Consider the following 57,671-nt stretch of genomic DNA (forward strand, 5'->3'; position numbering starts at 1 on the left):
GAAGAAAGGCAACAAGTCTTGGATTGTAGTGTGAGTTGGAAAGAGTCGACTTTCTAAGATGAAAGGGAAATAACTGGCAACCTCTGTTAAGAAATAAAATAATCCCATCTAGCATGAGCTGGATGGGATTATTTGTCTATAAAATGAGAAATTATGGGAGTAATCTCCTAAATCAACTGTTTTTGATTTACTTCTTTAACTACTTGATAAAAGTTATAGAAGTAGACCAAACTTGAGATGATGGTTACGACTAGGAATATTGGAAATTTCCATTGGATGGGGTTTCTTGATTGTCTTGATTTAAGACTGAAAAATCGTAGATTGAGGTCATTGTTTGCTTTTCTCTTTCTGCTTGGTATTTTTAGACGTTTTCTCCTCCTGTAGGGATAGAAAGCCGTAGGTCAGGGTTCCAAAAATGCTACCGATAATTAGACCATACATCAGTAAAGGAACACTTTTATCGAATTGCATGAGTAACTTTCCAAAATCTGGAAGTGACATCTGCTGAACGATGACTTTATGAAAGATGAGTAGGGTAAAGAGGCCAATCTGAAGACCGATAAACACAACCCAGCTTCGGAATTTGATTTGGCTCTTGCTGTAGGTTTTAAGGATGATTTCTGACTTGTCATCTTTTTCCAGATGGAGTTCTTTGACGGCCCTTTGAGTTTTTAAAGTAATGAAATAAATCAGACCAAAGAAAATGTAGGGCATGGCATAGCGAACGACCTCTATGAAGCGTCCAAATAACAGATAAAACAAGAAGAGAAAGAAGGAAGAATAAACGATTTGGACCATGGAACGGGCACAAGCCTTGTAGATAATCTCTTGCCGGCATTCATCAAAAGGGCCTTGGATATGAAAGAGATTTCGGAGTAGGCGAGTGGTTAAGTCTTCTTTTTTCATGTTAGTAACCTCCTAAATGAGCGGTTTTTGATTGACTTCTTTAACGAATTGATAGAGATAATAAAGATAAGTGATAGAAGAAAGGCTAGCGATAGTCAGCAGTAAATAATATTTCCAATCGCTTGAGATGAGCATCAGTTGTGGAAAAGATAGAATTATAAAGTATAGTGCTAAGTTGAGTATGCGCGTTTTTTGGGAGTCAATCTTTAGATAAGTCAGTCCTTTGTTAAGGGCTGGAATAAAGACTAGCCCGAGGAATATCTCGCTGATTGGCAAGTTCCCTGAAATGATGATGAAGATGAGCAGAGAACTGAACAAAAGATGATAGGTCAGTAAAGTTAGTAGTGATTTCATAGGTACCTCCTAATCCTGGTCTTTTTTAGCTCTTGCAATACGAAGTGAGTCGACAATATGTATCATCACTCCGAAAAAGAAAGCTCCCAGTATAGTTTTAAAAATATGTTTTGTATTTAGAAGAGAAGTGATAAAATTTGGATTTTCACTTGTTAGGGTATCAATGAGTGGAATTATAAAAAATATCACTGTTCCATAAATCGAACCTGCTTTCAGACTAGGATAACGTAACTGTTTCTGTTCTTTTTTCATAAGGCATCTCCTAATCCTCATCTTGATCTTTCTTAGTTTTTGCAATGCGACGGGAGATGAGGAACTGTATGCTCGCTCCGAAGAAAATAGAACCGAGAATGCTTGATACACCATTTCTTATAGTGAGGAGAGAATGAAAATAGTCCTGACCTTCACCTATGAGTATACTGAGAAGAGGAGTTATAAAAAACATCCATAGACCAAAGAACAAACCTGCTTTAAGACCTGGGTAGTGTAGTTGCTTACTTTCTTTCTCGCTCAGCATATCTGGATCAATAGCTGTAATCCCTGTTTTTTTCATTTGGTAGGTGACATAGCCAGCAGCGATGAGGGCAATCACTAAAATTAGAGGAGGATAGACTAGAGCCACTAGTTGAGGATATTTATAGGCCAGAACGAGCGGAATAAGATTTCCGAAAATCATCAGATAAAAAAGGAAGATAAAGACTTGGTTACCTATACGGTCTGCCTCGCGTCGTTTGTATTCGTCAAGTGGATCAGAAATACCGTATGTGCGCTTGATGAGTTTTTCAGTGAAGGTTTCTTTTTTCATGTGTTGGCTCCTTTTTTAAAAATCATCCTCCCAAAAGAGACTGTTGAGGTCAGTTTGGAGGCTGCGGGCGAGATTGAGACAGAGTTCCAGAGTTGGGTTGTACTTGTCGTTCTCAATCATGTTGATGGTCTGTCTCGAGACACCGATATCCTTGGCGAGCTCGAGCTGGGAAATGCCCAGTTCCTTGCGAAATTCTTTCACACGATTCATCTGTTCTCCTTTCTGATTTGTGTCGTATATATTTGACTACATTATATTCTTCTATAGAGCGAATGTCAAGCATATTTGACATATTTCTTAAAGAAATCTTACTTGTTTTTGGCCTATTTGTCTGACTAGTGCAAGCTAGTCAGATTTGTGGTAAAATAGATAAGATATGACAAAAGAATTTCATCATGTAACGGTCTTACTCCACGAGACGATTGATATGCTCGACGTAAAGCCTGACGGTATCTACGTTGATGCGACTTTGGGTGGAGCAGGCCATAGCGAATATTTATTAAGTAAATTAAGTGAAAAAGGCCATCTCTATGCCTTTGACCAAGACCAGAATGCCATTGACAATGCGCAAAAACGCTTGGCACCTTACATTGAAAAGGGAATGGTGACTTTTATCAAGGATAACTTCCGTCATTTACAGGCACGTTTGCGCGAAGCTGGTGTTCAGGAAATTGATGGAATTTGTTATGACTTGGGAGTGTCTAGTCCTCAGTTGGATCAGCGTGAGCGTGGTTTTTCTTATAAAAAGGATGCACCATTGGACATGCGGATGAATCAGGATGCTAGTCTGACAGCCTATGAAGTGGTAAACCACTATGACTATCATGACTTGGTTCGTATTTTCTTCAAGTATGGTGAGGACAAATTCTCTAAACAGATTGCGCGTAAGATTGAACAAGCACGTGAAGTGAAGCCAATCGAGACAACGACTGAGTTAGCAGAAATTATCAAGTCGGCCAAACCTGCCAAGGAGCTCAAGAAGAAGGGTCATCCTGCCAAGCAGATTTTCCAGGCTATTCGAATTGAAGTAAATGATGAACTGGGAGCGGCAGATGAATCCATTCAGCAGGCTATGGAGATGTTGGCTCTAGATGGTAGAATTTCAGTGATTACCTTTCATTCACTAGAAGACCGCTTGACCAAGCAATTATTCAAGGAAGCTTCAACGGTGGAAGTTCCAAAAGGTTTGCCTTTCATCCCAGATGATCTCAAGCCCAAGATGGAATTGGTATCCCGTAAGCCAATCTTGCCAAGTGCAGAAGAATTAGAAGCCAATAACCGCTCGCACTCAGCTAAGTTGCGCGTGGCCAGAAAAATTCACAAGTAAGAGGAAAAAATGGTAGATAAAAAAGAAACAACCAGTCAATTCTTGCAGAGTCGTATAAAAAAATTCTCCCGTGTGGAGAAGGCTTTTTATCTTTCCATTGCGTTTACAGCTCTCGTTTTGGCGCTTAGTATTATCTTTATGCAGACTCGACTCCTACAAGTACAAAATGATTTGACAAAAATCAATGCGCAGATAGAGGAGAAGAAGACAGAGTTGGATGATGCCAAACAAGAGGTAAATGAATTGTTGAGGGCAGAACGCTTGAAAGAAATCGCAAATTCTAAGGACTTAAAATTGAATAACGAGAATATTCGATCAGCGGAGTAAGATATGAAGTGGACAAAAAGAATAACCCGATTTGCGATTAGAAACCGTAAATCTCCAGCAGAAAACCGTAAAATAGTGGGGAAGTACATCAGCTTGTTAGCTGTCGTACTTTTCGCTGTCTTTTTGGTCAATTTTGCTGTTATTATCGGAAGTGGTAGTAAATTTGGAACGGATCTAGTCAAAGAGGCTAAGAAAGTTCACCAAATAACTCGTACAGTCCCTGCCAAACGTGGGACTATTTATGACCGAAATGGAGTCCCGATTGCTGAGGACGCAACCTCCTATAATGTCTATGCTGTCATTGATAAAAAATACAAATCAGCAACGGGAAAAATTCTTTATGTAGAAGATGCCCAGTTTAATAAGGTAGCAGAGGTTTTCCATAAGTATCTGGATATGGACGAGACTTATGTTAAAGAACAATTGTCTCAACCGAATCTGACCCAAGTTTCTTTTGGTGCAAAAGGAAATGGGATTACCTATGCCAATATGATGGCTATTAAAAAGGATTTGAAAGACGCTAGTGTTGAAGGAATTGACTTCACAACTAGCCCTAATAGAAGCTATCCAAATGGACAATTCGCTTCTAGTTTTATTGGTTTGGCCCAACTCCATGAAAATGAGGATGGTAGCAAGAGTTTGCTGGGAACTTCTGGGATGGAGAGTTCCTTGAACAGTATTCTTGCAGGGAAAGACGGTATTATTACCTATGAAAAAGATCGTCTGGGTAATATTGTCCCTGGAACAGAACAAGTTTCCCAACAAACGGTAGATGGCAAGGATGTTTATACAACATTGTCTAGTCCGCTACAATCTTTCATGGAAACTCAGATGGATGCCTTTCTAGAAAAAGTAAAAGGTAAGTATATGACCGCGACCTTGGTCAGTGCAAAGACCGGTGAAATCCTCGCTACCACCCAACGACCTACCTTTAATGCAGATACTAAAGAAGGAATCACTGAGGACTTTGTTTGGCGTGATATTCTTTATCAAAGTAACTATGAACCAGGATCAGCCATGAAGGTTATGACGTTAGCTTCTTCTATTGATAATAATACCTTCCCAAGTGGAGAATACTTCAATAGCAGTGAATTCAAAATAGCGGATGCGACGACTCGAGATTGGGATGTTAATGAAGGTTTGACTACTGGTGGGATGATGACTTTCTTACAAGGTTTCGCTCACTCCAGTAATGTTGGAATGAGTCTACTTGAACAAAAAATGGGAGATGCTACTTGGTTGGATTATCTAAAACGCTTTAAATTTGGGGTTCCAACTCGCTTTGGCTTGACAGATGAATACGCTGGTCAACTTCCAGCTGATAATATTGTTAGTATTGCTCAAAGCTCATTTGGGCAAGGAATTTCAGTGACACAAACACAAATGCTTCGTGCCTTTACAGCTATTGCTAATGATGGAGTTATGCTGGAGCCAAAATTTATAAGTGCTATTTATGATACTAACAATCAGTCTGTACGTAAGTCACAAAAAGAAATAGTAGGAAATCCTGTTTCCAAAGAGGCAGCAAGCACAACTCGAAATCACATGATCTTAGTTGGGACGGACCCTCTATATGGAACTATGTATAATCACTACACAGGAAAGCCAATTATAACAGTTCCTGGACAAAATGTAGCAGTTAAATCCGGTACGGCTCAAATCGCTGATGAGAAAAATGGAGGATACTTGGTTGGTTCTACCAATTATATTTTCTCAGCTGTGACTATGAATCCTGCTGAAAATCCTGATTTTATCTTGTATGTAACGGTTCAACAGCCTGAGCATTATTCAGGTATCCAGTTGGGAGAATTTGCCAATCCTATCTTGGAAAGAGCAGTGGCTATGAAAGATTCCCTTAACCTGCAATCTACCGCTAAAACGTTAGATCAGGTAACCAATCAAAGCGCTTATGCCATGCCTAGCATTAAGGACATTTCACCTGGCGATTTGGCGGAAGCCTTACGTCGCAATATTGTGCAACCAATCGTTGTGGGAACAGGAACAAAGATTAAAGAATCATCTGTAGAAGAAGGGACGGATCTTGCACCTAATCAGCAAGTTCTCCTCTTATCTGATAAAGCAGAGGAAGTTCCAGATATGTATGGTTGGACAAAAGCAACCGCAGAAGCTTTTTCTAAGTGGTTAAATATAGAACTTGTATTTGAAGGTTCGGGATCTACTGTGCAGAAGCAAGATGTTCGTGCTAATACAGCCATCAAGGACATTAAAAAAATTACATTAACTTTAGGAGACTAATATGTTTATTTCCATCAGTGCTGGAATTGTGACATTTTTACTAACTTTGGTAGGAATTCCAGCCTTTATCCAATTTTATAGAAAGGCGCAAATTACAGGCCAGCAGATGCATGAGGATGTCAAACAGCATCAGGCAAAAGCTGGCACGCCAACTATGGGAGGACTTGTTTTCCTCATTGCTGCAGTTGTAGTGAGTTTCCTTCTTGCTCTTTTTTCAAAACAATTGACCAATAATGTGGGAATGATTTTGTTCATCTTGGTCCTTTATGGACTTGTCGGATTTTTAGATGACTTTCTCAAGGTCTTTCGTGAAATCAATGAGGGGCTGAATCCTAAGCAGAAATTGGCTCTTCAGCTTTTAGGTGGGGTCGTCTTCTACCTTTTCTATGAGCGCGGTGGCGATATGCTTTCAGTCTTTGTCTACCAAGTGCATTTAGGGATTTTCTATATTGTCTTCGCCCTTTTCTGGCTAGTTGGTTTTTCAAACGCAGTCAACTTGACTGACGGCATTGACGGTCTGGCTAGTATTTCAGTCGTGATTAGTTTGTCTGCCTATGGAGTTATTGCCTATGTGCAAGGTCAGATGGATATCCTACTAGTGATTCTTGCCATGATTGGTGGTTTGCTTGGTTTCTTTGTATTTAACCATAAGCCTGCTAAGGTCTTTATGGGAGATGTGGGAAGTTTGGCTCTCGGTGGAATGCTGGCAGCTATCTCTATGGCCCTCCACCAAGAATGGACTCTCTTGATTATCGGAATTATTTATGTTTTTGAAACAACCTCAGTCATGATGCAAGTCAGCTATTTCAAAATGACTGGTGGTAAACGTATTTTCCGTATGACACCTGTCCATCACCATTTTGAGCTTGGAGGATTGTCTGGTAAAGGAAATCCTTGGAGCGAGTGGAAGGTTGACTTCTTCTTTTGGGGAGTAGGACTTCTAGCAAGTCTCTTGACGTTAGCAATTTTATATTTGATGTAAGAATAGCACCCTGATATTTCAGGGTGTTTTTGCGTTAAATACACAATGAAAATCAAAGAGCAAACTAGGAAGTGCTCAAAACATAGCTTAGAGGTTGTAGATAAGACGAAGCTGACGTATTTTGAAGAGTGTAAAAAAATATTAGTCAGTTAAAGTCAAATCTCTTGACCTTTTCTGACTAATGTAGTATATTATGAACGTAAGGTAAATGAAAGCCTTACTAGAACACTTATTTAAAGTAAAATAGAAAGAGGTGGGGTCTATGTTTAATCTAGAAATCTTCAGAAGTAAAGATAGTCTACTCCTGCTTGAAAAAGAAAAACCAGAAATAGTACCTAGAGTAGCGATTTAGCTAGTCTAAATTTTTTAAAACAAAGGTCAAAGATAGTCAATATCAGTAATAATAACGAAGAAATACAAAAAAGAGGTAAAGAATATGAACAACAACTTTAATAATTTTAACAACATGGATGATTTATTTAACCAATTGATGGGTGGTATGCGAGGATACAGTTCTGAAAATCGCCGTTACTTAATTAATGGACGCGAAGTCACACCTGAGGAATTTGCTCACTATCGTGCAACTGGCCAATTGCCAGGGAATGTAGAAGCTGATGGACAAATGAAACAACAGACTTCAGGTATGAAACAAGATGGTGTCCTTGCTAAACTAGGTCGTAACTTGACAGCAGAAGCTCGCGAGGGCAAGCTGGATCCTGTTATCGGACGAAACAAGGAAATTCAAGAAACATCTGAAATCCTTTCACGCCGTACCAAGAACAATCCTGTTTTAGTCGGAGACGCAGGTGTTGGTAAGACAGCAGTTGTCGAAGGCTTGGCACAAGCCATTGTGAACGGAGATGTTCCTGCCGCTATCAAGAACAAGGAAATTATTTCCATTGATATCTCTGGTCTTGAGGCTGGTACTCAATACCGTGGTAGCTTTGAAGAAAACGTTCAAAATCTAGTAAATGAAGTGAAAGAAGCAGGGAATATTATCCTCTTCTTTGATGAAATTCACCAAATCCTCGGTGCTGGATCAACTGGAGGTGACAGTGGTTCTAAAGGGCTTGCGGATATTCTCAAGCCAGCTCTCTCTCGTGGAGAATTGACAGTGATTGGGGCAACGACTCAAGACGAATACCGTAACACCATCTTGAAGAATGCAGCTCTTGCTCGTCGCTTCAACGAAGTCAAGGTCAATGCTCCTTCAGCAGAGGATACATATAAAATTCTTCAAGGAATTCGTGACCTCTATCAGCAACACCATAATGTTATCCTGCCAGACGAGGTTTTGAAAGCAGCTGTGGATTATTCTGTTCAATACATTCCTCAACGTAGCTTGCCAGATAAGGCTATCGACCTTGTGGATGTAACGGCAGCTCACTTGGCAGCTCAGCATCCTGTAACAGATGTGCATGCTGTTGAACGAGAAATCGAAGCGGAAAAAGACAAGCAAGAAAAAGCAGTTGAGGCAGAAGATTTTGAAGCAGCTCTAAACTATAAAACACGCATTGCAGAATTGGAAAAGAAAATCGAAAACCACACAGAAGATATGAAGGTGACTGCAAGTGTCAACGATGTAGCTGAATCTGTAGAACGAATGACGGGAATTCCAGTTTCACAAATGGGAGCATCAGATATCGAACGTTTGAAAGATATGGCTCATCGTCTGCAAGACAAGGTAATCGGTCAAGACAAGGCGGTAGAAGCGGTAGCTCGTGCTATCCGTCGTAATCGTGCCGGTTTTGATGAAGGCAATCGCCCAATAGGTAGCTTCCTCTTTGTAGGACCAACTGGGGTTGGTAAGACGGAACTTGCTAAGCAATTGGCGCTCGATATGTTTGGTACTAAGGATGCTATCATCCGTTTGGATATGTCTGAATACAGTGACCGCACAGCCGTTTCTAAGCTAATTGGTACAACAGCAGGCTATGTTGGTTATGATGACAATAGCAATACCTTGACAGAACGTGTTCGTCGCAATCCTTACTCTATCATTCTCTTGGATGAAATTGAAAAGGCTGACCCTCAAGTCATTACCCTTCTCCTTCAAGTTTTGGATGATGGTCGTTTGACAGATGGTCAAGGTAACACTGTCAACTTCAAGAATACGGTGATTATCGCAACTTCAAACGCAGGATTTGGCTATGAAGCCAATTTGACAGAAGATGCGGACAAACCAGAATTGATGGACCGTTTGAAACCATTCTTCCGTCCAGAATTCCTTAACCGCTTTAACGCAGTCATTGAGTTCTCACACTTGACGAAGGAAGACCTTTCTAAGATTGTGGACTTAATGTTGGCTGAAGTCAACCAAACCTTGGCTAAGAAAGACATTGATTTGTCAGTCAGTCAAGCGGCTAAGGACTATATCACAGAAGAAGGCTATGACGAAGTCATGGGTGTTCGTCCTCTCCGTCGTGTGGTTGAACAAGAAATTCGTGATAAGGTGACAGACTTCCACTTGGATCATTTAGATGCCAAACACCTAGAAGCAGATATGGAAGAGGGTGGTTTAGTTATTCGTGAAAAAGCCTAAGAGAAAATTTTGAGGAGAAAAAGAAAAGGCTGGGTAAAAAGATTTTGGATTTGATACTCAAGAAAAATCAAAATAGAACTAGGGGTGACTTCATTTTTAGATAATATTGACAAAGTCAGTAACAAATCTGAGGCAAGATATTGCAATGTAGATTGATATTTGAATTTAGAAGAGTATTTGGAATTCTTTGTTATGAATTCTGAGAATAAATAGATGAAACAAAAAAGCGAATAAAACAGAATTCTGATTTTCAGAAAACTAGTTTATTCGTTTTTTTTATTTACGCTTATCTATCTTGGCTTAAATCAAGTATTTCCATCACCTTATGAACAATCCTCTTATGTTGTGGGTGTTTTTGAATCTTCAATAACAGTTCCATCATCTCAGTATCTTGTGGCACAGAATGTAGAATAACTCTCATAGCTTTAACCTCTGTGATAAGTCTTGCTATTTATAGGTTAAGAGTATATTTTTTATTTACTTTAGTTAAAAATAATTTAAAAAATATTAACTAAAGTATATTTATTTGTGGTATAATTAGGGTAGTGTTTAATAATATTTTAAACATAAATATAAAACAGGAGGCTTTTTATGAATAAAAAGAAAATATTGGGAGTTATATTATTGTCTATTCTTTTTGTATTGGCTGGTTGTAGCAAGAAAGAATTAAGTAAAATTGAAATGATTGAGGGAAGCTATAATACAGATTTAGGACTTATAACTATAAGTAAGGATAAAAAACTAGTTGGTTTTGAGGGGTTTGGTTATATAGATTTCAAAGAAGACGCTGACAAATTTAATAAAAGTGAGCGGGAGTATTATTTCCCAAACAATGCTGATAAAAATGAATTAAAAGAAAATGAAGCTATTGTTGCTATTGGTCTTGAAGATAAGTCTATTTACAAGATACAATGGACAGCTAGTGATAAAACTAAAAAAGTTGACTCTATAACTATTACTATGACTTATACATTAAACAAAAGTCATAGAAAATCACTATATAAAGAGTATTCAGGAGTTAGAATACAAAATAAATAATGTTAGTACAGTTAGGAAAAGCTAAGAGGTTATTAAAATTTCTTTTAGTAATCACATTTCTTATTTTGCTGTCAGGATGTAGAAGTTCTCTAAACCGTATTGAAATTGGAGATGAAATCTATTTTTGGACTGTAGAACAGAATTTAGATACTGAAGAATTTGAATCTGTTAAGGTTACAGGGATAGTCTCACAGGTAGTTGAATATGAAGATTATTATATAGTGAGACTACAAGGAGATATAAGACCTTACCAGATAGATAAAGACAAATTTCACTGATAAAAGGTAAAGTATGAATAAAGGAAAAATTTTAAAGATAACTGAGAACACAGTGTACATAGGTTATGAAGATGGAAGTTTAAAGGAAATTCCTATTGAATCTTGTGACTTTGAGCCTAAAATGGGTGATTATGTAGAGGTTTATGGTGATATTGCTATAAAGGTTGAAGTAAGTAATGAAAGTACCCCAGTTAAAAAATCAGAGGCTAAAGAAATATCATTAGTTAGCAAGATAAATCTGATTTTATTTGTAGTTTTGGCTATGATAATCCTAAGTGCTGCTTTCTATGTGGGAGAAAGCATGTTGAAAGCTACAGCAATATTGTTTTTTGTAGTTTCGGTATTGATGATAGTATTAAATCTTATATTTATTATTATTTCATCTATTAAGAAGAGTGAAGTTAATAAAGAAAGTTCTATAAAATATTTTATTGTAGGTATTTTAACTGTTATTTTATCCATTGCTTTTGCTCAGTATGTAAATAATACCCCTTCAAATTCAAAGAAGACTACATCACAGAGCACTTCTAAGTCCTCTACGTCGTCATCTAAGAATAGTTCTAGCTCTTCATCGTCTTCAAAGGCAAGTAGCTCTACTACACCTTCATCATCTAAAGAGAGTAGCCCTAGTTCATCTTCCTCAGTACCATCAAAACCTAAGATTACTGTAGACAATGATAAAGCAAATTATGGTGAAGTGGATTATAATAGTTGGAATCATGATGAAGTAGCCGTAAATACTAAAGTAAGAGTATATGGGAAAGTTTTACAAGCTATGGAAGATAGGAAAGCCTATACTCTTCGTGTAGCTATAAATGATGACTATGATAAAATTATCTTAGTTTCTATTCCTTCGGAGTACAATAATAGAGTTATAGCTGAAGATGACCATATAACATTGTACGGACTAGCACAAGGAAGACAAAGTTATGAAACGGTCTTTAAAGCTACAAAAACACTGCCTTATATGGTGGCTTACATGTATGACAATTAGGAGAGGTTATGAATACTTATAAAGTTATTAAAATCGAAGAAACTCTAATCTATTTAGGTAAAGATGATGGAACTTTGCTAAAAGTTGAACAGACTTCTTTTAATTTTGTACCACAACTAGGGGATATAGTAGAGGTATATCAATCTGAAGGAACCTATATCATAACTAAAAAGTCTAGTGAAGTTCCCACAGAACAGAAAAAAGAAGAAAAAGGATTTCTGACAGTTAGAAATATTAAGCTTTATGCATGGCTTGGAGTTTTTGCTATATTGGTATGGCACCCTGTTTTTGCTGTTATCCCCTCAGTAATGTATCGCCTTCTAAAAGAAAAAGGAGAGAAAGATAGTGCTACTTTGATATTAGGAGCAACAATATTTGCGACAATCCTAGCAATAACCGTTAGAGTACTTTTAACATTCTAGTAAGAGGTAACACGTTTTTTAAGGTAATAGATAAGCACTGGATACTCAGATTCAGTGCTTATCTATTTTCTTTTTGTTTTTTAATCAATTTCTTCAACAAAGAAAAATCATTCTAAAATTACAACCTATACCTCATTCCTTATCTGAATAACGTAACCGTCTACGATTAGATAGATTTAGTATATATTACACTTTAGTACTTTTTTATCACTAGCTATCTTGGCTTAAATCAAGTATTTCCATCACTTTATGAACAATCATCTTATGCTGTGGGTGTTTCTGAATCTTCAATAACAGTTCCATCATTTCTGTATCTTGTGGCACAGAATAAGGTAAGAAAAAATCACTCAATGAAACTTCTAAAGCATCAACAATCTTCACAAAAGTTTCCAAAGAGATATTTCTGTGATTATTTTCTATCTGACTGATATAAGGAACGCTTAGATTTGTTTTTTCTGCTAATTCTTGCTGTGTAATCTTCTTTGAAGCTCGTAAGTCTCGTATCTGATTACTTATATTTTCTAATATATCATCCATTCCTTCACCCCTAAGTTAAATCTACTATCTATCTTATAGATTAAACAATCAGGTTTACATTCTCTATAGTTTAATATTTGTTAAAAATATATTCTATTGTTAAAATTTATGTGATATAATTATAACTATTAGGAAACATTTCTTTTGTTTCATTAAATAAAGTTAAATATCAGGAGGATATATATGCTTAAAAAACTTAAGGAATTAAGCAAAGAACAAAAGATTATAGGTAGTATTGTACTATTGCTTATCCTCATTTTGTTCTTCACACTATTAACTAGCGGTAGCACTAAACACTCACAAGTTCAAACTAAGGCTAATGATTCTGTCAAACAGTCTTCACAAGTTAAACAGTCTAGTTCTTCTTCCTCTACTTCATCATCTAGTAGTGAAACTAACTCTAAAATAGAGAAATGGTCTCCAACTGGACATATAGCTGTAGATGCTTATCTGAATACACCACAAATTAAAATCATACTGCGAGCCAAAGCACTGAGAGAGGTAGCATACAAACTCTCGAACACTGATAAACTCTACGAAGTTGAAGCTGAGGTAATTGGGATTGCAGAAAAAGATGAATATCGTGAGTACAACATAACAGGTAAGAAACTTCTGATCCGTACACCTGAATCACTAGCTGTAAAAATAAATGAACTTATGGTCTATACGGGAAATACAGTATCTATAGAAAAATATGATTCAATCGGTAAAGGCTCTTTAGTAATCAGTGAAGTAAGAAAAACAGAGAAAGTACAAGAAGAGGAAAAAGCAAGTATTGAAGCCTCTAAATCAAAAGAGGAGGAAAGGAAAGCATCTTCACGAGAAAAAGAACAAGAGCAAGCTTCATCTCACACTACAACTACTCCTACACAATCGTCTACACCTGCTCCACAATCAAATTTAAGACCGTTCAAAAACTGTAAGGAAGCACGAAAAGCAGGACGTGTAAACATACCTGCTAGTGACCCACAATATGGTCCATGGCTAGATAGAGACAAAGACGGATACGGATGTGATGAATAGTAAAAAAGTTCTTATTCTACTGTCACTACCACTTATTATAATTGTCACATTCACAGCATACTTAACCACTCTGCCACAAACAGACTACCAGATAGCTGTAAATAGACTTCAAAAGATAAGTTTAGAGGCTGTAGAACAGAAAATACAATATCAAGAAAGCTTTTATCTATACACAGGGAGAGAAAGTTGTCCATACTGTCAAGAATTTACTCCAAAGCTAGCAAAAGCAGTAGATAAAACCAATATAACTATGTATTACTTGGATAGTGAGCATATAGATAAGACAAGTTGGAATAACTTCAAAACAACCGTAGGCTTCAAAACAATACCCAATCTCACTTATTTCACAAATGGTACAGCATATGACAGATTACCGAATGCAAGTCAAGCCAGTGTTGAAGGGATTGAATTATTTGTAAGTAAGTACAAATATTAAGGCAAAAATGAGAAGCGATGGACATATAGATTTTAGTGTGAGCTCAGGACCTACAGGATATGGTATGAGTGTTTATCCAATTGGCATTACTATAAAATGGGTTGATTCTGATTTAAGCAAAAATAGAATCGTAGCTGGACAAAGTGCTCCGAATAGCTCCGAACAGGTATTTTACAAAACAGATTAAATCAAAATTAACTTTGATTGAAAATAATGGCATAAAAGAGGATTAGATGAAGTGGTTTAGATTTGTTTAGTTCCTATTTAGAAAATCTTTCCACAATAAAACGCATAATATCAAGATTTTTAACACTTGATACTATGCGTTTTTCTGGTTTTAAAGACTTTTTTGCCTAGCCTCTTTTTTACATTTAAATCACATGACGTTCAAAGGCATCATCTGAAATCCCTTGTTCCAAGATAAGTTTCGCCCATTCTTTAGCAGAGAAGAGGCTGTGGTCCTTATAGTTTCCGCAAGATTCGATGGTTGTTCCAGGGACCTCTTCCCATGTAGTAGTCTCAGCGATTTCTTTGAGCGAATCCTTGATAACAGCTGCAATTTCAGCGCTGGTGTGGCGCCCCCACATAATCATGTGGAATCCTGTGCGGCAGCCAAATGGTGAGCAGTCAATCATACCGTCAATGCGGGTACGGATGAGTTTGGCTAAGAGGTGCTCGATAGTGTGAAGGCCAGCGGTAGGGATAGAGTCTTCATTGGGTTGCACTAAACGAATGTCATAATTGGAGATGATGTCTCCTTTTGGTCCTGTTTCTTCCCCAATCAAGCGAACATAGGGTGCTTTAACAATGGTGTGGTCAAGTTCAAAACTTTCAACAATAACTTCTTTTGACATGGTAAATCCTTTCAGTTTTCTTCTTTCATTATACCATAAAGGCTGCTCTTGAGACAGAGAGAAAACCTCTCCGAGTGTGGAGAGGTTTGAATCGTTATTTACGATACAAGCGATCGTATTGGTAGTAAGGGTCAAAGGTTACGTTGATACCTAGTTTACGAAGGACATTCTTGTCTTCATCTGTCAAGATGATGGTTGAGTGGGCTTCGCTTCCTTTGAGGTTGCCAAGCTCTTCCATAGCACGAGCAGCATCAGGATTTTCTGTAGCTGTGATAGCAAGTGCAATCAGGATTTCATTTGAATGAAGGCGTGGATTGCGGCTACCCAGATGATCGATTTTAAGACCTTGGATTGGTTTGACGACTTCGGGCTCGATTAATTTTACTTCTTTAGCGATGTCAGCTGATTTCTTGATAGCGTTGATAAGAGCAGCTGCTGTAGGGCCAAAGAGTTCTGAGTTCTTACCTGTGACGATTTCCCCGGTTGGCAATTCAAGGGCTAGGGCTGGTCCGCCAGTTTTTTCTGCTTTTTGGCGTGCAGCAACAGCAACCTTACGGTCTGCAGGTGTGATGCCGAGGTCGTTCATGAGTAACTCGATTTTCTTGACAGCAGATTCGCCCACTTTTTCGGCTTTGAAATCAAGAACAGTTTGATAGTAACGGCGGATGATTTCTTGTTTAGAAGCTTCGACAGCAGCTTCATCATCTGTAATAGCGAAACCAACCATGTTGACACCCATATCTGTCGGTGAAGCGTATGGAGATTCACCGAGGATACGTTCCAACATGCGTTTGAGCACTGGGAAAATCTCGATATCACGGTTGTAGTTGACAGTGGTTTCTCCATAGGTTTGAAGATGGAAAGGGTCAATCATGTTGACATCATCAAGGTCAGCTGTGGCAGCCTCGTAGGCCAAGTTGACTGGGTGATGAAGGGGAAGATTCCAAACTGGGAAGGTTTCAAACTTAGCGTAGCCAGACTTGATACCATTGATTTGGTCGTGGTACATATTGGACATACAAGTTGCTAATTTTCCAGAACCAGGTCCAGGAGCGGTTACGACAATCAAGTTGCGACTGGTTTTGATGTAGTCGTTTTTCCCCATACCTTCTGGAGAAATGATGTGGTCCATATCTGTCGGATATCCTTTGATTGGATAATGAAGATAAGAATCAATTCCGTTTTTATCGAGTTGGTTGCGGAAGGCATCTGCAGCGGGTTGGCCAGCGTACTGTGTGATGACCACGGAGCCAACAAAAATTCCCAATTCATTGAATTTGTCAATCAAACGAAGAACTTCTTGGTCATAAGAAATGCCCAAGTCACCACGTGCTTTGGAATGTTCGATGTTGCTAGCGTTAATGGCAATCACAACCTCAACTTGCTCTTTCAACTCCTGCAAGAGCTTGATTTTGTTGTCAGGCTCATAACCAGGAAGAACACGAGCAGCGTGGAAATCTTCTAACATTTTGCCCCCAAACTCCAAGTAGAGCTTGCCGTCAAATTGGTTAATGCGCTCCAAAATATGGTCGCGCTGTAGATTCAAATATTGTTCAGAACTAAAAGCTTGTTTTTTCATTTTTTTACCTCTGACCTCTATTATAATAAAAAATTGGAAGTTAGGAAACTATGGAGTTAAAAAAGGAATCAAAAAGATTAGGCAAACGCTTGCATAAAATTTTAAAAAGCGCTATCATAGACTACAGATTATTAAAATAATGAGGTAAGAAGATGCAAGAAAAATGGTGGCACAATGCCGTAGTCTATCAAGTTTATCCTAAGAGCTTTATGGATAGCAACGGAGATGGAATTGGCGATTTGCCAGGTATTACCAGTAAGTTAGACTATCTAGCTAAGTTAGGAATCACAGCGATTTGGCTTTCTCCTGTTTATGACAGTCCTATGGATGATAATGGCTATGATATTGCTGATTACCAAGCGATTACAGCTATTTTCGGAACCATGGAGGACATGGACCAACTGATTGCGGAAGCTAAGAAGCGTGATATCCGTATCATCATGGACTTGGTGGTCAATCATACCTCGGATGAACATGCTTGGTTTGTCGAGTCCTGTGAAAATCCTGACAGCCCTGAGCGTGACTACTATATCTGGCGGGATGAGCCTAATGATCTTGATTCTATCTTTAGTGGGTCTGCTTGGGAGTATGATGAAAAGTCGGGTCAATACTATCTCCACTTTTTCAGTAAGAAACAGCCTGATCTCAACTGGGAGAATGAAAAACTTCGCCAGAAAATTTATGAGATGATGAACTTCTGGATTGATAAAAGCATTGGCGGTTTCCGTATGGATGTCATTGACATGATTGGCAAAATTCCTGATGAGAAGGTAGTCAATAATGGACCTATGCTCCATCCTTATCTCAAGGAGATGAACCAAGCCACTTTTGGCGATAAGAATCTCTTGACAGTAGGGGAGACTTGGGGAGCAACTCCAGAGATTGCCAAGCTTTACTCTGATCCAAAGGGGCAAGAATTGTCTATGGTTTTCCAATTTGAACACATCTGTCTTCAGTATCAGGAAGGGCAACCTAAGTGGCACTATCAAAAAGCGCTGAATATCCCTAAGTTAAAAGAGATTTTCAACAAATGGCAGACAGAGTTAGGCGTTGAGGACGGCTGGAATTCACTCTTCTGGAACAATCATGACCTCCCTCGTATCGTCTCAATCTGGGGAAATGACCAAGAATACCGAGAAAAATCTGCCAAAGCCTTTGCAATCTTGCTTCATCTCATGAGAGGGACTCCTTATATCTATCAAGGTGAGGAAATTGGGATGACAAATTATCCGTTTGAAACACTGAATCAAGTAGAAGATATTGAATCTCTTAACTATGCGCGTGAGGCTCTTGAAAAAGGCGTTCCGATGGAAGAAATCATGGACAGTATCCGTGTCATTGGTCGTGACAATGCCCGTACCCCTATGCAATGGGATGAGAGCAAAAACGCTGGTTTCTCAACTGCTCAACCTTGGTTGGCAGTGAATCCAAACTATCAAGCAATCAACGTTCAAGAAGCGCTGGCAAATCCTGATTCTATTTTCTATACCTATCAGAAGCTAGTTCAAATCCGTAAGGAGAATAGCTGGCTGATTCGAGCTGATTTTGAACTTCTTGATACGGCTGATAAGGTCTTTGCTTATATTCGTAAAGATGGCGACCGTCGTTTTCTAGTTGTGGCCAATTTGTCCAATGAAGAGCAAGACTTAACAGTAGAAGGAAACGTCAAATCTGTCTTGATTGAAAACACCACGGCTCAAGAAGCCTTTGAAAAACAAGTCTTAGCTCCATGGGATGCTTTCTGTGTGGAATTGGGCTAAATATTTCTGAACAGAAAAATCTAAAATTGAAATCGTATAAAAACAAGGGAGGACTGTATGAAAGACAGAAATTCTTTGTTTTTTTATTCCTAAAGTTTATAAACTTTCATTCTCGAAATTCAATTAACTTTACAAATTCCCACTATTTTGGTAAAATAAGCTTATGTTATAAAAACTAACATAAAGGAGAAAGAAGATGAAGACAAAAAAGCGTGTCCTTAGTGCAGGTCTGACTTTTGCGGCTGCCTTGCTTTTAGCTGCTTGCGGACAATCAGGTTCAGATACAAAAACTTACTCATCAACCTTTAGTGGAAATCCAACTACTTTTAACTATCTATTAGACTACTACGCTGATAATACAGCCATCATTACCAATCTAGTTGATGGTTTGCTTGAAAATGACAATCACGGAAATCTAATTCCGTCTTTGGCAGAAGACTGGTCTGTTTCAAGCGACGGTCTAACTTATACCTACAAATTGAGAAAAGATGCCAAATGGTTCACAGCTGACGGTGAAGAATACGCTCCAGTCAAGGCACAGGATTTTGTGACAGGTATCAAGTACGCAGTGGATAATAAATCACAGGCCATTGACTTGATTCAAAACTCAATCAAGGGCTTGAATGATTATATTACAGGAGCGGATTCTGACTTTTCTAAGGTTGGGGTTAAGGCCATTGATGACCAGACTGTTGAGTATACTTTGACACGCCCAGAGCCTTACTGGAATTCAAAAACAACGAACAGTATTCTTTTCCCAGTAAACGAAGAGTTTCTAAACTCAAAAGGGAAGGATTTTGGTACCCTATCTCCAGATAGTATTCTCTACAGTGGACCTTACTTGTTAAAAGATTTCACATCAAAATCATCTATTGAGTATGTGAAAAATCCGCATTACTATGATCATGACAAAGTATCAATTGAACACGTGAAATTGGCTTATTTTGATGGCTCAGACCAAGAATTGACCATCCGTAACTTTGAAAGTGGAGCTTATTCTATCGCTGGGGTTTATCCAAATAGTTCTAACTTTGCTAAGACCAAGGAAAAATATAGGGATAATATCGTCTATAGCTTGCAGGACAAGACTTCTTGGTACTTCAATTTCAACGTCAACCGTAAGGCTTACAGCCATACGTCTAAAACGACAGATGAGCAGAAGAAGTCAACTGAGACAGCTGTCTTGAACAAGAACTTCCGCCAAGCAGTGAACTTTGCCTTGGACCGCACAGCCTATTCTGCCCAGTCAAATGGGGAAGAGGCGGCTAGCAAGACCCTTCGTAACACCTTGGTTCCTCCTACATTTGTCCAAGTTGGAGACAAGACCTTTGGAGAAGTAGTCGCTTCTAAATTGGTCAACTATGGCACAGAATGGTCAGGTATTAACCTGGCAGATGCTAAGGATGCCTATTTCAACAAAGAAAAAGCCCAAGCAAAATTTGCGGAAGCTAAAAAAGAATTGACAAGTCAAGGTGTGACCTTCCCAATTCACTTGGATGTGGCGGTTGATCAGACAAGTAAAAATGCCGTGACAGGTATGAACTCAGTTAAGCAGACCCTTGAGTCAGTTTTAGGTGCTGATAACATTGTCATTGATGTTCAGCAACTTTCAACAGATGATTTCAATAACGTAGCCTTCTTGGCACCGACAGCAGCTGATCGTGACTACGATTTGAACTTTGATGGTTGGGTAGGTGACTACCAAGATCCATCAACTTATCTCAATCCTTTCAATGCAGAGGATGGATTCTACCTTAAGATTTTTGGACTAGATGCCAAGGAAGACAAGGAAAAAATCACTAGCCTAGGTCTTGATACCTACACTAAGATGCTCAAAGATGCAGATAGTGAAAACAAAGATGTAGCCAAACGTTATGAAAAATACGCTGAAGCACAGGCTTGGATGATTGACAATTCTCTCATTATGTCAGCTATGTCAAGTGGTGGCACAGCATCTGTAACCAAAGTGACGCCATTTACAAGAGGCTATTCATTGGTTGGTATCAAGGGTGATGGCAATAACTACAAGTACATGAAACTGCAAAAAGACACTGTGACGACCAAACAGTTTGAAGAAGCTAAAAGTAAATGGGAACAAGAAAGCAAAAAAGCAATTGAAAAAGCTCAAAAAGAAGCAGAAAAACATGTTAAATAGTTAGAAATAGCCTTTTCAAACAAAATCATAAAGACAAACATCAGTTTTGGTGCTTGTCTTTTTAAATCACTCGGCTATTGAAAACTAAGAAATGATTTGTTTTGTGCTAAAATAGATTGAAACTAAGATCCTCTCTTTTACTATAGTTAAGGAGATGTAAAGATAAGTGATAAGGAAGAGACTATGTACGACTATCTAATCGTTGGTGCTGGTTTGTCGGGAGCAATTTTTGCTTATGAAGCAACCAAGCGTGGAAAAAAAGTAAAAGTTATTGATAAACGTGACCACATTGGTGGGAATGTCTATTGTGAGAATGTAGAAGGTGTTAATGTTCATAAATACGGTGCCCATATCTTTCATACTTCTAATAAAAAAGTTTGGGATTATGTGAATCAATTTGCTGAATTTAACAACTACATCAACTCGCCTCTAGCTAATTACAAGGGTAGCCTTTATAATCTACCTTTCAATATGAATACTTTCTATGCTATGTGGGGGACAAAAACTCCTCAAGAAGTCAAAGATAAGATTGCTGAGCAAACGGCTCATATGAAGGACGTTGAACCTAAAAACTTAGAGGAACAGGCTATCAAGTTGATCGGTCCAGATATTTATGAAAAATTGATTAAAGGATATACTGAAAAGCAATGGGGACGTTCTGCGACTGACCTTCCACCCTTTATCATCAAACGCTTACCAGTTCGTTTAACCTTTGATAATAACTACTTCAATGACCGTTACCAGGGTATTCCAATTGGTGGGTATAATGTTATCATCGAAAATATGCTCAAGGATGTGGAAGTAGAACTTGGTCTTGACTTTTTTGCCAATCGTCAGGAATTAGAAGCTTCAGCTGAGAAAGTTGTCTTTACAGGGATGATTGACCAATATTTTGATTATAAACATGGCGAGTTAGAATACCGTAGTCTTCGTTTTGAGTATGAAGTTCTAGATGAGGAAAATTATCAAGGAAATGCCGTTGTAAACTATACAGAACGAGAAATTCCTTATACTCGCATTATTGAGCATAAACATTTTGAGTATGGAACACAAGATAAAACGGTTATTACTCGTGAATACCCAGCTGATTGGAAACGTGGAGATGAACCTTACTATCCAATCAATGATGAGAGAAACAATGCCATGTTTGCTAAATATCAAGAAGAAGCAGCCCAGAAAGATAAGGTCATTTTCTGTGGTCGTTTAGCAGATTATAAATACTATGACATGCATGTGGTCATCGAACGGGTCCTGAATGTTGTAGAGGAAGAGTTGGGATATTAATGCAACGATTCTATAATTTTAGAATTTTTGCTACTTAAGATTTTTAGAAGTAAAGCGAACAAGATTGTTTTCTGTCGGTCAGAAGAGAATCTATGTTGGCTTTTTGTTTTATGTAGATGACCAATTTATACTTATGTAAAATCAAAGAACATCTTTTGTTGGCAGTTTGCTCAAGGAATATCGTAGCTCAAATATGTACTTTAAAATTCAACAGTTCTTATAAGTATTCCTGTATTCTAGGGAATCGATGCTAGAGTTTTTGCTAAAAATCTATCATATATATTCTCAGAATAGGAGAATTTTCTACTATTTTTGATTTTAAATAAGTATAAAACAGAATACTATTTGATATTTAGAGATAGTATCAATAAGTCCTTTGTTATGTGAATTAGTTAAGAAGTATTTAACCTTATTCATATTTTTTCAGAGTTGTTGTTTAAAAAATAATTTTCAAAAATTCAGAAAATTCTATTGACAGGACTTGAAAAAGAGTCTATAATGAATAAAAAAACAAAGGAGAATACTATGAAAACAAGAAAAGTATTGGCTCTTGCGGGAGTAACCTTATTAGCAGCTGGTGTTTTAGCTGCTTGTTCTGGGGGTTCAGGCGCTCAAGGTGAAAAAACCTTTGCATTTACCTACGAGACACATCCGGATAATCTCAACTATTTGACAACTGGTAAGGCAGCAACTTCTGAGATTACTAGTAATGTGATCGATGGATTGCTTGAAAATGATAAATACGGGAACCTTGTTTCTTCATTGGCAGAAGACTGGTCGGTCTCTAAGGATGGCTTGACTTATACTTATAAGATTCGTCAAGATGCCAAGTGGTATACATCTGAGGGAGAAGAGTACGCTCCTGTTAAGGCTCAGGACTTTGTAACAGGACTTAAATATGCAACAGATAAGAAAGCAGAAGCCCTTTACTTGGTACAGGATTCAATCAAAGGTCTGGATGCCTATGCCAAAGGTGAAATCACAGACTTCGCTCAAGTCGGGATTAAAGCCCTTGACGACCAAACAATCCAATACACCTTGAACAAACCTGAAACTTTTTGGAACTCAAAAACAACCATGGGTGTGCTTGCGCCAGTCAATGAAGAGTTTTTGAATTCAAAAGGGGATGATTTTGCCAAAGCTACGGATCCAAGTAGTCTCTTGTATAACGGTCCTTATTTGTTGAAATCCATTGTGACTAAATCCTCTGTTGAATTTGCGAAGAATCCGAACTACTGGGATAAGGACAATGTGCATATTGACAAAGTTAAATTGTCATTCTGGGATGGGCAAGATACCAGCAAACCAGCAGAAAACTTTAAAGATGGTAGCCTTACAGCAGCTCGTCTTTATCCAACAAGTGCAAGTTTCGCAGAGCTCGAGAAGAGTATGAAAGACAATATTGTCTATACTCAACAAGACTCTACGACTTATCTAGTGGGAACAAATATTGATCGTCAATCTTATAAGCACACATCTAAGACTAGCGAAGAACAAAAGACATCTACTAAAAAGGCTCTCTTAAACAAGGATTTCCGTCAGGCTATTGCCTTTGGTTTTGACCGTACAGCTTATGCCTCTCAGTTGAATGGAGAAACTGGAGCAAGCAAAATCTTGCGCAATCTCTTTGTGCCACCAACATTTGTTCAAGCAGATGGGAAAAACTTTGGCGATATGGTCAAAGAAAAATTGGTGACTTATGGGGATGAATGGAAGGATGTGAACCTTGCCGATTCACAAGATGGTCTCTACAATCCAGAAAAAGCCAAGGCTGAATTTGCTAAAGCTAAATCAGCTTTACAAGCAGAAGGTGTGACATTCCCAATTCACCTAGATATGCCTGTTGATCAGACAGCAACTACAAAAGTTCAGCGCGTCCAATCTATGAAACAATCCTTGGAAGCAACTTTAGGAACTGATAATGTCGTTATTGATATCCAACAATTGCAAAAAGATGAATTGCTTAATGTAACTCTATTTGCTGAAAATGCTGCTGGCGAAGACTGGGATTTATCAGATAATGTCGGTTGGGGTCCAGACTTTGCCGATCCATCAACTTATCTCGATATTATCAAACCTTCTGTAGGAGAAAGTACTAAAACATATTTAGGATTTGACTCAGGGGAAGATAATGTAGCTGCTAAAAAAGTAGGTCTATATGACTACGAAAAATTGGTTACTGAGGCTGGTGATGAGGCTATAGACGTTGCTAAACGCTATGAAAAATATGCTGCTGCCCAAGCTTGGTTGACCGACAGTGCTTTGATCATCCCAACAACTTCTAAAACTGGTCGTCCAATCTTGTCTAAGATGGTACCATTTACAATACCATTTGCATTGTCAGGAAATAAAGGTACAAGTGACCCAGTCTTGTATAAATACCTTGAAATTCAAGACAAGGCAGTTACTGCAGATGAATACCAAAAAGCTCAAGAAAAATGGATGAAAGAAAAAGCAGAATCCAATAAAAAAGCGCAAGAAGAACTCGCAAAACATGTGAAATAAGATAAAAAGAGACTGAGCAAAAAGTCTTTAAAAGCAAAACGCATATTGTCAGGTGATGAAAGCCTTGATCGTATGCGTTTTATTGTGAAATGAGGAATGGTAGACTATAGCTGGTTGACACTGAACCGGTACACTCTTGTTTCAAATATTACAGTGTATTGAATCAAGACCGGCATATTGTAGCTCATAAAATATTTTTAGAAATTCATACTCTTCGAAAATCTCTTCAAACCACGTCAGCTTCCATCTGCAACCTCAAAACAGTGTTTTGAGCAAGCTGCAGCTAGCTTCCTAGTTTGCTTTTTGATTTTCATTGAGTATGATTTGAATTTCCCAATCAATTTGCTTAGTTTTTATTTCAATCTACTTTACTTGATTTCTGTATTTTATTTTGAAAATGAAAAAATCCTGAGTTTAGAGTTCTCAGGATTTTCTTCATCTTACTGTTGTGGTTGTTGTTGGACTTGAGGAGTCTGTGGAGCTGGATTTTGATTGGCTCCTGGTGCATTTGGTGCTTGATTTTGACCATTAGTACTAGCATCAGGACTTGTTACTGGTGCTTGACTAGTAGAGCTTTCTGCACTTGTTGATGAGCTTTCGGTTGAAGATGATTGGGATGTCGTTTCAGTCCAAGTCGGTCTTGCTCCATTTTGGAAAACAAACTGCCCATTTCGATAGATGCCATCTGGCATATTCCAGTCCTCTGGATTGCTTCCTTCAGACAGGTAGGTCATCATAGAGCGGTAAACTTTAGCAGCGACCGTAAGGCCATCGCCTACAAGTGGTGTCAGACGGTTAGAATAGCCTGTCCATACAGCCATTGCATATTTGCGGGTATACCCTACAAACATTTCATCTGGAGCTACGTAACCAGTGTTCTTGATATACTTTTCAATTTCTTCGTCAGTATAGTTAGAAGTACCTGTTTTACCTGCTTGTGGAAGCCAAGGTAGGTAGGCTCCACGTCCGATTCCGTATACTAAGACAGTTTTCATCATGTCGGTCATCATATAGGCTGTCGTTTCCTTCATGGCACGAGTTCCGACATTAGAGAACTCTTTTTCACTCCCATCACTAAAGACGACTTTATGGATATACATTGGTTTATAGTAAGTTCCACCATTTGCAAAGGCAGCGTAAGCAGCAGCCATCTTTTCACTACTTGCTCCATATTTTTTGTCTGACTCGGTTGTGTTACTTGAAATGGCATTTGAGTAGTGAAGACTTGGGTAGTCGATTCCGAGACCATTTAGGAAAGTCTTGGCACGGTTGAGTCCGACCTTGTTTAGCGTTTCCACGGCTGGGACGTTTCGCGATTGTTGCAGGGCGTATTGCAAGGTGATATTGCCAAAGTAGCCCCTATCCCAGTTATAAACAGGGGTATCTGTCCCAGGGTAGTTATAGGGCTCATCGTGAACGATAGTAGCAGTTGAATCGTAGACACCGTACTCCAAGGCAGGAGCATAGTCTGTGATCGGTTTCATAGTTGATCCCCAGTCGCGGTTTGTTTCCACTGCTTGGTTAATTCCGAAGGAAACATTACTTGACTGATGACGTGCTCCTAGCTGAGCAATGACTTTACCGTTAGAAACATCAACAATGGTAGAAGCGACTTGCAATTCATCGTCTGGATAGGCAACGTATTCGTCTGTATTGTAAATATCCCACAGATGTTTTTGAGCTTCTTGGTCTACATTTGTGTAGACATCCATCCCAGTTGTGAGCAGGTTATAGCCTGTTTCTTCTTCAACTTGATTGATGACCTCCTTGAGGTAATTATCCATGTAAGCAGGGTAATTACTTGCTGATTTGAGACTTTGTAATCCATCAGTAATTGGTGTGTTGACTGCTTTCTCATACTGTTCAGCAGAGATGTAGCCTTGATTTTTCATTTCAGATAAGACCAAGTTTCGGCGGTCTTGGGCTGCTTCTGGATGTGAATAGGGGTCATATTGGTTTGGTGCCTGAGGCATTCCAGCCAGCAAGGCTAACTGAGGTAAACTTAAATTATTGAGGTCTTTACCATAGTAGTTTTGAGCTGCTGTCTGCATTCCATAGTTGCCATTAGACATGTAGACCTTATTTATATAGTAGGTCAAGATTTCTTGCTTGGTTGCTTTTTGTTCTAACTGAATCGCTAACCAAGCTTCCTGAGCCTTACGAGAAATAGTCTGATCGGAAGTCGAGGTTGAAAAGTAAGTCAACTTAATCAACTGTTGAGTGAGAGTTGATCCACCTTGGAGGGAATTACTTTGCAGATTGCGCAAGAAAGCTCCCAGGATACGGATGGTATCAATCCCCCTGTGGTCGAAGAAGCGATGGTCTTCGATAGAAACGATTGCCTTAACCAAATCTGTGGGAATATCATTAGCTTGGGCATTGACGCGGCGTTCAGAACCCAAGTCAGCAATGAGTTGATTTTTATTGTCGTAGATTTTACTAGAGGTTGTTGCAACTAGTTTACTCTCGGATAGGCTAGGAGCCTTGCTAACGTAGTAGAAAAAAACTCCTCCGCCTAAGACAATGGCTGCGATAACCAAGCTTAAGAAGCTAATGCTCAAATACTTGATTAGGCGCAGAATCGTTGGTTTGTTCATCTTGTTTTACCACCTAATAAATGTTCTTTGATAACATTGAGATAGGGAATTTGAGGGAAGGCACCAGCCTTGATTTCATATCCATATTCTCGAATATATCCAAGTGGCATTGATTTTTGTCCCTTATCTTGATGATAGAAGCGAATCAAATCGAATGCCGGCAATAAGTAGGTTTCTTGCTGAGAAGAAAAGTGAAGAAGGACAAAGCAGATTCCTTGTTGGGCAAGGACTTGTTCCATATGCTGAATCTGATGTAGATGGAAATTTTTCATCGGAATCGCACGTTTTTGTTTTGTTTCCTTGGCTTCAAAGTCGATGTAATATCCATTATAAACGCCAGAATAGTCCGTCGTTGAAGCTTGTCGAAAATAGGCTTCAACAATCTTGGCACGACTTCGCTGTGGATAGTCCACTCGTACAATTTGAATAGGGGTTGGTTTCTTGTGTATAACAGCCAAGCCCTGAGACAAATAGTAGTCATTGGTAGCATTGATCATCTTTTCAAAAGACATTCCTCGATTTGCGAAATTTTTGGGTTGAGAAAGAGATGTTTGTCTTTTTTGTGATGAAAGTTTATGTGGATAGTTGACCATAATTCTCCTTATTGGTACAATAACATCACTCTATTATACCATAAATTTGCACAGAAAGGGTTAAAAATGGCTACAGCTTTGGTTTTAGGCTATTCTGCTTTTGATTTGGGTTTATTTTCTGATAAGGATCCTCGTCTTAAATTGATAAAAAAAGCAATACGTAAAGATTTAGAGGCTATGGCAGCAGATGGGGTGTCTTGGCTTGTGTTTACAGGAAGTTTGGGTTTTGAATATTGGGTTTTAGAGGTTGCTCAGGAGATGAAAACCGAGTACGGTTTCCAGTTGGCCACCATTTTTGCTTTTGAAACTCATGGGGAAAATTGGAATGAAGGCAATCAGATGAAACTGAGCCGCTTTAAGCAGGTAGACTTTGTCAAATATGCCTATCCTCGCTATGAACACAAGGGGCAGTTAAGAGACTACCAGCAGTTTTTACTGGAAAATACGAATAGTTCTTATCTTTTTTATGATGAGGAAAATGAAACGAAATTAGCTTATTTTTACCAAAAGATGAAAAATCAAGAGGACTATTTTATAAAGAGATTAACATTTGATCAATTAAATGAACTTGCTGAAAATTTTTCCGAAAATTGAAGCTTTGACCTTGATTTTTGTTTGCCTTTTTTTATATAATAATACTAGCAAGCGAGAATGGAGAGAGACATGGCAAGTATTATTTTTTCAGCGAAAGATATTTTTGAACAAGAGTTTGGACGTGAAGTTCGTGGGTATAGCAAGGTAGAAGTTGATGAGTTTTTAGACGATGTCATCAAGGACTATGAAACCTATGCTGCCTTGGTCAAGTCACTTCGTCAGGAAATTGCGGATTTGAAGGAAGAATTAACTCGTAAACCGCAAGTGAGTTCGGCTCCAAGTCCTAGTCACCCAGATCCAATTGATGTGGCTGCTTCATCTTCTATGACGAATTTTGATATTTTGAAACGCTTGAATCGTCTTGAAAAAGAAGTATTCGGTAAACAAATTTTAGACAATACTGATTTGTAATTCAGGTCTTGTTACATGCAATTTTTGGATAATCGCGTGAGGAGAATTGCTTCTCATGAGGAAAGTCCATGCTAGCACAGGCTGTGATGCCTGTAGTGTTTGTGCTAGGCGAAACCATAAGCCTAGGGACGAGAAATCGTTACGGCAGTTGAAATGGCTAAGTCCTTGGATAGGTCAGAGTAGGCTTGAAAGTGCCACAGTGACGGAGTCTTTCTGGAAACGGAGAGAGTGGAACGCGGTAAACCCCTCAAGCTAGCAACCCAAATTTTGGTCGGGGCATGGAGTACGCGGAAACGAACGTAGTATTCTGACTGCTATCAGCTAGAGCTGTTAGTGGTAGACAGATGATTATCGAAGGAAGTGGTCCTAGTCACTTCTGGAACAAAACATGGCTTATAGAAAATTGCATATAGGTTGGGGCTGAGAAATTTTCTCAACCTCATTTTTTAAAGTGGACATATAGAAAGGTCTTGCAAGACTGTAACATGAAAAAAGAATTTAATTTAATTGCAACTGTGGCAGCAGGTCTTGAAGCTGTTGTAGGACGAGAAGTAAGAGAGCTGGGCTACGATTGTCAGGTTGAAAATGGGCGTGTGCGTTTTCAAGGAGACGTGAGAGCGATTATCGAAACCAACCTCTGGCTTCGGGCAGCAGATCGTATCAAGATCATCGTAGGAACGTTCCCAGCTAAGACGTTTGAAGAGTTGTTTCAGGGAGTTTTTGCTTTAGATTGGGAAAATTATTTACCACTCGGAGCTCGGTTCCCAATTTCAAAAGCCAAATGTGTTAAATCTAAACTTCACAATGAACCCAGTGTTCAGGCTATTTCTAAGAAAGCTGTTGTCAAGAAATTGCAGAAACACTATGCTCGCCCAGAAGGGGTTCCTCTGATGGAGAATGGCCCAGAGTTTAAGATTGAGGTCTCTATTCTCAAAGATGTGGCAACTGTCATGATTGATACGACAGGCTCTAGCCTCTTTAAACGTGGTTATCGTACCGAAAAAGGGGGAGCCCCTATCAAGGAAAACATGGCGGCAGCTATTTTGCAACTTTCTAACTGGTATCCAGACAAGCCTTTGATTGATCCGACCTGTGGTTCGGGGACTTTCTGTATCGAGGCTGTCATGATTGCCAGAAAGATGGCGCCTGGCCTTCGTCGCTCCTTTGCTTTTGAGGAATGGAACTGGATTAGCGATCGCTTGATTCAGGAAGTGCGCACAGAGGCGGCTAAAAAAGTGGACCGTGAGCTGGAATTGGATATCATGGGCTGTGATATTGATGCTCGCATGGTGGAAATTGCTAAGGCCAATGCTCAGGCAGCTGGTGTTGCAGGGGATATTACTTTTAAGCAGATGCGCGTGCAGGATTTACGTTCCGATAAAATCAATGGTGTAATCATCTCCAATCCTCCTTACGGGGAACGTTTATCAGATGATGCAGGGGTGACCAAGCTTTATGCTGCGATGGGTCAGGTATTTGCACCACTGAAAACTTGGAGCAAATTTATCCTGACTAGTGATGAAGCCTTTGAAAGCAAGTATGGTAGCCAAGCAGATAAGAAGCGTAAGTTATACAACGGAACCTTGAAAGTGGATCTGTATCAATATTTTGGTCAGCGTGTCAAACGGCAAGAGGTAAAATAGAAAGGGATACTCATGAGTAAGAAAAGACGGAATCGTCATAAAAAAGAAAACCAAGAACCGCAAAAAGAAAACCAAGAACCGCGATTTGATTTTGATGAAGCAAAAGAGCTAACAGTTGGTCAAGCTATTCGTAAAAATGAAGAAGTGGAAGCAGGAGTCTTGCCTGAGGATTCCATTTTGGACAAGTATGTTAAGCAACACAAAGATGAAATTGAGGCGGATAAGTTTGCGACTCGTCAATACAAAAAAGAGGAGCTAGTTGAAACTCAGAGTCTGGATGATTTAATCCAAGAAGTGCGTGAGGCTGTAGAAGAGTCAGAAGCTTCTTCGGAGGAAGTTCCATCTTCTGAAGACATCTTACCACCCTTGCCTCTGGACGATGAGGAGCAAGACTTGGATCCTCTATTGCTAGAGGATGAAAATCCAACAGAAATGACTGAAGAAGTGGAAGAGGAGCAGAGTCTTTCTCGTCTGGAACAAGAAGACTCAGAAAAGAAAAGCAAAAAAGGCTTTGTTTTGACCGTTTTGGCGCTTGTATCAGTAGTTATCTGTGTCAGTGCTTATTATGTCTATCGTCAAGTGAATCGCTCGACCAAGGAAATTGAAACTTCTCAATCAACTACAGCCAATCAATCGGATGTGGATGATTTTAATACACTTTATGACGCCTTCTACACAGACAGCAATAAAACGGCTTTGAAAAATAGCCAGTTTGATAAACTAAGTCAACTCAAGACCTTACTTGATAAGCTGGAAGGTAGTCGTGAACATACGCTTGCCAAATCTAAATATGATAGTCTAGCAACGCAAATTAAGGCCATTCAAGATGTCAATGCACAATTTGAAAAACCAGCTATTGTGGATGGTGTGTTGGATACCAATGCCAAAGCTAAATCGGATGCTAAATTTACAGATATTAAAACTGGAAATACGGAGCTTGATAAAGTGCTAGATAAGGCTATCAGCCTTGGTAAGAGCCAGCAAACAAGTACTTCTAGCTCAAGTTCAAGTGAAACTAGTAGCTCAAGCTCTAGTCAAACAAGCTCAAATACGACTAGTGAGACAAGCCCAAGTAGTTCAAATGCTGCCTCAAATGAAACTAGAAGTACTCGCAGTGAAGTCAATATGGGTCTCTCGAGTGCAGGGGTTGCTGTTCAAAGAAGTGCCAGTCGTGTTGCCTATAATCAGTCTGCTATTGATGATAGTAACAACTCTGCTTGGGATTTTGCGGATGGTGTTTTGGAACAAATTCTAGCGACTTCACGTTCACGTGGCTATATCACTGGAGACCAATATATCCTTGAACGTGTCAATATCGTTAATGGCAATGGTTATTACAACCTCTACAAGCCAGATGGAACCTATCTCTTTACCCTTAACTGTAAGACAGGCTACTTTGTCGGAAATGGCGCTGGTCATGCGGATGACTTGGACTACTAAGCAGTCGTTACAAAATTCTTTCTTTTCAAAAGTAAAAATGATAAAATAAAACAAATCAAACAAGAGGAGTGTCAAATGACAAAAGCTAACTTTGGTGTCGTAGGTATGGCCGTAATGGGTCGTAACCTTGCCCTTAATATTGAATCTCGTGGTTATACAGTTGCTATCTACAACCGTAGTAAAGAAAAAACGGAAGATGTAATTGCTTGCCATCCTGAAAAGAACTTTGTACCAAGCTATGACGTTGAAAGTTTTGTAAACTCAATCGAAAAACCTCGTCGTATCATGCTCATGGTTCAAGCAGGACCTGGTACAGATGCTACAATTCAAGCCCTTCTTCCACACCTTGACAAGGGTGATATCTTGATTGACGGCGGAAACACTTTCTACAAAGATACAATCCGTCGTAATGAAGAATTGGCAAACTCAGGTATCAACTTTATCGGTACTGGGGTTTCTGGTGGTGAAAAAGGTGCCCTTGAAGGTCCTTCTATCATGCCTGGTGGACAAAAAGAGGCCTATGAATTGGTTGCGGATGTTCTTGAAGAAATCTCAGCTAAGGCACCAGAAGATGGCAAACCATGTGTGACTTATATCGGTCCTGATGGAGCTGGTCACTATGTGAAAATGGTTCACAACGGTATCGAGTATGGTGATATGCAATTGATCGCAGAAAGCTATGACTTGATGCAACACTTGCTAGGTCTTTCTGCAGAAGACATGGCTGAAATCTTTACTGAGTGGAACAAGGGTGAATTGGACAGCTACTTGATTGAAATCACAGCTGATATCTTGAGCCGTAAAGACGATGAAGGCCAAGATGGACCAATCGTAGACTACATCCTTGATGCTGCAGGTAACAAGGGAACTGGTAAATGGACTAGCCAATCATCACTTGATCTTGGTGTGCCATTGTCACTCATCACTGAGTCAGTATTTGCTCGCTACATCTCTACTTACAAAGAAGAACGCGTGCATGCTAGCAAGGTTCTTCCAAAACCAGCTGCCTTCAAATTTGAAGGAGACAAGGCTGAGTTGATTGAAAAGATCCGTCAAGCCCTTTACTTCTCAAAAATCATTTCATACGCACAAGGTTTTGCGCAATTGCGTGTAGCTTCTAAAGAAAACAACTGGAATTTGCCATTTGCAGATATCGCATCTATCTGGCGTGATGGCTGTATTATCCGTTCTCGTTTCTTGCAAAAGATTACAGATGCTTACAACCGTGATGCAGACCTTGCTAACCTTCTTTTGGATGAGTACTTCTTGGATGTTACTGCTAAGTACCAACAAGCAGTGCGTGATATCGTAGCTCTTGCTGTTCAAGCTGGTGTACCAGTACCAACCTTCTCAGCAGCTATTACTTACTTTGATAGCTACCGTTCAGCTGATCTTCCAGCTAACTTGATCCAAGCGCAACGTGATTACTTTGGTGCCCACACTTACCAACGTAAAGACAAAGAAGGAACCTTCCACTACTCTTGGTATGACGAAAAATAAGTAGGTCTGCCATGGGGAAACGGATTTTATTACTTGAGAAAGAACGAAATCTAGCTCATTTTTTAAGTTTGGAGCTCCAAAAAGAGCAATACCGAGTTGATCAGGTTGAGGAGGGGCAAAAAGCCCTCTCCATGGCTCTTCAGACAGACTATGACTTGATTTTATTGAATGCTCAACTGGGGGATATGACAGCCCAGGATTTTGCAGACAAGCTGAGTCGGACTAAGCCAGCTTCAGTGATCATGGTCTTGGACCATCGTGAAGAATTGCAAGATCAGATTGAGACAATCCAACGCTTTGCCGTTTCTTACATCTATAAGCCAGTTATTATTGAGAATCTGGTAGCTCGTATTTCAGCGATTTTCCGAGGTCGGGACTTCATCGATCAACACTGTAGTCAGATGAAGGTTCCAACGTCTTACCGTAATCTGCGTATGGATGTAGAACATCATACCGTTTATCGTGGCGAGGAAATGATTGCTCTGACGCGTCGTGAGTATGACCTCTTGGCTACTCTTATGGGAAGCAAGAAAGTTCTGACTCGTGAGCAGTTGTTGGAAAGTGTCTGGAAGTATGAAAGTGCGACCGAAACAAATATCGTGGATGTCTATATCCGTTATCTACGTAGCAAGCTTGATGTAAAAGGTCAAAAAAGCTACATTAAAACCGTGCGTGGTGTTGGTTACACCATGCAAGAATAGAAAAGCAGTTGCAGTTGTGTAACTGCTTTTTATGTGATTTCTTTATATATTGACATAAAATTTTGTATTTGCTACAATCAGTTATGGAGGATATATCTAATGAAAACAATAAAAAAATTGATGCAAATTGCATTAGCAGTCTTTTTCTTTGGTTTGCTAGCGACCAGTGCAGTATTGGCGGATGATGCTGATTCAGAAGGTTGGCAATTTGTCCAAGAAAATGGTAGAACCTACTACAAGAAGGGGGAACTCAAAGAAACCTACTGGCGAGTGATTGATGGTAAGTACTATTATTTTGATCCTTTATCTGGAGAGATGGTTGTCGGCTGGCAATATATACCTGCTCCACACGAAGGGGTTACGATTGGTTCTTCTATAAGGCAAGATGTTGCTTTTAGACCAGATTGGTTTTACTTTGGTCAAGATGGGGTACTACAAGAATTTGTTGGGAAGCAAGTTTTAGAAGCAAAAACAGCTACAAATGTCAACAAGCATCATGGGGAACAATATAATAGTCCAGCAGAGAAACGAGTCTATTATTTTGAAGATCAACGTAGTTATCACACCTTAAAAACTGGTTGGATTTATGATGAGGGGCACTGGTATTATTTACTGAAGGATGGTGGTTTTGATTCTCGCATCAACCGATTGACTGTTGGGGAGCTAGCACGTGGTTGGGTTAAGGATTTTCCTCTTACATATGATGAAGATAAGCTAAAAGCTGCTCCATGGTATTATCTAGATCCAACAACTGGTATTATGCAAACTGGTTGGCAATATCTTGGTAACAAGTGGTACTATCTCCGTTCATCAGGAGCAATGTCAACTGGTTGGTATCAGGAAGGCTCAACTTGGTATTATCTAGATGCTGAAAATGGTGATATGAAAACGGGCTGGCAATACCTTGGTAACAAGTGGTACTATCTTCGTTCATCAGGAGCAATGTCAACTGGTTGGTTCCAGGTCGGTAGTAAATGGTACTATGCTTATAGCTCAGGTGCTTTAGCAGTGAATACCACTGTAGATGGCTATTCTGTCAATTATAATGGCGAATGGATTCAATAATGAAAGAAGCGATTGTGAATGAAACAATCGCTTTTTTTGTGAAAATATAATAAAATAGATAGGAGAGAATAAATACTTGTATGAAAAAATGAGACGGCTTTTTCGTCTAGTAAAAGGAAAAAATGACAAAAAAAGTTGGTGTCGGTCAGGCACATAGTAAGATTATTTTAATAGGGGAGCATGCGGTCGTTTACGGTTATCCTGCTATTTCCTTGCCTCTTTTGGAGGTGGAGGTGACTTGTAAGGTGGTCCCTGCTGAAAGTCCTTGGCGTCTCTATGAGGAGGATACCTTGTCCATGGCAGTTTATGCTTCTCTGGAGTATTTGAATATCAAAGAAGCCTGCATTCGCTGTGAGATTGACTCGGCTATTCCTGAAAAACGGGGAATGGGTTCGTCAGCAGCTATCAGCATAGCGGCCATTCGTGCGGTATTTGACTATTATCAGGCAGAACTGCCTCATGATGTACTAGAAATCTTGGTCAATCGGGCGGAGATGATTGCTCATATGAATCCTAGTGGTTTGGATGCTAAGACCTGTCTCAGTGACCAGCCTATTCGCTTTATTAAGAACGTAGGATTTACAGAGCTTGAGATGGATTTATCCGCCTATTTGGTGATTGCCGATACGGGCGTTTATGGTCACACTCGTGAAGCCATCCAGATGGTTCAAAACAAGGGCAAGGATGCCCTGCCGTTTTTGCATGCCTTGGGAGAATTGACCCAGCAGGCAGAAGATGCGATTTCACAAAAAGATGCTGAAGGACTAGGACAAATCCTCAGTCAAGCGCATTTACATCTAAAAGAAATTGGTGTCAGTAGCCCTGAGGCGGATTCTCTGGTTGAAACGGCTCTTAGCCATGGTGCTTTGGGTGCCAAGATGAGCGGTGGTGGGCTTGGAGGCTGTATCATAGCCTTGGCAGACAATTTGACACACGCACAAGAACTAGCAGAAAGATTAGAAGAGAAAGGAGCTGTTCAGACATGGATAGAGAGCCTGTAACAGTACGTTCCTACGCAAATATTGCTATTATCAAATATTGGGGAAAGAAAAAAGAGAAAGAGATGGTGCCTGCTACTAGCAGTATTTCTTTGACTTTGGAAAATATGTATACGGAGACGACCTTGTCATCTCTACCGACGGATGCGACAGCTGATGCCTTTTATATCAATGGTCAGCTACAAAATGAGGCTGAGCATATTAAGATGAGTAAGATTATTGACCGTTATCGTCCAGATGGTGAAGGCTTTGTTCGTATCGATACTCAAAACAATATGCCGACCGCAGCGGGTTTGTCCTCAAGTTCGAGTGGTTTGTCCGCCTTGGTCAAGGCTTGCAATGCCTATTTCAAACTTGGATTGGATAGAAGTCAGTTGGCGCAGGAAGCGAAGTTTGCCTCAGGATCTTCCTCTCGGAGTTTTTATGGACCACTAGGTGCTTGGGATAAGGATAGCGGAGAAATTTACCCTGTAGAGACAGACTTGAAACTAGCTATGATTATGTTGGTACTAGAGGATAAGAAAAAACCAATCTCTAGCCGTGACGGGATGAAACTCTGTGTGGAAACTTCGACGACTTTTGATGACTGGGTCCGTCAGTCTGAGAAAGACTATCAGGATATGCTGGTTTATCTCAAGGAAAATGACTTTGCCAAGGTTGGGGAGTTAACGGAGGAAAATGCCCTGGCTATGCACGCTACGACCAAAACAGCATCACCAGCCTTTTCTTATCTGACGGATGCGTCTTATGAAGCCATGGACTTTGTTCGCCAGCTCCGTGAGCAAGGAGAGGCATGTTACTTTACTATGGATGCTGGTCCCAATGTCAAGGTCCTCTGTCAGGAGAAAGACTTGGAGCATTTATCAGAAATCTTCGGTCAACGTTATCGCTTGATTGTGTCAAAAACAAAGGATTTGAGCCAAGATGATTGCTGTTAAAACTTGTGGGAAACTCTACTGGGCAGGCGAATATGCTATTTTAGAGCCTGGGCAGTTAGCCTTGATAAAGGCTATTCCCATCTATATGAAGGGCGAGATTGCTTTTTCTGATAGTTACCGTATTTATTCGGATATGTTTGATTTCGCAGTGGATTTAACGCCAAATCCTGACTATAGCTTGATTCAAGAAGCGATTGCTTTAGTGGAAGATTTTCTCGTTTATCGTGGGCAGACCTTGCGACCTTTTTCTTTGGAAATTCGAGGAAAAATGGAACGGGAAGGGAAAAAGTTTGGTCTAGGTTCTAGCGGTAGCGTCGTTGTCTTGGTCATCAAGGCCCTGCTGACTCTATATGATATTACGGTTGATCAGGAGCTCTTATTCAAGCTGGCCAGTGCTGTCTTGCTCAAGCGCGGAGACAATGGTTCCATGGGGGACCTTGCCTGTATTGTGGCAGAGGAATTGGTTCTCTACCAGTCATTTGATCGTCAGAAGGTAGCTGCTTGGTTGGAAGAAGAAAACTTGGCGACAGTTTTGGAACGTGATTGGGGCTTTTCCATCTCACAAGTGAAACCAACTCTAGAATGCGATTTCCTAGTAGGATGGACCAAGGAAGTGGCTGTATCAAGTCACATGGTCCAGCAAATCAAACAAAATATCAATCAGAATTTTTTAAGTTCCTCAAAAGAAACGGTAGCTGCTTTGGTAGAAGCCTTGGAGCAGGGGGAAGCAGAAAAAATTATCGAGCAAGTAGAAGTAGCAAGCAAGATCTTAGAAGGCTTGAGCGCGGATATTTACACGACTTCGCTTAGACAGTTGAAAGAAGCCAGTCAAGATTTGCAGGCTGTTGCCAAGAGTAGCGGTGCTGGTGGTGGTGACTGTGGGATTGCCTTGAGTTTTGATGTGCAATCAACCGAAACCTTAAAAAATCGTTGGGCCGATCTAGGGATTGAGCTCTTATACCAAGAAAGGATAGGACATGACGACAAATCGTAAGGACGAGCATATCCGCTATGCCCTTGAGCAGAAAAGTTCCTATAATAGCTTTGATGAGGTGGAGTTGATTCATTCTTCCTTGCCTCTTTACGACCTGGATGAAATCGATCTGTCGACAGAATTTGCTGGTCGAAAGTGGGACTTTCCTTTTTATATCAATGCCATGACAGGTGGGAGTGAAAAAGGTAAAGAAATCAATCAAAAGTTGGCTCAAGTGGCAGAAACCTGTGGAATTTTATTTGTGACGGGTTCTTATAGCGCAGCCCTCAAAGATTCAACAGATGACTCTTTTTCTGTCAAATCTAGCCATCCAAATCTCCTTCTTGGAACCAATATTGGATTAGACAAGCCTGTCGAGTTAGGTCTTCAGACTGTAGAAGAGATGCATCCTCTTCTCATGCAGGTGCATGTCAATGTTATGCAGGAGTTGCTCATGCCCGAGGGAGAAAGAAAGTTCAGAAGCTGGCAATCGCATCTGGCAGACTATAGCAAGCAAATCCCTGTTCCAATCGTTTTAAAGGAAGTGGGCTTTGGAATGGATGCCAAGACCATTGAAAGAGCCTATGAACTGGGTGTTCGTACAGTGGATCTATCAGGTCGTGGTGGTACCAGCTTTGCCTATATTGAAAACCGTCGCAGTGGTCAACGTGACTACCTCAATCAATGGGGTCAGTCCACTATGCAGGCCCTTCTCAATGCCCAAGAATGGAAAGACAAGGTCGAACTCTTGGTCAGTGGAGGCGTTCGGAATCCGCTGGATATGATTAAGTGCTTGGTCTTTGGAGCCAAGGCTGTGGGATTGTCACGAACCGTTCTGGAATTGGTTGAAACCTATTCAGTTGAAGAAGTGATTGGCATTGTCCAAGGCTGGAAAGATGATCTACGCTTGATTATGTGTGCCCTTAATTGTGCCACCATAGCAGATCTGCAAAAAGTAGACTATCTTCTTTATGGAAAATTAAAAGAAGCAAAAGATCAGATGAAAAAGGCGTAACCACCGCCTTTTTTCCATCTTCAGACCGAGGTGACTTTTTTGAAGTGTGATAAAATAGAAGGGAGAGGATGAACCTATGAGAAAATTTAAAATCTTTTTATTTATTGAAGCCTGTCTTTTGACAGGAGCTCTGATTTTGATGGTATCAGAGCATTTTTCGCGTTTTCTGCTGATTTTATTCCTCTTTTTGCTTTTGATTCGCTATTACACTGGTAAAGAGGGCAATAATCTTCTTTTAGTGGTGGCAACCATTCTCTTCTTTTTTATCGTCATGCTCAATCCTTTTGTGATTCTAGCTATTTTTGTTGCGGTTATATACAGCCTCTTTCTTCTTTATCCGATGATGAATCAGGAAAAAGAGCAAACCAATTTGGTGTTTGAAGAGGTGGTGACGGTTAAGAAGGAGAAAAATCGTTGGTTTGGAAATCTCCATCATTTTTCAAGCTACCAGACTTGCCAATTTGATGATATCAATCTCTTTCGTCTCATGGGGAAGGACACTATTCATCTGGAGAGGGTCATCCTAACCAATCATGACAATGTCATTATCCTCAGAAAGATGGTAGGAACGACCAAAATCATCGTACCTGTAGATGTGGAAGTCAGTCTCAGTGTCAACTGTCTCTATGGGGATTTGACTTTTTTCAACCAGCCCAAGCGAGCGCTCCGCAATGAACACTATCATCAAGAAACAAGAGACTATCTTAAGAGTAACAAGAGTGTCAAGATTTTCTTGACCACTATGATTGGGGATGTTGAGGTGGTCAGAGGATGAAAAAACAAGCCTATGTAATCATTGCTCTCACCTCCTTTCTGTTTGTCTTATTTTTCTCCCACAGCTTGATGGAAATTCTTGATTTTGACTGGTCTATTTTCCTGCACGATGTCGAAAAAACAGAAAAATTTGTTTTTTTGTTGTTGGTGTTCAGCATGTCCATGACCTGTCTCTTAGCCCTATTTTGGCGAGGTATTGAAGAGCTTTCTCTAAGAAAAATGCAGGCTAATCTCAAGCGTTTATTGGCAGGGCAAGAAGTGGTTCAGGTTGCCGATCCAGATTTGGATGCCAGTTTCAAGTCCTTGTCTGGGAAACTTAACCTTTTGACAGAAGCTCTTCAAAAGGCTGAAAATCACAGCCTTGCTCAGGAAGAGGAAATCATTGAGAAGGAAAGAAAGCGGATTGCTCGGGATTTGCATGATACGGTCAGTCAGGAGTTGTTTGCGGCCCACATGATTTTATCGGGTATCAGTCAGCAGGCTTTGAAATTGAATAGAGAAAAGATGCAGATCCAGTTGCAGAGTGTCACAGCTATTTTAGAAACAGCCCAGAAGGATTTGCGGGTCTTGCTTCTGCATTTGCGACCAGTTGAATTGGAGCAGAAGAGTCTGGTTGAGGGAATCCAAATCCTCTTAAAAGAGCTTGAGGACAAGAGTGATCTCAAGGTTGCTTTCAAGCAAAATGTGACGAAATTGCCCAAGAAAATCGAGGAGCATATCTTCCGTATCCTGCAAGAGTTGATAAGCAATACCCTCCGCCATGCCCAGGCCTCCTGTTTGGATGTCTATATCTATCAGACGGATTTTGAATTGCAACTGAAGGTGGTGGATAATGGGATTGGTTTCCAGTTAGGGAGTTTAGACGACTTGAGTTATGGACTCCGCAATATCAAGGAGCGGGTTGAAGATATGGCAGGGACAGTTCAGTTATTAACAGCTCCCAAGCAAGGGCTGGCAGTTGATATCCGTATTCCCCTGTTAGATAAGGAATGATAAAGGAGTAAAGATGAAAATTTTACTAGTAGATGACCATGAAATGGTCCGCTTGGGTTTGAAAAGCTACTTTGACCTCCAAGACGATGTAGAAGTTGTGGGTGAGGCGTCCAACGGATCTCAGGGGATTGAGTTGGCATTGGAATTGCGTCCGGATGTCATTGTCATGGATATCGTCATGCCTGAGATGAATGGAATTGATGCGACCTTGGCTATCCTCAAAGAATGGCCTGAAGCCAAGATTTTGATTGTGAGCTCTTATTTGGACAATGAAAAAATCATGCCTGTCTTAAATGCAGGTGCTAGGGGCTATATGCTCAAGACTTCTAGTGCAGACGAACTACTCCATGCTGTTCGTAAGGTGGCTGCTGGCGAGCTGGCTATTGAACAAGAGGTCAGCAAAAAAGTCGAATACCACCGCAATCACATAGAACTACATGAGGACCTGACTGCGCGTGAGCGAGATGTACTCCAACTTATCGCCAAGGGCTATGAAAATCAGCGCATCGCAGATGAACTTTTTATCTCTCTCAAGACGGTCAAGACCCACGTGTCCAACATTCTTGCCAAACTTGAAGTCAGCGATCGCACCCAGGCAGCGGTCTATGCCTTTCAGCATCATTTGGTAGGGCATGAGGAGTTTTAGATGAGTCTAACAGATTTACTTGAGGAGCTAGAAGCAGCAAAAGATCCTCAAAAAGCAGGGCCTATGGAGGCCTATATGCGTCATCAATTTTCCTTTCTAGGCGTTGCGGCGCCAGAAAGAAATAAACTCTATAAAAAATATTTTCCAGAAGCGAAAAAAACAAAGATTATCGATTGGGATTTTGTAGACACTTGCTGGGAAAAAGAGTCTAGAGAATACCAGTATGTGGCTGCAAATTATTTGAAAGCCATGCAGTCTTATCTAAAGGACAGCGATTTGCCTAAGCTAGAGCAGTTGGTTGTTACCAAATCTTGGTGGGATACGGTGGATATCCTAGATCGAGTAGTAGGGAGTTTGGTGTATGACAAGCCGGAACTGGAAAAAATAATCCTCCAATGGAGCCTATCAGATAATATCTGGCTGAGACGTGTCGCTATTGACCACCAGTTGTTAAGAAAAGAGAAGACCAATGTTCAATTAATGGAAAAGATTCTGCTTCATAATTTGAACCAAACAGAATTCTTTATCAATAAAGCCGTTGGCTGGGCTCTGAGAGACTACTCCAAAACGAATCCAGCTTGGGTAGCAGGCTTCATTGAGAAAAACAAGGAAAGAATGGCTGACCTTAGTATCAAAGAAGCAAGCAAGTACCTCTAGCGTGATTGAAAAGCGCATTCATTACTTGAAAAAAGTCGCCCAGTTATGTTATAATAGACTGTATTTAAAAAATTTTAAGGAGAAATGACAGAATGTCTGTATCATTTGAAAACAAAGAAACAAACCGTGGTGTCTTGACTTTCACTATCTCTCAAGACCAAATCAAACCAGAATTGGATCGTGTCTTCAACTCAGTGAAGAAATCTCTTAATGTTCCAGGTTTCCGTAAAGGTCACCTTCCACGTCCTATCTTCGACAAAAAATTTGGTGAAGAGTCACTTTACCAAGACGTTATGAACGCTCTTTTGCCAAACGCTTATGAAGCAGCTGTAAAAGAAGCTGGTCTTGAAGTGGTTGCTCAACCAAAAATTGATGTAACTTCAATGGAAAAAGGTCAAGACTGGGTTATCACTGCTGAAGTTGTTACAAAACCTGAAGTAAAATTGGGTGACTACAAAAACCTTGAAGTATCAGTTGATGTAGAAAAAGAAGTAACTGACGCTGACGTTGAAGAGCGTATCGAACGCGAACGCAACAACTTGGCTGAATTGGTTATCAAAGAAGCAGCTGCTGAAAATGGTGACACTGTTGTCATCGACTTCGTTGGTTCTATCGACGGTGTTGAATTTGATGGCGGAAAAGGTGAAAACTTCTCACTTGGACTTGGTTCAGGTCAATTCATCCCTGGTTTCGAAGACCAATTGGTAGGTCACTCAGCTGGTGAAACTGTTGATGTTATCGTAACATTCCCAGAAGACTACCAAGCAGAAGACCTTGCAGGTAAAGAAGCTAAATTCGTAACAACTATCCACGAAGTAAAAGCTAAAGAAGTTCCAGCTCTTGACGATGAGCTTGCAAAAGACATCGACGAAGAAGTGGAAACACTTGCTGAATTGAAAGAAAAATACCGCAAGGAATTGGCTGCTGCTAAAGAAGAAGCTTACAAAGATGCAGTTGAAGGTGCAGCAATTGATAAAGCTGTAGAAAACGCTGAAATCGTAGAACTTCCAGAAGAAATGATTCACGAAGAAGTTCACCGTTCAGTAAATGAATTCCTTGGAAACTTGCAACGTCAAGGTATCAACCCTGACATGTACTTCCAAATCACTGGAACTACTCAAGAAGACCTTCACAATCAATACCAAGCAGAAGCTGAGTCACGTACTAAGACTAACCTTGTTATCGAAGCAGTTGCCAAAGCTGAAGGATTTGACGCTTCAGAAGAAGAAATCCAAAAAGAAGTTGAGCAATTGGCAGCAGACTACAACATGGAAGTTGCACAAGTACAAAGCTTGCTTTCAGCTGATATGTTGAAACACGATATCACAATCAAAAAAGCTGTTGAATTGATCACAAGCACAGCAACAGTTAAATAATCTTAATAGACAAAAAACCCACCTGCCTAGGTGGGTTTTCTGATACACTATTTTCTAAAAATCTCTTTGAGGTCTGCGTCTGTAATCCCAATCATGGCCGGGATGCTGTCCCAGTTTTCTTCGGTTAGGATGTAGGATTGTTCAGAGGTACTTGATGTGGCTGTTTCAGAGACCGCTTGTTGCTTTTCTTCAATAGTTTCAATTAAATCACTGAAGCGTTCAATCAGATAGGTTTTTCGGGCAGTTCCGATGTGCTGGGTAGCATAGTCAAAGGCCTGTAATTCGCCTAGTAAGATAAGCTTGCTTTTGGCGCGTGTAATAGCTGTATAGATGAGATTGCGCTCCAGCATACGCCTACTAGCACTGGTGATAGGTAGGATGACAACAGGGAACTCACTTCCTTGGGATTTATGGATACTCATGGCATAGGCCAAGCGAATCTTGTACCATTCGTTACGTGGGTAAGAGACCTCGTTGCCATCAAAATCAATGACAATCTCGTCTTGTTTCGACTCGGTGTATTTACCAGGAATCAGGTCTGTGATAGCTCCCAAATCCCCATTAAAGACATTGATTTCAGCATCGTTGACCAAATGAATGACCTTGTCGCCCTTACGATAATGGCACTGGGGAGCTTTAAAACTGACTTGATCTTTTTGTGGTGGGTTGAGCAGGTTTTGCATGAGCTGATTGATAGCATCAATCCCTGCCGTCCCTCGGTACATGGGAGCCAGAACCTGAATATCACGGGCAGGAATACCACTTCTGAGAGCAGCGTCTAAGATCTTTTCAATCGTAGCAGGAATATGGCCGCTAGCAATTTCAAAGTAGGAACGGTCAGCTTTTTTCTGGGTGAAATCGGCTGGCAAGATACCCTGTCGAATCTGACTAGCTAGGGTGACGATAGTTGATTCTTCGCTTTGTCGGTAAATTTTTTCCAAGCGAGTCTGAGGAATCAAGGGAATATGAAGTAGATCCGCTAGAACCTGTCCAGGACTGACAGAAGGCAGCTGGTCGCTGTCACCCACGATGAGGATTTTACTGTTAGAAGAGATGTTGGAGAAGAGTTGATTGGCCAGCCAAGTGTCCACCATGGAAAATTCATCCACGATGATAAAGTCGGCATCCAGATAATCTTCAAGATGACTGGTATCATCGTCGCCTGTCATTCCCAAGTGACGGTGTATGGTCGCACTAGGCAAGCCTGTCAATTCATTCATGCGACGAGCTGCTCGGCCAGTTGGAGCAGCAAGAAGAATCGGCAGGTTGCTTTTCTTCCTGAGATCAAGTCCTTCTAAAAGGGCATAAACAGCGATGATCCCATTGATAACAGTTGTCTTACCAGTACCAGGTCCACCTGTCAGGATAAAGACCTTGTTCTGGATAGCGTCACAAATCGCCTGTTTTTGAATGCTATCGTACTTAATCCCCAGATCTTCTTCGACAGTAGTGATATGTTTTTGAATGGTTTCTAAATCTTGGCTCTTCTGTTTTCCTTTTTCAAGGATACGAACCAAGTGACTACGGATGCCTTCCTCAGCGAAAAAGAGGCTGTTGTCAAAAATCTTGGTATCAATCTGCTGAACCTTGTCTTCTTCGATCAAGTAGGAGAGTTCTTGGGCTACTTGGCTGGGGTCCAGTTCCACGGGGCGAGAAGATTCAAGGAGAGTAAGGGTTTGTTCTAGCAAATCCCGTGCTTCAACATAGGTATCCCCTGTTTCCATACAGGCCTGAAAAAGACTGTGAACTAGACCGGCACGAAAGCGTTCAGGAGCCTGACTTTCGATGCCTAGTTCCTCCGCTAATTGGTCAGCAATGGTAAATCCCAAACCCTTGATATCCTCAACCAATTGGTAGGGATAATTTTCAACCACATCAAGGGTTTCTTCCTTGTAAAAATCTTGAATCTGAAAGGCTAGTTTGTTGGGAATGCCGTAGTTGGTCAGTTTAGCTAAAACCATCTCGGTTCCGTAGTTGAGACGGAGGGTGGAGACGAAAGCCTCGCGATTTTTTGCAGATAGTCCTGCAATGCCTTCTAGCTTTTCTGGGTGTTGCAGAATCTCGTCAATGGTATTGTCGCCATAGGTATCCACGATTTTCTGAGCTGTCTTGAGACCAATTCCCTTGAAATGGCTACTTGAAAAGTATTTGACAAGCCCTTTGCTAGTTGGTTTTGCGCGTTCATAACGGCTGATTTGCAGCTGCTCCCCGTACTTGGAGTGCTGGACAATTTGTCCCCAAAAAGTATAGTCTTCTCCCTCAATTACATCAGCCATGGTGCCCGTGACAATGATTTCAAAATCATCAAAATCCTCTGCGTCCGTATCGTTGATTTCTAGGAGGAGGATGCGATAAAAATTGCTGGGATTTTCAAAAATAATCCGTTCAATGGTTCCTGAAAAATAAACTTCCATAAGATTCCTTTGCATAAATAGGTGAGAGTTAATACTCTTCGAAAATATCTTCAAACCACGTCAGCTCTATCTGCAACCTCAAAACACTGTTTTGAGCAACCTGCGGCTAGCTTCCTAGTTTGCTCTTTGATTTTCATTGAGTATAATTTTGTTTCTATCTTAATCAAACTGGATAGTGAATAATCATATTCTCACGATAGAAGAAGAGGCTGAGATTGGTGATTCTCGGCCTCTTCGATTTCTTAAAATGTTCCGATACGGGTGATTGGCCAGAAGCGGAATTTAGCTTCCCCTGTGATATCTTTTGCTTTAAAAGTACCTACATGGCGGCTGTCGCTCGAAACCAAGCGGTCGTCTCCGAGGAGAAGGTATTCTCCTTCTGGGACAGTAAAGCTAAAGTTGGTGTTATAGTTGACATCAACTGTGAAGGCTTGGGCTTTTTCAGCGATACTTCTAAAGAAAGTGCCTTTATTTCCTTCAAATCCCTTGCCTGAGTAAGTGCTTTGGAGTTTATCATCCTTGAAACGTTTGATGTAGTCAGCTAGGTAAGGCTCATCCGTCTCTTTATCATTGATGTAAAGTTTATCATTTTCGTAACGGATGGTGTCGCCAGGCATTCCGATAACACGTTTGACGATGTCCTTATTCCCATCATCTTCATGGGCCACCACGATATCAAAACGGTCAATAGGGAGGTGCTTAACGACAAAGAGAATTTCTCCATCCGCTAGGGTAGGATCCATGGAATGCCCTTCTACGCGGACATTACTCCAAAAAAAGATACGACTTAAAGCTAGTAATGACAGAATCAGGAGGAACAATCCCCACTCTTTTAAGAAATGTTTAAATGAATTCATAATTTACCTTTCTAAGCGTTTTTTCGCTTTTTCAGTATTTTTAAAGTGCAGTTTGGCGCAGAAGTTAAGTCCCTGCATACCATAGGCTTGCAAAATCTGGCTAGCTACCTTATCAGAAGCCGTTCCAGCTCCACTTGGTAGCTGATAGCCCAGCTCTCGTCCCAGATTTTCAAGATTTTCCAGAAAGAGATCACGCGCAATGATAGAAGAAACTGCGACAGCCAAGTATTTGCCCTCAGCTTTTTCTTCCAAGCTGATAGGATTGCTGAAACGATTGGCCTCTTGTGCCAAGTACTTGTCATAATTTTTAGCACTGGTAAAGGCATCAATCACAATTTTCTCAGGCTGAACACCTTTTTGAAGGAGGAGATAGATAGCCTGATTATGGAGGGCAACCTTAACCGAAACAGCATTGTAGCGGTCTCCGATGACCTCGTTGTACTTGCTGGGTGAGAGAAGGAGTGCCTGGTGTTGGATTTTTTCCTTGAGGATAGGGGCAATCTGACGGATCTTTTGGTCGGTCAGAGTTTTAGAATCTCCCACACCGAGTTTTCGCAAGAAAGCATGCTGGTCAGGTGTGACAAAGGAAGCCACAACTGCAAGTCCACCAAAGTAGGAACCATTTCCAACCTCATCCGTCCCAATCAAAGGGAGATTTTGTCCACTGGTTTCCTCTACAGCTTGATAGCCAAAGAAACGAGCGTATTTCTCAGCTCCTTCACCCTGAAGCAAGACCTTTCCAGAAGTATAGATAGAAACCGTTGCTTGAGGTAGTCGCAAAAAGTAGCGAATATAGGGATTCTTGCTGGGAGCCAGACTGCTTTGATAGTGTTCAAGAAAAGCCTGAATCTCCTTTTCGCTTGGTGTGAGTGTTATACTTGCCATAGTTTCTATTGTACCATAAAAGCAGGCAAATTTGTAAAAACTGACAAAATTAGCGAATTTTGGTATAATATCGTGAGGTGAATTTTATGGCAAATCTAAATCGATTCAAATTTACATTCGGGAAAAAATCATTAACCTTGACAAGCGAGCATGATAATCTTTTTATGGAGGAAATCGCCAAGGTTGCGACAGAAAAATACCAAGCAATTAAAGAACAAATGCCTAGCGCAGATGATGAAACAATCGCTCTTTTGTTGGCAGTCAACTGTTTGTCAACTCAACTCAGCCGTGAGATTGAATTTGATGATAAGGAGCAAGAATTAGAAGAACTCCGTCACAAGCTTGTGACTTGTAAGCAAGAACAGAGCAAGATTGAGGATTCCTTATGATTTCACTCCTTCTTCTATTGGTCTTGGCTTGGGGATTTTATATCGGCTATCGGAGAGGTCTGCTCTTACAGGTTTATTACCTGATTTCAGCCATGGCATCGGCTTTTGTGGCTGGCCAGTTTTATAAGGGACTGGGAGAGCAATTTCATTTGCTGCTCCCTTATGCAAATCCGCAGGAAGGTCAGGGAACTTTCTTTTTCCCATCGGATCAACTCTTTCAGTTGGATAAGGTCTTTTACGCAGGGATCGGCTACTTGCTTGTATTTGGGATTGTCTATAGCATCGGTCGTTTACTTGGTCTCCTCTTACACTTGATTCCTAGTAAAAAGCTTGGTGGCAAGTTGTTCCAAGTTTCAGCAGGTATCTTGTCCATGTTGGTGACCTTATTTGTCTTGCAAATGGCTTTGACCATCTTGGCGACCATCCCCATGGCAGCTATACAAAATCCTCTTGAAAAGAGTATCGTCGCAAAACACATCATCCAGAGCATACCGGTAACAACCAGTTGGCTCAAACAAATCTGGGTGACAAATTTAATCGGATAAAAAGGGCAGGAAATTTCCTAGCCCTTTGTTTACAGATTGACTAGAATCTATCAGAATGTAAAAAGCTACCGCACCTAGACATTCAAAGACAAGGAAATAACGATGAATAAGAAAATATTAGAAACATTAGAGTTCAATAAGGTCAAGGCTTTGTTTGAACCCCATTTGTTGACCGAGCAGGGCTTGGAGCAATTGAGACAGCTGGCTCCGACTGCCAAAGCAGATAAAATCAAACAGGCTTTTGCTGAGATGAAGGAAATGCAGGCTCTCTTTGTCGAGCAACCGCATTTTACTATTCTCGCAACTAAGGAAATCGCAGGAGTCTGCAAGAGGTTGGAGATGGGAGCGGACCTCAATATCGAGGAGTTCCTACTCTTGAAGCGCGTACTTCTTGCCAGCCGAGAACTGCAAAGTTTTTATGCTAATCTGGAAAATGTCAGCTTGGAAGAATTAGCCCTTTGGTTTGAGAAATTACATGATTTTCCGCAATTACAAGGAAATCTCCAAGCCTTTAATGATGCAGGTTTCATTGAAAATTTTGCCAGTGAAGAATTGGCGCGCATCCGTCGAAAAATCCATGATAGCGAGAGTCAGGTACGCGATGTTTTACAGGATCTGCTCAAGCAAAAAGCGCAGATGTTGACAGAAGGGATTATTGCCAGCAGAAATGGCCGTCAGGTTCTACCTGTCAAAAACACTTACCGTAATAAGATTGCAGGTGTCGTCCATGATATTTCTGCCAGCGGAAACACCGTCTATATCGAACCCCGTGAGGTGGTCAAACTGAGCGAAGAAATCGCTAGTCTGCGAGCAGATGAGCGCTATGAAATGCTTCGCATTCTCCAAGAAATCTCGGAGCGTGTTCGCCCTCATGCGGCTGAGATTGCTAATGACGCTTGGATTATCGGCCATCTGGACTTGATTCGTGCCAAGGTCCGCTTTATCCAAGAAAGGCAAGCAGTCGTTCCTAAGCTGTCAGAAAATCAAGAGATTCAACTGCTACATGTCTGCCATCCTTTGGTCAAAAATGCCGTCGCAAATGATGTCCATTTTGGTCAGGATTTAACAGCCATTGTCATTACAGGTCCCAATACAGGTGGGAAGACCATCATGCTTAAAACTCTGGGTTTGACGCAGGTTATGGCTCAGTCTGGTTTGCCAATTTTAGCAGACAAGGGAAGTCGTGTGGGTATTTTTGAAGAAATCTTTGCTGATATTGGAGATGAGCAGTCTATTGAGCAGAGCTTGTCTACCTTCTCTAGCCACATGACCAATATTGTGGATATTCTTGGCAAGGTTAACCAACATTCACTCTTAATCTTGGATGAGTTGGGGGCTGGTACCGATCCTCAAGAGGGAGCCGCCCTTGCCATGGCTATTCTGGAGGACCTTCGCCTGCGTCAAGTCAAGACCATGGCGACCACCCACTATCCCGAACTCAAGGCCTACGGTATTGAGACAGCCTTTGTGCAAAATGCCAGCATGGAGTTTGATACTGCAACTCTACGCCCGACCTATCGCTTTATGCAGGGCGTTCCTGGTCGAAGTAATGCCTTTGAAATTGCCAAACGTCTAGGCTTATCTGAAGTTATCGTAGGGGATGCCAGTCAGCAGGTTGATCAGGACAATGATGTCAACCGGATTATTGAGCAACTGGAAGAGCAGACGCTGGAAAGCCGTAAACGCTTGGACAATATCCGTGAGGTGGAGCAAGAAAATCTCAAGATGAACCGTGCGCTCAAAAAACTTTACAACGAGCTCAATCGTGAAAAGGAAACCGAGCTTAATAAGGCGCGTGAACAGGCTGCTGAGATTGTGGACATGGCTCTAAGTGAGAGTGACCAGATTCTCAAAAATCTCCACAGCAAATCTCAACTTAAACCCCACGAAATCATAGAAGCCAAGGCCAAGTTGAAAAAATTGGCTCCTGAAAAAGTAGATTTGTCTAAAAACAAGGTCCTTCAAAAAGTTAAGAAAAAACGAGCTCCAAAGGTAGGAGATGATATCGTGGTTCTCAGTTACGGTCAGCGTGGTACCTTGACAAGTCAGCTTAAGGACGGCCGTTGGGAAGCCCAAGTTGGTTTGATCAAGATGTCCTTGGAAGAAAAAGAATTTGACCTTGTTCAAGCCCAGCAAGAAAAGCAAGTCAAGAAGAAACAAGTCAATGTTGTGAAACGAACTTCTGGTCGAGGACCTCAAGCCAGACTGGACCTTCGAGGCAAGCGTTATGAAGAAGCCATGAATGAGCTAGATGCCTTTATCGACCAAGCCTTGCTTAACAATATGGCCCAAGTCGATATCATCCATGGTATCGGAACAGGTGTCATCCGTGAAGGTGTCACTAAATATCTACAAAGAAACAAACATGTCAAGAGTTTCGGCTATGCCCCACAAAATGCTGGAGGCAGTGGTGCGACTATTGTGACCTTTAAAGGATAGCAGTATTCTGGACTTTATAAAGTAAAAACTGTTGAACTAATTTTTACTAATAAACACATTGACAAAAGCCAACATTTTTTGTAAAATAAGAATCAATTAAATACCAACACCGAATGAAGTTTAATAGAAGTGGGGAATCGTTTGATTTTCCATGACTGTAAATGGACGGAACTCTGGAGAGACCGTAAAGGCACCGAAGGGGCAAGGCAGGCAACTGCTCAAACTCTCAGGTAAAAGGACAGAGCTAGGATAGACCGCTTTTTAGCATTTATCTAAGCATTCCAGAGTACATGTATCTTGCATGTGCTCTTTCTTTTGGGGTTGAAAGGATAGGAGAAGGAAATGTTAGAATTGCTTAAATCAATCGATGCTTTTGCTTGGGGACCGCCCCTCTTGATTCTCTTGGTCGGAACAGGGTTTTACCTAACTATTCGGCTAGGGCTCTTGCAGGTTTTGCGTCTGCCCAAGGCTTTTCAACTTATTTTTATCCAGGATAAGGGACATGGTGATGTATCCAGTTTTGCAGCTCTGTGTACAGCCTTGGCATCAACCGTTGGAACAGGGAATATCATAGGGGTTGCGACGGCTATCAAGGTGGGGGGACCTGGAGCCCTCTTTTGGATGTGGATGGCGGCTTTCTTTGGAATGGCTACCAAGTATGCGGAAGGACTCTTGGCCATCAAATACCGCACCAAGGACGACCATGGTGCAGTAGCGGGAGGTCCCATGCACTATATCCTTCTAGGAATGGGAGAAAAGTGGCGTCCCCTGGCTGTTTTGTTTGCAGTAGCAGGAGTACTGGTTGCTCTCTTGGGAATCGGAACATTCACCCAAGTCAACTCGATTACAGAATCTATCCAAAATACAACGGCTATTTCGCCAGCTATCACAGCTCTCGTCTTGTCTGTCTTTGTAGCGATTGCAGTCTTTGGCGGACTCAAGTCTATTTCAAAGGTTTCAACTACTGTTGTTCCTTTTATGGCTATCATTTATATTTTGGGAACTCTTACAGTTATTTTCTTTAATATTGAGAAAGTCCCTGCCACAATCGCTTTAGTCTTTACCTCAGCTTTTAGTCCCCTTGCTGCGGTAGGTGGATTTGCTGGTGCTAGCGTTCGGATGGCTATTCAAAATGGTGTGGCGCGTGGTGTTTTCTCAAATGAATCTGGTCTGGGTTCTGCTCCCATTGCAGCTGCTGCGGCTAAGACAAATGAACCAGTAGAGCAAGGTTTGATTTCCATGACAGGAACCTTTATTGACACCCTCATTATCTGTACTCTGACTGGTTTGACCATCTTGGTAACTGGTGTTTGGAGTGGTGACTTAAATGGGGTTGCCTTGACTCAGTCAGCCTTCTCAACAGTCTTTTCACACTTTGGGCCTGCCCTCTTGACCATCTTCCTTGTACTCTTTGCCTTTACAACGATTCTAGGTTGGAACTACTACGGAGAACGCTGTTTCGAGTTCCTATTTGGTGTTCGTTTTATCTGGCTCTACCGTGTGGTCTTTGTGCTCATGGTCTTGTTGGGAGGATTTATCGAGTTGGATATGGTCTGGATTATTGCAGATATTGTCAATGCCTTGATGGCTCTGCCAAACTTGATTGCCCTCTTGGTCTTGTCGCCAGTTGTCATTACTGAAACTAAAAAGTATTTTGACAAATAATGAAATCACACATGGCGTGTGATTTTTTTGCCTATAAATGTTTTTTATCAAGCTGATATATAATATATATTATGCAAGTGATTGGAAGTGTGATAAACTAATATACAACGAAAATCTTATGAGAGGAATAAAGCTTTGTCTTAGATAAACTTAGGAATCAGGATTTTATAAGATTTTCCAATAATATTAGTGTCAATAACAAGAAAAGAGGTATCTTATGACAACATTTACAATCCATACAGTAGAATCAGCGCCAGCAGAAGTGAAAGAGGTTCTTGAAACAGTAGAAAAAGATAATAATGGCTATATTCCCAACCTAATCGGTCTCTTGGCCAATGCACCGACTGCTTTAGAAGCCTACCGAACTGTCGCATCTATCAACCGTCGCAACAGCCTGACACCCGTTGAGCGTGAAGTGGTGCAAATCACAGCAGCCGTGACCAATGGTTGTGCCTTCTGTGTCGCAGGTCACACAGCCTTTTCCATCAAACAAATCCAGATGAATGATGACTTGATTCAAGCTCTTCGCAATCGTACTCCAATTGAAACAGATCCTAAATTGGACACCCTAGCTAAGTTTACCTTGGCAGTTATCAATACCAAGGGTCGTGTAGGAGATGAAGCCTTAGCTGAGTTTTTAGAAGCTGGCTACACGCAACAAAATGCCTTGGATGTGGTTCTGGGTGTCAGCCTAGCAAGCCTCTGTAACTATGCCAACAACCTAGCCAATACCCCAATTAACCCAGAATTGCAACCTTATGCTTAATTCATATCTGAGTAAAATGAAGTCTGAAATAATCGGACTTCGTTTTTTTAAGTCCTCATTTAAGCGCTTTTATGCTATACTGATAAGCGCTTTTATGCTATACTGAAACTAACATGATTATTGGAGGTTAGGATGAAAAAACTCCCCTTAGTATTTTCAGGTTGTTTGCTAGGTTTGGCAGGAGCTGGAAATCTTATTTTAGATACGTTGCCAGTTCTGTCACATCTGTTTAGTCTGACAGGTTTGATTTTGTGGATTTACTTTCTAATTCTGCATCTTTTTAATTGGAAGGAAACCAAGCAAGAATTGACTAAGCCTCCTCTTTTGTCAGGGATGGCTACTTTTCCCATGGCTGGAATGATTTTATCGACCTATGTCTTTCGCGTATTCCCTCAGCTTCCTCTGGTAGCACAAGGAATCTGGTGGTTTTCATTTCTCTTGGATTTGGCCTTGATTGCTGGTTTTACCATCAAGTTTGCTTGTCCTGGTCGGAGGGTTCATGCTACTCCGAGCTGGACTGTTCTCTATGTGGGGATAGCAGTGGCTGCCTTGACCTATCCTCTTGTAGGCATTATCGAGATTGCCTATGCGACCTTGAGTTTTGGTTTTCTTCTTACCTTCTATCTCTATCCCCTTATTTATAGCGATTTAAAGAAACATCCACTCCCCGTAGCCTTGCTTGGACAAGAAGGAATCTACTGTGCTCCCTTCTCTCTGCTCTTGGCTTCCCTGGTTCGAGTTGGAGGAGCCAGCCTACCAACTTGGCTCTTAATCGTTATGATTTTGGCTTCTCAATCCTTCTTTTTCTTTGTTTTGACTCGCCTGCCCAACATTTTAAAACAAGGCTTTCAACCAGCCTTTTCAGCCCTTACCTTCCCAACCATTATCACAGCTACCTCGCTCAAGATGGCTCAGGGAATCTTGAAACTTCCATTTCTGGATTATCTGGTAGTGGCTGAAACCGCTATTTGCCTAATCATTTTGCTCTTTGTATTAGGTGCTTATCTAATTTGGTTACGAAAAAAGGTCTAGCTAGAAATAGCTAAACCTTATTTTTTATGGTCTGATAACTTCAGCTCCACCCATGTATGGACGAAGAGCTTCTGGAATGGTCACAGAACCATCTGCATTTTGGTAGTTTTCAAGAATAGCAGCCACTGTACGTCCAACTGCAAGTCCAGAACCGTTTAAGGTATGGAGCAATTTCACCTTGCCATCTGCTTCATCACGGTAACGGATTTGGGCACGACGGGCTTGGAAATCTTCTGTGTTTGAACAGCTTGAGATTTCACGGTAAGTATTTTGGGCTGGAATCCACACTTCCAAGTCGTAAGTCTTCGCAGCTGAGAAGCCCATATCTCCAGTAGAGAGAGCAACGACACGGTATGGAAGGTTGAGTTTTTGAAGAATGTTTTCAGCGTTGGCCGTCATTTTTTCCAATTCTTCGTAAGATTCTTCTGGTTTGGCAAATTTGACCATTTCAACCTTGTGGAATTGATGCAAACGAATCAAGCCACGAGTATCACGGCCAGCTGAACCAGCCTCAGAACGGAATGATGGACTCATAGCAGTGAAGTAGATTGGAAGATCTTTGCCGTCCAAGATTTCATCACGGTAGTAGTTTGTCAGAGGAACTTCAGCTGTAGGAATAAGGACATAATTGCTGTCGCTGAGTTCAAAAGTATCTTCCTTGAATTTTGGATATTGACCAGTACCAAACATAGAATCATGGTTAACCATGTATGGTGTGATGACTTCCGTATAGCCTTCCTTGCCATGCTCATCCAACATAAAGTTGTAGATAGCACGTTCCAAACGAGCACCGAGGCCTTTATAGAAGAGGAAGCGAGCGCCTGTTACCTTACCACCGCGTTCCCAATCAAGGATACCAAGGTCTTCACCAAGATCCCAGTGAGCTTTAGGTTCGAAGTCAAACTCACGTGGAGTACCCCAACGACGAACTTCCACATTGTCGTCTTCGTCAGCCCCAACAGGAACGCTATCAGCTGGAATATTTGGAAGAGTAGTGGTAAATTCTGTCAATTTAGCATCGATTTCTGCCAATTCAGCATCCAAGGCTTTGACATCAGCAGATAGAGTTTGCATGGCAGCAATCTTGTCATCTGCATTTTCCTTGTTGCGCTTAGCTTGGGCAATCTCAGCAGAAACTGTGTTGCGTTCTGCTTTTAAAGTTTCAACCTTGACCAAGATGTCACGACGTTTAGCATCGATTTCTTTCATCTCATTCAAGACAGCAGCATCTACACCACGTGTAGCCAATTTTTCTGCGACAGCATCAAAATCTGTACGAATACGTTTGATATCTAACATAAGAACTCCTTTATGAAAAAAGCACACCTGACAAAGCGTTGGAGTGGCAGGGCCACGGTTCCATCCAACTTCACAGGTGTGCACTTGATTGTGTATGTAATTGTTACTAACGGTAGAATTTCACCTATCCCTCCTATCTGCTCGCAGCACCCGCAGACTTTCTGAAAGAAGAAGATAACCTACTTATCCGTTGCTATGATTATACTAAAGTTTCTACTTTTTTGCAAATAGATTTTTAAATTTTTGGCTAATTGTCTGAATCAGGGTAGGAAGTTTGACGACCTTGTCATTGCCCAGTTTTTCGCGTGCAATTTTGAGAATAGCACCTGAGTCTTTTGAAGCAAAGAGGAATTTTCCTTTGTCTGTAAAGACTTCGAAGTGGCGACTGATTTTTCGTCCAGTGACATTGGCTCCAATCTGATTGATATGCCCCCAAGGAATCTGGATAAATTGTTCGACATTGACGTCTGGGTAAAATTCTAAGGCTTGATCTCCGACAAGGAATTTCCCAACTTTTCCAGCGATAGAGAGGTAGGAAGTGCCTGTCGTGCTGAGAAGCACTGTTTTATTAAGAGATTGGGCCATGATTAGTCTTCCTTACTTTCTCCAAAAAAGGCATTGTAGAGGGCTTTAATAGCTGCTTTCTCTTGGTCTTTATTGACAACAAACATGATAGAAACTTCACTAGAACCTTGAGACATCATCTGGATGTTGATCTTGTTTTCAGATAGAGCGCGTGTCGCAGTAGCAGTGACTCCGATATGACTCTTCATCTTTTCTCCAACAATCATAATGATAGAAAGGTCGTGTTCGATTTCTGCATGGTCTACTTCAGCCTTCTGAACCAACTGACGCAGGATTTCTTCTTCCTTGATAGGAGTTAGTTCGCGAGAACGGAGAATGATTGAAAGATCGTCGATACCTGTTGGCATATGTTCCCAACCGATGTTAAGGTCTTCAAGGATTTGTAGAACCTTGCGGCCGAATCCAACCTCGCGGTTCATAAGGTATTTCGACATGTTGATGCTGACAAAGCCTGAGTCACCAGCAATTCCCACAACTGGAAATTCATCACTACTGTGTTTTAGAACGATACGAGTACCTGGATGGTCAGGGTTGTTGGTATTCTTGATAACCAGAGGAATTTTTCCACGGTAGGCAGGAAGAAGGGCTTCGTCATGAAGAACTGAGAATCCTGCATAGGCCAACTCACGCATTTCACGGTAGGTCAACTCAGGAATCGAGTGTGGTTGGTGGATAATACCTGGGTGGGCTGCAAAGATACCATCAACATCCGTAAAGTTTTCATAGAGGTCTGCCTTAACACCGGCAGCAATGATAGAACCTGTAATGTCTGATCCTCCACGTGAGAAGGTACAGATTTGATTTTCCTTAGTAACTCCAAAGAAACCAGGAATGACAAGGACTTCATTTGCATTTGTCAATTCCTCAATCTTGTCATAACTTGATGGAATAATGCGAGCGTGACCAGGTTCACTTGTGACCACAATACCAGCTTCTCTAGGGTGAACATAGCGTGCATCAATCCCATTTTGATTAAAGTAGGCTGCGATCAATTTAGCATTGTTGTTTTCACCGGCTGCTAGGAAAGTGTCGTAGAGAAATTCATTTTCTTCGATAGGAAGACTTGCCAAGGCACGAATGCTTTTTGAAATTTTCTCTAGCACAGCTGGTTTCAGTCCTAATTCACTAACCATAGCAGCATAGCGGTCGATAATCCAGTTTTGGCTCTTGCTAATATCGTTACCAGCAACATAGTCGCGGTAGTATTTAATCAAGGCATCCGTAACCTTAGTATCTTCAGCATTGCGTTTTCCTGGTGCAGAAACAACTACAAAACGACGCTCTGGATCGCTTTTTACGATGTTTAAAACTTTTTCTAATTGACTAGCAGAGGCAAGAGAGCTACCTCCAAATTTAACAACTTTCATAAGAACTCCTAAAGTAAGTATTTTATACGATTATAGCAGAAAGAAAGCCTTTTTTCAATCTGGAAAATAAGATGTTTTCTAGCCTAAAGCGCGCCTTTCCAATCGGCTGAGACACTTTCAGTCAATTTTTTCTTGCTTTCTGTTCCTAAA

At 40.7% G+C, this 57,671-nt stretch carries 53 protein-coding genes, 1 other RNA gene and 1 riboswitch (1 of these 55 only partly in view); of the genes, 38 read left to right on the forward strand and 16 right to left on the reverse strand.

Annotated elements, in window-relative coordinates:
- Positions 1-57, forward strand: partial view of a LacI family DNA-binding transcriptional regulator gene (locus tag HT689_RS04450; protein WP_000412459.1) — the end only. Its footprint begins 945 nt before the window's first position; the window shows 57 of its 1,002 coding nt (coding positions 946-1,002); its start codon lies off the left edge, out of view; the stop codon is at positions 55-57.
- 270 nt (positions 58-327) lie between these two features.
- Here the strand turns inward: HT689_RS04450 and HT689_RS04455 are convergent, their stop codons facing one another.
- From HT689_RS04455 to HT689_RS04475, 5 genes are read right to left on the reverse strand one after another with little or no spacing between them, the layout of a single operon-like run.
- Positions 328-906, reverse strand: coding sequence for a DUF3278 domain-containing protein (locus HT689_RS04455; RefSeq protein ID WP_173226254.1), 579 nt, complete (start codon positions 904-906; stop codon positions 328-330).
- 12 nt (positions 907-918) lie between these two features.
- A complete protein-coding gene (locus HT689_RS04460; RefSeq protein WP_173226256.1) occupies positions 919-1,260 on the reverse strand; it encodes a hypothetical protein in 342 nt (113 codons plus the stop codon).
- 9 nt (positions 1,261-1,269) lie between these two features.
- The gene (locus tag HT689_RS04465) at positions 1,270-1,512 is read right to left on the reverse strand and encodes a hypothetical protein (protein ID WP_173226258.1); all 243 of its coding nucleotides are present in this window, start codon (positions 1,510-1,512) and stop codon (positions 1,270-1,272) included.
- Positions 1,513-1,522: 10 nt separating this feature from the next.
- Positions 1,523-2,065, reverse strand: a complete 543-nt coding sequence (locus HT689_RS04470) for a DUF3278 domain-containing protein (protein ID WP_173226260.1) — start codon at positions 2,063-2,065, stop codon at positions 1,523-1,525.
- Between the two features lie 15 nt (positions 2,066-2,080).
- Positions 2,081-2,275 (reverse strand): helix-turn-helix transcriptional regulator, encoded by a 195-nt coding sequence (locus tag HT689_RS04475; RefSeq protein WP_001082470.1) that lies wholly within the window; start codon positions 2,273-2,275, stop codon positions 2,081-2,083.
- A 166-nt stretch (positions 2,276-2,441) separates the two neighbouring features.
- On the opposite strand from HT689_RS04475, the gene rsmH reads away from it, so the two are divergent.
- The 8 genes from rsmH (at position 2,442) to HT689_RS04520 (ending at position 12,231) form a co-directional block, all read left to right on the forward strand.
- Positions 2,442-3,392: a 16S rRNA (cytosine(1402)-N(4))-methyltransferase RsmH gene (gene rsmH, locus HT689_RS04480; RefSeq protein ID WP_000159402.1), complete on the forward strand. Its 951-nt coding sequence runs from the start codon at positions 2,442-2,444 to the stop codon at positions 3,390-3,392.
- A 9-nt stretch (positions 3,393-3,401) separates the two neighbouring features.
- Positions 3,402-3,719, forward strand: a complete 318-nt coding sequence (ftsL, locus tag HT689_RS04485) for a cell division protein FtsL (RefSeq protein WP_000227825.1) — start codon at positions 3,402-3,404, stop codon at positions 3,717-3,719.
- A 3-nt stretch (positions 3,720-3,722) separates the two neighbouring features.
- Positions 3,723-5,975 carry a penicillin-binding protein PBP2X gene (gene pbp2X / locus HT689_RS04490; RefSeq protein ID WP_173280811.1) on the forward strand — a complete coding sequence of 751 codons (2,253 nt, stop codon included), beginning with the start codon at positions 3,723-3,725 and terminating at the stop codon, positions 5,973-5,975.
- A gap of 1 nt (position 5,976) precedes the next feature.
- Positions 5,977-6,957: a phospho-N-acetylmuramoyl-pentapeptide-transferase gene (gene mraY, locus HT689_RS04495; protein ID WP_173280814.1), complete on the forward strand. Its 981-nt coding sequence runs from the start codon at positions 5,977-5,979 to the stop codon at positions 6,955-6,957.
- A 436-nt stretch (positions 6,958-7,393) separates the two neighbouring features.
- Positions 7,394-9,499 (forward strand): ATP-dependent Clp protease ATP-binding subunit, encoded by a 2,106-nt coding sequence (locus tag HT689_RS04500; protein WP_173226267.1) that lies wholly within the window; start codon positions 7,394-7,396, stop codon positions 9,497-9,499.
- A gap of 591 nt (positions 9,500-10,090) precedes the next feature.
- The gene (locus HT689_RS04505; RefSeq protein WP_173226269.1) at positions 10,091-10,537 is read left to right on the forward strand and encodes a hypothetical protein; all 447 of its coding nucleotides are present in this window, start codon (positions 10,091-10,093) and stop codon (positions 10,535-10,537) included.
- Between the two features lie 291 nt (positions 10,538-10,828).
- Complete coding sequence (locus HT689_RS04515) at positions 10,829-11,809, forward strand: hypothetical protein (protein ID WP_173226271.1); 981 nt, start codon at positions 10,829-10,831, stop codon at positions 11,807-11,809.
- Between the two features lie 8 nt (positions 11,810-11,817).
- The gene (locus HT689_RS04520) at positions 11,818-12,231 is read left to right on the forward strand and encodes a hypothetical protein (RefSeq protein WP_173226273.1); all 414 of its coding nucleotides are present in this window, start codon (positions 11,818-11,820) and stop codon (positions 12,229-12,231) included.
- Positions 12,232-12,441: 210 nt separating this feature from the next.
- On the opposite strand, the gene HT689_RS04525 is transcribed toward HT689_RS04520, so the two are convergent.
- Positions 12,442-12,768, reverse strand: coding sequence for a helix-turn-helix transcriptional regulator (locus HT689_RS04525; RefSeq protein WP_173226275.1), 327 nt, complete (start codon positions 12,766-12,768; stop codon positions 12,442-12,444).
- 183 nt (positions 12,769-12,951) lie between these two features.
- Here HT689_RS04525 and HT689_RS04530 point away from each other — a divergent pair, with 183 nt between their 5' ends.
- Positions 12,952-13,791 carry an excalibur calcium-binding domain-containing protein gene (locus tag HT689_RS04530; protein WP_173226277.1) on the forward strand — a complete coding sequence of 280 codons (840 nt, stop codon included), beginning with the start codon at positions 12,952-12,954 and terminating at the stop codon, positions 13,789-13,791.
- Entirely contained in the window at positions 13,784-14,227 is a 444-nt protein-coding gene (locus tag HT689_RS04535; protein WP_173226279.1) for a thiol-disulfide isomerase, read from the forward strand. Before HT689_RS04530 ends, HT689_RS04535 begins: the two co-directional genes overlap by 8 nt.
- 371 nt (positions 14,228-14,598) lie before the next feature.
- Here HT689_RS04535 and HT689_RS04540 read toward each other — a convergent pair whose 3' ends face one another.
- Positions 14,599-15,081: an S-ribosylhomocysteine lyase gene (locus HT689_RS04540; protein WP_000032548.1), complete on the reverse strand. Its 483-nt coding sequence runs from the start codon at positions 15,079-15,081 to the stop codon at positions 14,599-14,601.
- A 94-nt stretch (positions 15,082-15,175) separates the two neighbouring features.
- Positions 15,176-16,660 (reverse strand): DUF1846 domain-containing protein, encoded by a 1,485-nt coding sequence (locus HT689_RS04545; RefSeq protein WP_173226281.1) that lies wholly within the window; start codon positions 16,658-16,660, stop codon positions 15,176-15,178.
- A gap of 152 nt (positions 16,661-16,812) precedes the next feature.
- On the opposite strand from HT689_RS04545, the gene HT689_RS04550 reads away from it, so the two are divergent.
- The 4 genes from HT689_RS04550 to HT689_RS04565 all read left to right on the forward strand — a co-directional run bounded on the left by HT689_RS04550 (position 16,813) and on the right by HT689_RS04565 (position 24,364).
- Positions 16,813-18,420, forward strand: coding sequence for an alpha-glucosidase (locus HT689_RS04550; RefSeq protein WP_173226283.1), 1,608 nt, complete (start codon positions 16,813-16,815; stop codon positions 18,418-18,420).
- A gap of 196 nt (positions 18,421-18,616) precedes the next feature.
- Positions 18,617-20,575: a peptide ABC transporter substrate-binding protein gene (locus HT689_RS04555; RefSeq protein WP_173226285.1), complete on the forward strand. Its 1,959-nt coding sequence runs from the start codon at positions 18,617-18,619 to the stop codon at positions 20,573-20,575.
- 183 nt (positions 20,576-20,758) lie between these two features.
- Positions 20,759-21,859 carry a UDP-galactopyranose mutase gene (glf, locus tag HT689_RS04560; RefSeq protein ID WP_173226287.1) on the forward strand — a complete coding sequence of 367 codons (1,101 nt, stop codon included), beginning with the start codon at positions 20,759-20,761 and terminating at the stop codon, positions 21,857-21,859.
- 525 nt (positions 21,860-22,384) lie between these two features.
- Positions 22,385-24,364 carry a peptide ABC transporter substrate-binding protein gene (locus HT689_RS04565; RefSeq protein ID WP_173253050.1) on the forward strand — a complete coding sequence of 660 codons (1,980 nt, stop codon included), beginning with the start codon at positions 22,385-22,387 and terminating at the stop codon, positions 24,362-24,364.
- Between the two features lie 440 nt (positions 24,365-24,804).
- Here HT689_RS04565 and pbp1a read toward each other — a convergent pair whose 3' ends face one another.
- Together pbp1a and recU are read right to left on the reverse strand one after the other, a co-directional pair.
- Complete coding sequence (gene pbp1a / locus HT689_RS04570; protein WP_001040008.1) at positions 24,805-26,961, reverse strand: penicillin-binding protein PBP1A; 2,157 nt, start codon at positions 26,959-26,961, stop codon at positions 24,805-24,807.
- The gene (gene recU / locus HT689_RS04575; protein ID WP_173226291.1) at positions 26,958-27,554 is read right to left on the reverse strand and encodes a Holliday junction resolvase RecU; all 597 of its coding nucleotides are present in this window, start codon (positions 27,552-27,554) and stop codon (positions 26,958-26,960) included. Before recU ends, pbp1a begins: the two co-directional genes overlap by 4 nt.
- 66 nt (positions 27,555-27,620) lie before the next feature.
- Between recU and HT689_RS04580 the strand changes: the two genes are divergently transcribed.
- The 17 genes from HT689_RS04580 (at position 27,621) to tig (ending at position 43,278) form a co-directional block, all read left to right on the forward strand.
- A complete protein-coding gene (locus HT689_RS04580) occupies positions 27,621-28,148 on the forward strand; it encodes a DUF1273 domain-containing protein (RefSeq protein WP_000179545.1) in 528 nt (175 codons plus the stop codon).
- Positions 28,149-28,217: 69 nt separating this feature from the next.
- Positions 28,218-28,559, forward strand: a complete 342-nt coding sequence (gpsB, locus tag HT689_RS04585) for a cell division regulator GpsB (RefSeq protein ID WP_000146532.1) — start codon at positions 28,218-28,220, stop codon at positions 28,557-28,559.
- A 20-nt stretch (positions 28,560-28,579) separates the two neighbouring features.
- Positions 28,580-28,960: RNase P RNA component class B (gene rnpB, locus HT689_RS04590), an RNA gene on the forward strand.
- Between the two features lie 84 nt (positions 28,961-29,044).
- A complete protein-coding gene (locus tag HT689_RS04595) occupies positions 29,045-30,202 on the forward strand; it encodes a class I SAM-dependent RNA methyltransferase (protein ID WP_173226293.1) in 1,158 nt (385 codons plus the stop codon).
- Between the two features lie 12 nt (positions 30,203-30,214).
- The gene (locus HT689_RS04600) at positions 30,215-31,642 is read left to right on the forward strand and encodes a cell division site-positioning protein MapZ family protein (RefSeq protein ID WP_173226295.1); all 1,428 of its coding nucleotides are present in this window, start codon (positions 30,215-30,217) and stop codon (positions 31,640-31,642) included.
- Positions 31,643-31,717: 75 nt separating this feature from the next.
- On the forward strand, positions 31,718-33,142 hold the full coding sequence (gene gndA, locus HT689_RS04605) for an NADP-dependent phosphogluconate dehydrogenase (protein ID WP_000158778.1): 1,425 nt from the start codon (positions 31,718-31,720) through the stop codon (positions 33,140-33,142).
- Between the two features lie 11 nt (positions 33,143-33,153).
- The gene (locus HT689_RS04610; RefSeq protein WP_153220775.1) at positions 33,154-33,843 is read left to right on the forward strand and encodes a response regulator transcription factor; all 690 of its coding nucleotides are present in this window, start codon (positions 33,154-33,156) and stop codon (positions 33,841-33,843) included.
- Positions 33,844-33,942: 99 nt separating this feature from the next.
- On the forward strand, positions 33,943-34,908 hold the full coding sequence (cbpF, locus tag HT689_RS04615) for a choline-binding protein CbpF (protein ID WP_173280816.1): 966 nt from the start codon (positions 33,943-33,945) through the stop codon (positions 34,906-34,908).
- Positions 34,909-35,030: 122 nt separating this feature from the next.
- Positions 35,031-35,909: a mevalonate kinase gene (mvk, locus tag HT689_RS04620; RefSeq protein WP_173280819.1), complete on the forward strand. Its 879-nt coding sequence runs from the start codon at positions 35,031-35,033 to the stop codon at positions 35,907-35,909.
- The gene (mvaD, locus tag HT689_RS04625; protein ID WP_173280821.1) at positions 35,891-36,844 is read left to right on the forward strand and encodes a diphosphomevalonate decarboxylase; all 954 of its coding nucleotides are present in this window, start codon (positions 35,891-35,893) and stop codon (positions 36,842-36,844) included. Before mvk ends, mvaD begins: the two co-directional genes overlap by 19 nt.
- Entirely contained in the window at positions 36,831-37,838 is a 1,008-nt protein-coding gene (locus HT689_RS04630) for a phosphomevalonate kinase (protein ID WP_173280823.1), read from the forward strand. The genes mvaD and HT689_RS04630 overlap by 14 nt, the downstream gene beginning before the upstream one ends.
- A complete protein-coding gene (fni, locus tag HT689_RS04635) occupies positions 37,822-38,832 on the forward strand; it encodes a type 2 isopentenyl-diphosphate Delta-isomerase (RefSeq protein ID WP_173280825.1) in 1,011 nt (336 codons plus the stop codon). Before HT689_RS04630 ends, fni begins: the two co-directional genes overlap by 17 nt.
- Positions 38,833-38,908: 76 nt before the next feature.
- Positions 38,909-39,607, forward strand: coding sequence for a cell wall-active antibiotics response protein LiaF (gene liaF / locus HT689_RS04640; protein WP_001224652.1), 699 nt, complete (start codon positions 38,909-38,911; stop codon positions 39,605-39,607).
- Entirely contained in the window at positions 39,604-40,599 is a 996-nt protein-coding gene (locus HT689_RS04645; protein ID WP_173226306.1) for a sensor histidine kinase, read from the forward strand. The genes liaF and HT689_RS04645 overlap by 4 nt, the downstream gene beginning before the upstream one ends.
- Before the next feature lie 13 nt (positions 40,600-40,612).
- Positions 40,613-41,245, forward strand: a complete 633-nt coding sequence (locus HT689_RS04650) for a response regulator transcription factor (RefSeq protein WP_173226308.1) — start codon at positions 40,613-40,615, stop codon at positions 41,243-41,245.
- Positions 41,246-41,902, forward strand: a complete 657-nt coding sequence (locus tag HT689_RS04655; RefSeq protein WP_173226310.1) for a DNA alkylation repair protein — start codon at positions 41,246-41,248, stop codon at positions 41,900-41,902.
- 92 nt (positions 41,903-41,994) lie between these two features.
- Positions 41,995-43,278: a trigger factor gene (tig, locus tag HT689_RS04660; RefSeq protein ID WP_016399077.1), complete on the forward strand. Its 1,284-nt coding sequence runs from the start codon at positions 41,995-41,997 to the stop codon at positions 43,276-43,278.
- A 47-nt stretch (positions 43,279-43,325) separates the two neighbouring features.
- Here tig and HT689_RS04665 read toward each other — a convergent pair whose 3' ends face one another.
- The 3 genes from HT689_RS04665 to rnhC form a co-directional block, all read right to left on the reverse strand.
- Positions 43,326-45,692 (reverse strand): ATP-dependent RecD-like DNA helicase, encoded by a 2,367-nt coding sequence (locus tag HT689_RS04665; protein ID WP_173226312.1) that lies wholly within the window; start codon positions 45,690-45,692, stop codon positions 43,326-43,328.
- A gap of 242 nt (positions 45,693-45,934) precedes the next feature.
- The gene (gene lepB, locus HT689_RS04670) at positions 45,935-46,549 is read right to left on the reverse strand and encodes a signal peptidase I (RefSeq protein ID WP_050314087.1); all 615 of its coding nucleotides are present in this window, start codon (positions 46,547-46,549) and stop codon (positions 45,935-45,937) included.
- Between the two features lie 3 nt (positions 46,550-46,552).
- Entirely contained in the window at positions 46,553-47,434 is an 882-nt protein-coding gene (gene rnhC, locus HT689_RS04675; RefSeq protein ID WP_173226313.1) for a ribonuclease HIII, read from the reverse strand.
- A gap of 86 nt (positions 47,435-47,520) precedes the next feature.
- Between rnhC and zapA the strand changes: the two genes are divergently transcribed.
- From zapA to HT689_RS04705, 6 genes are all read left to right on the forward strand, one after another.
- On the forward strand, positions 47,521-47,823 hold the full coding sequence (zapA, locus tag HT689_RS04680) for a cell division protein ZapA (RefSeq protein ID WP_000002019.1): 303 nt from the start codon (positions 47,521-47,523) through the stop codon (positions 47,821-47,823).
- A complete protein-coding gene (locus tag HT689_RS04685; protein WP_000624513.1) occupies positions 47,820-48,368 on the forward strand; it encodes a CvpA family protein in 549 nt (182 codons plus the stop codon). Before zapA ends, HT689_RS04685 begins: the two co-directional genes overlap by 4 nt.
- A gap of 102 nt (positions 48,369-48,470) precedes the next feature.
- Positions 48,471-50,807: an endonuclease MutS2 gene (locus HT689_RS04690; RefSeq protein ID WP_173226316.1), complete on the forward strand. Its 2,337-nt coding sequence runs from the start codon at positions 48,471-48,473 to the stop codon at positions 50,805-50,807.
- A 163-nt stretch (positions 50,808-50,970) separates the two neighbouring features.
- Positions 50,971-51,059: riboswitch (glycine riboswitch) on the forward strand.
- Between the two features lie 90 nt (positions 51,060-51,149).
- Entirely contained in the window at positions 51,150-52,472 is a 1,323-nt protein-coding gene (locus HT689_RS04695) for a sodium:alanine symporter family protein (RefSeq protein ID WP_173226318.1), read from the forward strand.
- A 217-nt stretch (positions 52,473-52,689) separates the two neighbouring features.
- Positions 52,690-53,238: a carboxymuconolactone decarboxylase family protein gene (locus HT689_RS04700; RefSeq protein ID WP_050223066.1), complete on the forward strand. Its 549-nt coding sequence runs from the start codon at positions 52,690-52,692 to the stop codon at positions 53,236-53,238.
- A gap of 132 nt (positions 53,239-53,370) precedes the next feature.
- Entirely contained in the window at positions 53,371-54,270 is a 900-nt protein-coding gene (locus HT689_RS04705) for a TDT family transporter (RefSeq protein WP_173280827.1), read from the forward strand.
- 24 nt (positions 54,271-54,294) lie between these two features.
- Here the strand turns inward: HT689_RS04705 and serS are convergent, their stop codons facing one another.
- From serS to HT689_RS04720, 3 genes are all read right to left on the reverse strand, one after another.
- Positions 54,295-55,569, reverse strand: a complete 1,275-nt coding sequence (gene serS, locus HT689_RS04710; protein ID WP_173280830.1) for a serine--tRNA ligase — start codon at positions 55,567-55,569, stop codon at positions 54,295-54,297.
- Between the two features lie 213 nt (positions 55,570-55,782).
- A complete protein-coding gene (locus tag HT689_RS04715; protein WP_000079353.1) occupies positions 55,783-56,154 on the reverse strand; it encodes a DUF956 family protein in 372 nt (123 codons plus the stop codon).
- A gap of 2 nt (positions 56,155-56,156) precedes the next feature.
- Entirely contained in the window at positions 56,157-57,521 is a 1,365-nt protein-coding gene (locus HT689_RS04720) for an aspartate kinase (RefSeq protein WP_173226323.1), read from the reverse strand.
- Positions 57,522-57,671 lie beyond the last annotated feature (150 nt).

It is taken from the genome of Streptococcus sp. 2342 (assembly GCF_013276795.1).
Lineage (GTDB): Bacteria > Bacillota > Bacilli > Lactobacillales > Streptococcaceae > Streptococcus.

Bases quoted from the DNA above. Each gene is read 5' to 3' on its own strand.
- HT689_RS04455 (WP_173226254.1), bottom strand. From the start codon at position 906: ATGAAAAAAGAAGACTTAACCACTCGCCTACTCCGAAATCTCTTTCAT.
- HT689_RS04460 (WP_173226256.1), bottom strand. From the start codon at position 1,260: ATGAAATCACTACTAACTTTACTGACCTATCATCTTTTGTTCAGTTCT.
- HT689_RS04465 (WP_173226258.1), bottom strand. From the start codon at position 1,512: ATGAAAAAAGAACAGAAACAGTTACGTTATCCTAGTCTGAAAGCAGGT.
- HT689_RS04470 (WP_173226260.1), bottom strand. From the start codon at position 2,065: ATGAAAAAAGAAACCTTCACTGAAAAACTCATCAAGCGCACATACGGT.
- HT689_RS04475 (WP_001082470.1), bottom strand. From the start codon at position 2,275: ATGAATCGTGTGAAAGAATTTCGCAAGGAACTGGGCATTTCCCAGCTC.
- rsmH (WP_000159402.1), top strand. From the start codon at position 2,442: ATGACAAAAGAATTTCATCATGTAACGGTCTTACTCCACGAGACGATT.
- ftsL (WP_000227825.1), top strand. From the start codon at position 3,402: ATGGTAGATAAAAAAGAAACAACCAGTCAATTCTTGCAGAGTCGTATA.
- pbp2X (WP_173280811.1), top strand. From the start codon at position 3,723: ATGAAGTGGACAAAAAGAATAACCCGATTTGCGATTAGAAACCGTAAA.
- mraY (WP_173280814.1), top strand. From the start codon at position 5,977: ATGTTTATTTCCATCAGTGCTGGAATTGTGACATTTTTACTAACTTTG.
- HT689_RS04500 (WP_173226267.1), top strand. From the start codon at position 7,394: ATGAACAACAACTTTAATAATTTTAACAACATGGATGATTTATTTAAC.
- HT689_RS04505 (WP_173226269.1), top strand. From the start codon at position 10,091: ATGAATAAAAAGAAAATATTGGGAGTTATATTATTGTCTATTCTTTTT.
- HT689_RS04515 (WP_173226271.1), top strand. From the start codon at position 10,829: ATGAATAAAGGAAAAATTTTAAAGATAACTGAGAACACAGTGTACATA.
- HT689_RS04520 (WP_173226273.1), top strand. From the start codon at position 11,818: ATGAATACTTATAAAGTTATTAAAATCGAAGAAACTCTAATCTATTTA.
- HT689_RS04525 (WP_173226275.1), bottom strand. From the start codon at position 12,768: ATGGATGATATATTAGAAAATATAAGTAATCAGATACGAGACTTACGA.
- HT689_RS04530 (WP_173226277.1), top strand. From the start codon at position 12,952: ATGCTTAAAAAACTTAAGGAATTAAGCAAAGAACAAAAGATTATAGGT.
- HT689_RS04535 (WP_173226279.1), top strand. From the start codon at position 13,784: ATGAATAGTAAAAAAGTTCTTATTCTACTGTCACTACCACTTATTATA.
- HT689_RS04540 (WP_000032548.1), bottom strand. From the start codon at position 15,081: ATGTCAAAAGAAGTTATTGTTGAAAGTTTTGAACTTGACCACACCATT.
- HT689_RS04545 (WP_173226281.1), bottom strand. From the start codon at position 16,660: ATGAAAAAACAAGCTTTTAGTTCTGAACAATATTTGAATCTACAGCGC.
- HT689_RS04550 (WP_173226283.1), top strand. From the start codon at position 16,813: ATGCAAGAAAAATGGTGGCACAATGCCGTAGTCTATCAAGTTTATCCT.
- HT689_RS04555 (WP_173226285.1), top strand. From the start codon at position 18,617: ATGAAGACAAAAAAGCGTGTCCTTAGTGCAGGTCTGACTTTTGCGGCT.
- glf (WP_173226287.1), top strand. From the start codon at position 20,759: ATGTACGACTATCTAATCGTTGGTGCTGGTTTGTCGGGAGCAATTTTT.
- HT689_RS04565 (WP_173253050.1), top strand. From the start codon at position 22,385: ATGAAAACAAGAAAAGTATTGGCTCTTGCGGGAGTAACCTTATTAGCA.
- pbp1a (WP_001040008.1), bottom strand. From the start codon at position 26,961: ATGAACAAACCAACGATTCTGCGCCTAATCAAGTATTTGAGCATTAGC.
- recU (WP_173226291.1), bottom strand. From the start codon at position 27,554: ATGGTCAACTATCCACATAAACTTTCATCACAAAAAAGACAAACATCT.
- HT689_RS04580 (WP_000179545.1), top strand. From the start codon at position 27,621: ATGGCTACAGCTTTGGTTTTAGGCTATTCTGCTTTTGATTTGGGTTTA.
- gpsB (WP_000146532.1), top strand. From the start codon at position 28,218: ATGGCAAGTATTATTTTTTCAGCGAAAGATATTTTTGAACAAGAGTTT.
- HT689_RS04595 (WP_173226293.1), top strand. From the start codon at position 29,045: ATGAAAAAAGAATTTAATTTAATTGCAACTGTGGCAGCAGGTCTTGAA.
- HT689_RS04600 (WP_173226295.1), top strand. From the start codon at position 30,215: ATGAGTAAGAAAAGACGGAATCGTCATAAAAAAGAAAACCAAGAACCG.
- gndA (WP_000158778.1), top strand. From the start codon at position 31,718: ATGACAAAAGCTAACTTTGGTGTCGTAGGTATGGCCGTAATGGGTCGT.
- HT689_RS04610 (WP_153220775.1), top strand. From the start codon at position 33,154: ATGGGGAAACGGATTTTATTACTTGAGAAAGAACGAAATCTAGCTCAT.
- cbpF (WP_173280816.1), top strand. From the start codon at position 33,943: ATGAAAACAATAAAAAAATTGATGCAAATTGCATTAGCAGTCTTTTTC.
- mvk (WP_173280819.1), top strand. From the start codon at position 35,031: ATGACAAAAAAAGTTGGTGTCGGTCAGGCACATAGTAAGATTATTTTA.
- mvaD (WP_173280821.1), top strand. From the start codon at position 35,891: ATGGATAGAGAGCCTGTAACAGTACGTTCCTACGCAAATATTGCTATT.
- HT689_RS04630 (WP_173280823.1), top strand. From the start codon at position 36,831: ATGATTGCTGTTAAAACTTGTGGGAAACTCTACTGGGCAGGCGAATAT.
- fni (WP_173280825.1), top strand. From the start codon at position 37,822: ATGACGACAAATCGTAAGGACGAGCATATCCGCTATGCCCTTGAGCAG.
- liaF (WP_001224652.1), top strand. From the start codon at position 38,909: ATGAGAAAATTTAAAATCTTTTTATTTATTGAAGCCTGTCTTTTGACA.
- HT689_RS04645 (WP_173226306.1), top strand. From the start codon at position 39,604: ATGAAAAAACAAGCCTATGTAATCATTGCTCTCACCTCCTTTCTGTTT.
- HT689_RS04650 (WP_173226308.1), top strand. From the start codon at position 40,613: ATGAAAATTTTACTAGTAGATGACCATGAAATGGTCCGCTTGGGTTTG.
- HT689_RS04655 (WP_173226310.1), top strand. From the start codon at position 41,246: ATGAGTCTAACAGATTTACTTGAGGAGCTAGAAGCAGCAAAAGATCCT.
- tig (WP_016399077.1), top strand. From the start codon at position 41,995: ATGTCTGTATCATTTGAAAACAAAGAAACAAACCGTGGTGTCTTGACT.
- HT689_RS04665 (WP_173226312.1), bottom strand. From the start codon at position 45,692: ATGGAAGTTTATTTTTCAGGAACCATTGAACGGATTATTTTTGAAAAT.
- lepB (WP_050314087.1), bottom strand. From the start codon at position 46,549: ATGAATTCATTTAAACATTTCTTAAAAGAGTGGGGATTGTTCCTCCTG.
- rnhC (WP_173226313.1), bottom strand. From the start codon at position 47,434: ATGGCAAGTATAACACTCACACCAAGCGAAAAGGAGATTCAGGCTTTT.
- zapA (WP_000002019.1), top strand. From the start codon at position 47,521: ATGGCAAATCTAAATCGATTCAAATTTACATTCGGGAAAAAATCATTA.
- HT689_RS04685 (WP_000624513.1), top strand. From the start codon at position 47,820: ATGATTTCACTCCTTCTTCTATTGGTCTTGGCTTGGGGATTTTATATC.
- HT689_RS04690 (WP_173226316.1), top strand. From the start codon at position 48,471: ATGAATAAGAAAATATTAGAAACATTAGAGTTCAATAAGGTCAAGGCT.
- HT689_RS04695 (WP_173226318.1), top strand. From the start codon at position 51,150: ATGTTAGAATTGCTTAAATCAATCGATGCTTTTGCTTGGGGACCGCCC.
- HT689_RS04700 (WP_050223066.1), top strand. From the start codon at position 52,690: ATGACAACATTTACAATCCATACAGTAGAATCAGCGCCAGCAGAAGTG.
- HT689_RS04705 (WP_173280827.1), top strand. From the start codon at position 53,371: ATGAAAAAACTCCCCTTAGTATTTTCAGGTTGTTTGCTAGGTTTGGCA.
- serS (WP_173280830.1), bottom strand. From the start codon at position 55,569: ATGTTAGATATCAAACGTATTCGTACAGATTTTGATGCTGTCGCAGAA.
- HT689_RS04715 (WP_000079353.1), bottom strand. From the start codon at position 56,154: ATGGCCCAATCTCTTAATAAAACAGTGCTTCTCAGCACGACAGGCACT.
- HT689_RS04720 (WP_173226323.1), bottom strand. From the start codon at position 57,521: ATGAAAGTTGTTAAATTTGGAGGTAGCTCTCTTGCCTCTGCTAGTCAA.